The sequence below is a fragment of the Bacillus sp. 1735sda2 genome, assembly GCF_024159245.1.
In the GTDB taxonomy this organism is placed as follows: Bacteria; Bacillota; Bacilli; order Bacillales; family Bacillaceae; genus Bacillus; species Bacillus pumilus_O.
In genome coordinates this window covers 403,701-461,371 of record NZ_JAMYWZ010000001.1, presented here as the reverse complement: position 1 = coordinate 461,371, position 57,671 = coordinate 403,701, and the positions used below count along the sequence as shown (strand labels likewise).

General features: G+C 42.1%; 53 protein-coding genes and 2 pseudogenes (2 of these 55 cut by a window edge). 20 read left to right on the top strand and 35 right to left on the bottom strand.

Going from position 1 to position 57,671, the window contains the following annotated elements; translation table 11 throughout:
- The 6 genes from pxpB to NKR21_RS02195 form a co-directional block, all read right to left on the bottom strand.
- Nucleotides 1-19 carry the 5' end (the start) of a 5-oxoprolinase subunit PxpB gene (gene pxpB, locus NKR21_RS02220; RefSeq protein WP_119124418.1) on the bottom strand. The gene continues 728 nt to the left of window position 1, outside the view, so the window shows 19 of its 747 coding nt (coding positions 1-19); it begins with the start codon at nucleotides 17-19; its stop codon lies off the left edge, out of view.
- 18 nt (nucleotides 20-37) lie between these two features.
- On the bottom strand, nucleotides 38-829 hold the full coding sequence (locus NKR21_RS02215; RefSeq protein WP_119124417.1) for a putative hydro-lyase: 792 nt from the start codon (nucleotides 827-829) through the stop codon (nucleotides 38-40).
- A 5-nt stretch (nucleotides 830-834) separates the two neighbouring features.
- A complete protein-coding gene (locus NKR21_RS02210; protein WP_088004184.1) occupies nucleotides 835-2,052 on the bottom strand; it encodes an NRAMP family divalent metal transporter in 1,218 nt (405 codons plus the stop codon).
- Nucleotides 2,053-2,078: 26 nt separating this feature from the next.
- On the bottom strand, nucleotides 2,079-2,837 hold the full coding sequence (locus tag NKR21_RS02205) for a LamB/YcsF family protein (protein ID WP_119124416.1): 759 nt from the start codon (nucleotides 2,835-2,837) through the stop codon (nucleotides 2,079-2,081).
- Nucleotides 2,838-3,007: 170 nt separating this feature from the next.
- On the bottom strand, nucleotides 3,008-3,787 hold the full coding sequence (locus NKR21_RS02200; RefSeq protein WP_372585407.1) for a Cof-type HAD-IIB family hydrolase: 780 nt from the start codon (nucleotides 3,785-3,787) through the stop codon (nucleotides 3,008-3,010).
- A 103-nt stretch (nucleotides 3,788-3,890) separates the two neighbouring features.
- Entirely contained in the window at nucleotides 3,891-4,160 is a 270-nt protein-coding gene (locus NKR21_RS02195) for an excalibur calcium-binding domain-containing protein (protein ID WP_012008940.1), read from the bottom strand.
- Nucleotides 4,161-4,344: 184 nt separating this feature from the next.
- Here NKR21_RS02195 and NKR21_RS02190 point away from each other — a divergent pair, with 184 nt between their 5' ends.
- From NKR21_RS02190 to NKR21_RS02180, 3 genes are read left to right on the top strand one after another with little or no spacing between them, the layout of a single operon-like run.
- A complete protein-coding gene (locus NKR21_RS02190; protein WP_012008939.1) occupies nucleotides 4,345-4,722 on the top strand; it encodes a VOC family protein in 378 nt (125 codons plus the stop codon).
- 24 nt (nucleotides 4,723-4,746) lie between these two features.
- Complete coding sequence (locus NKR21_RS02185; protein ID WP_012008938.1) at nucleotides 4,747-5,040, top strand: DUF5316 domain-containing protein; 294 nt, start codon at nucleotides 4,747-4,749, stop codon at nucleotides 5,038-5,040.
- A gap of 25 nt (nucleotides 5,041-5,065) precedes the next feature.
- Complete coding sequence (locus NKR21_RS02180; protein ID WP_012008937.1) at nucleotides 5,066-5,305, top strand: DUF2651 family protein; 240 nt, start codon at nucleotides 5,066-5,068, stop codon at nucleotides 5,303-5,305.
- Nucleotides 5,306-5,336: 31 nt separating this feature from the next.
- Here NKR21_RS02180 and NKR21_RS02175 read toward each other — a convergent pair whose 3' ends face one another.
- The 5 genes from NKR21_RS02175 to NKR21_RS02155 form a co-directional block, all read right to left on the bottom strand.
- On the bottom strand, nucleotides 5,337-5,729 hold the full coding sequence (locus NKR21_RS02175; protein ID WP_119124415.1) for a RidA family protein: 393 nt from the start codon (nucleotides 5,727-5,729) through the stop codon (nucleotides 5,337-5,339).
- 226 nt (nucleotides 5,730-5,955) lie between these two features.
- Complete coding sequence (locus NKR21_RS02170; protein ID WP_144457033.1) at nucleotides 5,956-7,704, bottom strand: methyl-accepting chemotaxis protein; 1,749 nt, start codon at nucleotides 7,702-7,704, stop codon at nucleotides 5,956-5,958.
- Between the two features lie 99 nt (nucleotides 7,705-7,803).
- A complete protein-coding gene (locus NKR21_RS02165; RefSeq protein ID WP_012008934.1) occupies nucleotides 7,804-8,925 on the bottom strand; it encodes a mannitol-1-phosphate 5-dehydrogenase in 1,122 nt (373 codons plus the stop codon).
- A gap of 1 nt (nucleotide 8,926) precedes the next feature.
- Nucleotides 8,927-9,361 (bottom strand): PTS mannitol transporter subunit IIA, encoded by a 435-nt coding sequence (locus tag NKR21_RS02160; RefSeq protein ID WP_012008933.1) that lies wholly within the window; start codon nucleotides 9,359-9,361, stop codon nucleotides 8,927-8,929.
- 96 nt (nucleotides 9,362-9,457) lie between these two features.
- Entirely contained in the window at nucleotides 9,458-10,900 is a 1,443-nt protein-coding gene (locus NKR21_RS02155) for a PTS mannitol transporter subunit IIBC (protein WP_144457034.1), read from the bottom strand.
- Between the two features lie 506 nt (nucleotides 10,901-11,406).
- Here NKR21_RS02155 and NKR21_RS02150 point away from each other — a divergent pair.
- The 3 genes from NKR21_RS02150 to NKR21_RS02140 all read left to right on the top strand — a co-directional run bounded on the left by NKR21_RS02150 (nucleotide 11,407) and on the right by NKR21_RS02140 (nucleotide 14,426).
- Entirely contained in the window at nucleotides 11,407-13,041 is a 1,635-nt protein-coding gene (locus tag NKR21_RS02150; RefSeq protein WP_012008931.1) for a copper resistance CopC/CopD family protein, read from the top strand.
- Nucleotides 13,042-13,057: 16 nt separating this feature from the next.
- A complete protein-coding gene (locus NKR21_RS02145) occupies nucleotides 13,058-13,672 on the top strand; it encodes a YcnI family copper-binding membrane protein (protein WP_012008930.1) in 615 nt (204 codons plus the stop codon).
- Nucleotides 13,673-13,829: 157 nt separating this feature from the next.
- Complete coding sequence (locus tag NKR21_RS02140; protein ID WP_012008928.1) at nucleotides 13,830-14,426, top strand: NAD(P)H-dependent oxidoreductase; 597 nt, start codon at nucleotides 13,830-13,832, stop codon at nucleotides 14,424-14,426.
- 233 nt (nucleotides 14,427-14,659) lie between these two features.
- Here the strand turns inward: NKR21_RS02140 and NKR21_RS02135 are convergent, their stop codons facing one another.
- From NKR21_RS02135 to gabT, 3 genes are read right to left on the bottom strand one after another with little or no spacing between them, the layout of a single operon-like run.
- Nucleotides 14,660-16,054 carry an NAD-dependent succinate-semialdehyde dehydrogenase gene (locus NKR21_RS02135; RefSeq protein ID WP_144457035.1) on the bottom strand — a complete coding sequence of 465 codons (1,395 nt, stop codon included), beginning with the start codon at nucleotides 16,052-16,054 and terminating at the stop codon, nucleotides 14,660-14,662.
- Nucleotides 16,029-17,417 carry an APC family permease gene (locus NKR21_RS02130; protein WP_012008926.1) on the bottom strand — a complete coding sequence of 463 codons (1,389 nt, stop codon included), beginning with the start codon at nucleotides 17,415-17,417 and terminating at the stop codon, nucleotides 16,029-16,031. Before NKR21_RS02130 ends, NKR21_RS02135 begins: the two co-directional genes overlap by 26 nt.
- Nucleotides 17,418-17,438: 21 nt before the next feature.
- On the bottom strand, nucleotides 17,439-18,755 hold the full coding sequence (gene gabT / locus NKR21_RS02125; RefSeq protein ID WP_012008925.1) for a 4-aminobutyrate--2-oxoglutarate transaminase: 1,317 nt from the start codon (nucleotides 18,753-18,755) through the stop codon (nucleotides 17,439-17,441).
- A 108-nt stretch (nucleotides 18,756-18,863) separates the two neighbouring features.
- On the opposite strand from gabT, the gene gabR reads away from it, so the two are divergent.
- Nucleotides 18,864-20,288 carry a MocR-like transcriptional regulator GabR gene (gene gabR, locus NKR21_RS02120; RefSeq protein ID WP_144457036.1) on the top strand — a complete coding sequence of 475 codons (1,425 nt, stop codon included), beginning with the start codon at nucleotides 18,864-18,866 and terminating at the stop codon, nucleotides 20,286-20,288.
- Between the two features lie 30 nt (nucleotides 20,289-20,318).
- Here the strand turns inward: gabR and NKR21_RS02115 are convergent, their stop codons facing one another.
- On the bottom strand, nucleotides 20,319-20,630 hold the full coding sequence (locus NKR21_RS02115; RefSeq protein WP_012008923.1) for an ArsR/SmtB family transcription factor: 312 nt from the start codon (nucleotides 20,628-20,630) through the stop codon (nucleotides 20,319-20,321).
- Between the two features lie 112 nt (nucleotides 20,631-20,742).
- On the opposite strand from NKR21_RS02115, the gene NKR21_RS02110 reads away from it, so the two are divergent.
- From NKR21_RS02110 to NKR21_RS02090, 5 genes are all read left to right on the top strand, one after another.
- Complete coding sequence (locus NKR21_RS02110; RefSeq protein ID WP_012008922.1) at nucleotides 20,743-21,117, top strand: hypothetical protein; 375 nt, start codon at nucleotides 20,743-20,745, stop codon at nucleotides 21,115-21,117.
- 138 nt (nucleotides 21,118-21,255) lie between these two features.
- On the top strand, nucleotides 21,256-22,122 hold the full coding sequence (locus NKR21_RS02105; protein ID WP_225970050.1) for a TetR/AcrR family transcriptional regulator: 867 nt from the start codon (nucleotides 21,256-21,258) through the stop codon (nucleotides 22,120-22,122).
- A gap of 16 nt (nucleotides 22,123-22,138) precedes the next feature.
- Nucleotides 22,139-23,572, top strand: a complete 1,434-nt coding sequence (locus tag NKR21_RS02100; protein WP_012008920.1) for an MDR family MFS transporter — start codon at nucleotides 22,139-22,141, stop codon at nucleotides 23,570-23,572.
- 172 nt (nucleotides 23,573-23,744) lie between these two features.
- Nucleotides 23,745-25,121 carry an aspartate kinase gene (locus tag NKR21_RS02095; protein ID WP_144457037.1) on the top strand — a complete coding sequence of 459 codons (1,377 nt, stop codon included), beginning with the start codon at nucleotides 23,745-23,747 and terminating at the stop codon, nucleotides 25,119-25,121.
- A 164-nt stretch (nucleotides 25,122-25,285) separates the two neighbouring features.
- The gene (locus NKR21_RS02090; protein ID WP_012008918.1) at nucleotides 25,286-26,131 is read left to right on the top strand and encodes a GAF domain-containing protein; all 846 of its coding nucleotides are present in this window, start codon (nucleotides 25,286-25,288) and stop codon (nucleotides 26,129-26,131) included.
- Nucleotides 26,132-26,159: 28 nt separating this feature from the next.
- Here the strand turns inward: NKR21_RS02090 and NKR21_RS02085 are convergent, their stop codons facing one another.
- The 10 genes from NKR21_RS02085 to NKR21_RS02040 all read right to left on the bottom strand — a co-directional run bounded on the left by NKR21_RS02085 (nucleotide 26,160) and on the right by NKR21_RS02040 (nucleotide 37,117).
- Nucleotides 26,160-27,587 carry a sensor histidine kinase gene (locus tag NKR21_RS02085; protein ID WP_119124411.1) on the bottom strand — a complete coding sequence of 476 codons (1,428 nt, stop codon included), beginning with the start codon at nucleotides 27,585-27,587 and terminating at the stop codon, nucleotides 26,160-26,162.
- Nucleotides 27,577-28,260, bottom strand: coding sequence for a response regulator transcription factor (locus tag NKR21_RS02080; protein WP_012008916.1), 684 nt, complete (start codon nucleotides 28,258-28,260; stop codon nucleotides 27,577-27,579). Before NKR21_RS02080 ends, NKR21_RS02085 begins: the two co-directional genes overlap by 11 nt.
- A gap of 234 nt (nucleotides 28,261-28,494) precedes the next feature.
- On the bottom strand, nucleotides 28,495-29,829 hold the full coding sequence (locus tag NKR21_RS02075) for an MmgE/PrpD family protein (RefSeq protein ID WP_144457038.1): 1,335 nt from the start codon (nucleotides 29,827-29,829) through the stop codon (nucleotides 28,495-28,497).
- The gene (locus tag NKR21_RS02070; RefSeq protein WP_144457040.1) at nucleotides 29,820-30,977 is read right to left on the bottom strand and encodes an amidohydrolase; all 1,158 of its coding nucleotides are present in this window, start codon (nucleotides 30,975-30,977) and stop codon (nucleotides 29,820-29,822) included. Before NKR21_RS02070 ends, NKR21_RS02075 begins: the two co-directional genes overlap by 10 nt.
- A gap of 33 nt (nucleotides 30,978-31,010) precedes the next feature.
- Complete coding sequence (locus NKR21_RS02065) at nucleotides 31,011-31,757, bottom strand: amino acid ABC transporter ATP-binding protein (RefSeq protein ID WP_012008912.1); 747 nt, start codon at nucleotides 31,755-31,757, stop codon at nucleotides 31,011-31,013.
- Nucleotides 31,758-31,769: 12 nt separating this feature from the next.
- Entirely contained in the window at nucleotides 31,770-32,444 is a 675-nt protein-coding gene (locus NKR21_RS02060) for an amino acid ABC transporter permease (RefSeq protein WP_003214174.1), read from the bottom strand.
- A 24-nt stretch (nucleotides 32,445-32,468) separates the two neighbouring features.
- The gene (locus tag NKR21_RS02055) at nucleotides 32,469-33,263 is read right to left on the bottom strand and encodes an amino acid ABC transporter substrate-binding protein (protein ID WP_012008911.1); all 795 of its coding nucleotides are present in this window, start codon (nucleotides 33,261-33,263) and stop codon (nucleotides 32,469-32,471) included.
- A 22-nt stretch (nucleotides 33,264-33,285) separates the two neighbouring features.
- Nucleotides 33,286-33,789 carry a GNAT family N-acetyltransferase gene (locus tag NKR21_RS02050; protein ID WP_119124409.1) on the bottom strand — a complete coding sequence of 168 codons (504 nt, stop codon included), beginning with the start codon at nucleotides 33,787-33,789 and terminating at the stop codon, nucleotides 33,286-33,288.
- 17 nt (nucleotides 33,790-33,806) lie between these two features.
- On the bottom strand, nucleotides 33,807-35,132 hold the full coding sequence (locus tag NKR21_RS02045; RefSeq protein WP_144457042.1) for an LLM class flavin-dependent oxidoreductase: 1,326 nt from the start codon (nucleotides 35,130-35,132) through the stop codon (nucleotides 33,807-33,809).
- 200 nt (nucleotides 35,133-35,332) lie between these two features.
- A complete protein-coding gene (locus NKR21_RS02040) occupies nucleotides 35,333-37,117 on the bottom strand; it encodes a right-handed parallel beta-helix repeat-containing protein (protein ID WP_144457044.1) in 1,785 nt (594 codons plus the stop codon).
- Nucleotides 37,118-37,380: 263 nt separating this feature from the next.
- Between NKR21_RS02040 and NKR21_RS02035 the strand changes: the two genes are divergently transcribed.
- Nucleotides 37,381-38,874, top strand: coding sequence for a peptide MFS transporter (locus NKR21_RS02035; RefSeq protein WP_012008907.1), 1,494 nt, complete (start codon nucleotides 37,381-37,383; stop codon nucleotides 38,872-38,874).
- 44 nt (nucleotides 38,875-38,918) lie between these two features.
- Here NKR21_RS02035 and NKR21_RS02030 read toward each other — a convergent pair whose 3' ends face one another.
- Together NKR21_RS02030 and NKR21_RS02025 are read right to left on the bottom strand one after the other, a co-directional pair.
- Nucleotides 38,919-40,352: an amino acid permease gene (locus NKR21_RS02030; RefSeq protein ID WP_119124407.1), complete on the bottom strand. Its 1,434-nt coding sequence runs from the start codon at nucleotides 40,350-40,352 to the stop codon at nucleotides 38,919-38,921.
- 311 nt (nucleotides 40,353-40,663) lie between these two features.
- Entirely contained in the window at nucleotides 40,664-41,248 is a 585-nt protein-coding gene (locus NKR21_RS02025) for a dienelactone hydrolase family protein (RefSeq protein ID WP_012008906.1), read from the bottom strand.
- 395 nt (nucleotides 41,249-41,643) lie between these two features.
- Between NKR21_RS02025 and tcyA the strand changes: the two genes are divergently transcribed.
- The 3 genes from tcyA to NKR21_RS02010 are packed head-to-tail and all read left to right on the top strand — an operon-like array spanning nucleotide 41,644 to nucleotide 43,894.
- On the top strand, nucleotides 41,644-42,459 hold the full coding sequence (gene tcyA / locus NKR21_RS02020; protein ID WP_003213831.1) for a cystine ABC transporter substrate-binding lipoprotein TcyA: 816 nt from the start codon (nucleotides 41,644-41,646) through the stop codon (nucleotides 42,457-42,459).
- Nucleotides 42,446-43,138 carry an amino acid ABC transporter permease gene (locus NKR21_RS02015; protein WP_012008905.1) on the top strand — a complete coding sequence of 231 codons (693 nt, stop codon included), beginning with the start codon at nucleotides 42,446-42,448 and terminating at the stop codon, nucleotides 43,136-43,138. The genes tcyA and NKR21_RS02015 overlap by 14 nt, the downstream gene beginning before the upstream one ends.
- Nucleotides 43,139-43,150: 12 nt before the next feature.
- Nucleotides 43,151-43,894, top strand: coding sequence for an amino acid ABC transporter ATP-binding protein (locus tag NKR21_RS02010; RefSeq protein WP_012008904.1), 744 nt, complete (start codon nucleotides 43,151-43,153; stop codon nucleotides 43,892-43,894).
- 180 nt (nucleotides 43,895-44,074) lie between these two features.
- On the opposite strand, the gene NKR21_RS02005 is transcribed toward NKR21_RS02010, so the two are convergent.
- From NKR21_RS02005 to NKR21_RS01975, 7 genes are all read right to left on the bottom strand, one after another.
- Entirely contained in the window at nucleotides 44,075-44,749 is a 675-nt protein-coding gene (locus NKR21_RS02005) for an ABC transporter ATP-binding protein (protein ID WP_012008903.1), read from the bottom strand.
- A complete protein-coding gene (locus NKR21_RS02000; protein WP_012008902.1) occupies nucleotides 44,750-46,036 on the bottom strand; it encodes an ABC transporter permease family protein in 1,287 nt (428 codons plus the stop codon). It lies immediately after the preceding gene.
- Nucleotides 46,037-46,041: 5 nt separating this feature from the next.
- Complete coding sequence (locus NKR21_RS01995) at nucleotides 46,042-47,022, bottom strand: ABC transporter permease (RefSeq protein ID WP_012008901.1); 981 nt, start codon at nucleotides 47,020-47,022, stop codon at nucleotides 46,042-46,044.
- A 31-nt stretch (nucleotides 47,023-47,053) separates the two neighbouring features.
- On the bottom strand, nucleotides 47,054-47,440 hold the full coding sequence (locus NKR21_RS01990) for a hypothetical protein (protein ID WP_012008900.1): 387 nt from the start codon (nucleotides 47,438-47,440) through the stop codon (nucleotides 47,054-47,056).
- 604 nt (nucleotides 47,441-48,044) lie between these two features.
- The gene (locus NKR21_RS01985; RefSeq protein WP_041815153.1) at nucleotides 48,045-48,329 is read right to left on the bottom strand and encodes an AbrB/MazE/SpoVT family DNA-binding domain-containing protein; all 285 of its coding nucleotides are present in this window, start codon (nucleotides 48,327-48,329) and stop codon (nucleotides 48,045-48,047) included.
- Nucleotides 48,330-48,434: 105 nt separating this feature from the next.
- Nucleotides 48,435-48,995, bottom strand: a complete 561-nt coding sequence (locus NKR21_RS01980; protein ID WP_012008898.1) for a class D sortase — start codon at nucleotides 48,993-48,995, stop codon at nucleotides 48,435-48,437.
- Between the two features lie 6 nt (nucleotides 48,996-49,001).
- On the bottom strand, nucleotides 49,002-53,048 hold the full coding sequence (locus NKR21_RS01975) for an isopeptide-forming domain-containing fimbrial protein (RefSeq protein WP_144457046.1): 4,047 nt from the start codon (nucleotides 53,046-53,048) through the stop codon (nucleotides 49,002-49,004).
- A 543-nt stretch (nucleotides 53,049-53,591) separates the two neighbouring features.
- Between NKR21_RS01975 and NKR21_RS01970 the strand changes: the two genes are divergently transcribed.
- The 3 genes from NKR21_RS01970 (at nucleotide 53,592) to NKR21_RS01960 (ending at nucleotide 55,693) form a co-directional block, all read left to right on the top strand.
- Nucleotides 53,592-54,236 carry a YczE/YyaS/YitT family protein gene (locus NKR21_RS01970; protein WP_012008896.1) on the top strand — a complete coding sequence of 215 codons (645 nt, stop codon included), beginning with the start codon at nucleotides 53,592-53,594 and terminating at the stop codon, nucleotides 54,234-54,236.
- A gap of 84 nt (nucleotides 54,237-54,320) precedes the next feature.
- Nucleotides 54,321-54,911, top strand: a complete 591-nt coding sequence (locus tag NKR21_RS01965; protein ID WP_012008895.1) for a hypothetical protein — start codon at nucleotides 54,321-54,323, stop codon at nucleotides 54,909-54,911.
- 89 nt (nucleotides 54,912-55,000) lie between these two features.
- Nucleotides 55,001-55,693 carry a 4'-phosphopantetheinyl transferase family protein gene (locus NKR21_RS01960; RefSeq protein WP_144457048.1) on the top strand — a complete coding sequence of 231 codons (693 nt, stop codon included), beginning with the start codon at nucleotides 55,001-55,003 and terminating at the stop codon, nucleotides 55,691-55,693.
- Here NKR21_RS01960 and NKR21_RS01955 read toward each other — a convergent pair.
- Nucleotides 55,690-57,027 (bottom strand): annotated as a pseudogene (locus tag NKR21_RS01955) (aminotransferase-like domain-containing protein). The gene NKR21_RS01960 and the pseudogene NKR21_RS01955 overlap by 4 nt on opposite strands.
- A 103-nt stretch (nucleotides 57,028-57,130) precedes the next feature.
- On the opposite strand from NKR21_RS01955, the pseudogene NKR21_RS01950 reads away from it, so the two are divergent.
- Nucleotides 57,131-57,671, top strand: a pseudogene (locus tag NKR21_RS01950) (DMT family transporter); it runs 414 nt beyond the window's last position.

Here is a 57,671-nt window from a genome sequence, read left to right as displayed (position 1 = left end):
TTATCGTTGAAAATGCCACTTGAGGACCCCTCTCTTTCTAAAGCACACCGAGCTGTTGATCTCGTTGATCTGTGATGAACATATGGCCAGGTGCATGGGTAATCGCAATCTCTGGTTTTGTATGCATGACGATGGCTTGCGGCGTCACACCACATGCCCAAAACACCGGGACCTCTCCTTCTTTAATCATAGATGGTTCTCCAAAGTCCGGCTGATCCACATTGGCAATTCCAATCATCGCTGGGTCACCTATATGGATGGGACCGCCGTGAACTGATGGGAATCTAGATGTCACTTGTACACTCCTTGTGATCTGATGCGCCGGAATGGGCCTCATGCTGACAACCATCGGGCCATGAAATACCCCCGCCCTTTCACAAGCGATATTCGTTTGATACATCGGAACGTTATGACCATTTTCAATATGGCGAACAGGGATATCATTCAGCATGAGCGCATGCTCAAACGTAAAACTGCAACCGATGAGAAAGGCAACCATATCATCCTCCCAATATGCAGAGATATCTGACACCTCTTCTTGAAGAATTCCCTTTCTGTAAATACGGTATTTAGGAAAATCCGTACGAATATCCGCTTTGGGCGCTGACTTTCTCGGCACGGGATCACCCGGCTCCAGTACATCAAGCAAGGGGCATGCAGCCGGATTACGCTGACAAAACAACAGAAAATCAAAGGCAAGTTCTTTTTTGACGATCATTAAATTGGCTTGAGCATATCCCTCTGCTAAACCAGCCGTTGGTCCTGTGATTTCTTTTTTACGAATCAACTCTCTGATCTGTGAAGGCTCGTATGTTTGATAGATATTCATTCGATTCAGCTCCATAGTTTTGGAATTTCATTGATAATGGTATACCCGCCCATCAATGCCATGATGACAACGACAAATGCGCCTGATACTGTCAAAAAGAATGGATGTCGATAATCCCCGACAATGTCTTTCTTATAAGCCGCTACCAGCAAGGTGCCAAGTGCGAGAGGTAAAATCAATGCATTGATCGCCCCAACTAAAACTAATATGTTCACAGGTCGTCCAATCGTGACAAAACAAATAGTCGAGAGAGCAATAAAACCGATGATAATGCCACGTTGATTTTGCTCAATTTTTGGTGAGAAGGTTTTAAAGAAGGAAACAGACGTGTAAGCCGCTCCAATAACCGATGTAATGGCCGCTGCCCACATAATGATCCCGAACATTTTATAACCAACATTTCCAGACGCTAACTGGAATACAGAAGCAGGCGGATTCGCCGGATCAATTTGTAAGCCCTTTGAGACCACTCCTAGCACGGCTAAAAATAAAGCGACACGCATCACAGATGTAATCAGGATGCCGAAAACAGAGCTTTTGGTCACCTGAGGAAGTGCATCCTTCCCTTTAATTCCAGCATCTAATAGACGATGTCCACCAGCAAAAACGATATAGCCGCCAACTGTCCCACCGACAAGTGTCACAATCGATAAAATATCAATTTCTTTTGGGACAAAGGTTCTGAGTGCCGCTTCCCCAACAGGCGGTGCTGTTGAAATCGCCACATACAGCATCAAGCCGATCATGACAAAGCCCGCTATCTGTGTGAAACGGTCCATTGCTTTTCCAGCCTCTTTGATCACAAAGATCAGAATCGCAATAACCGCACTGATAGCTGCTCCAATTCGCGGATCAATTCCTGTGATCACCTGAAAACCGAGACCAGCACCAGCGATATTTCCGATGTTAAAGGCAAGCCCTCCCATGACAATCAAAACAGCCAGTACATATCCGAGACCCGGCAGAACCATATTTGCAATATCCTGCCCTCGTTTTTCTGACACAGCGATGATGCGCCATACATTGGTTTGCGCAAAAATATCTAACAAAATAGAGATGAGAATAACAAATCCAAAGCTAGCCGCAAGCTGCTGCGTGAAGACAGTCGTTTGTGTTAAAAATCCCGGTCCGATGGCGGAAGTCGCCATTAAAAAGGCTGCGCCCATGAGCATAGACCGGTTCCCCTTTGATGCCTTCGTGTACTTCACTTCCTGTTTTTTCATGATGTTTCCCCCTTTGATGACGACTTTTATTGAAAGGCCTTGAGACGAATGCCGGCTTCTTTCAGTTTAGATGTAATGGTTTTGGCAAATTGGAGCGCATGAATGCCGTCTCCGTGTATACAAACCGTATCTGCTTTAAGCGAGATATCTTCCCCTTGAACGGTATGAACCTTCCCTTCCCTCACCATACGAACAACCTGCTGAACTGCCAGTTCATCGTCTTCAATGAGTGCATGTGGTTCACGGCGTGATGTCAGCGTCCCGTCTGTTTGATAGGTTCGATCAGAAAACACTTCATGTGCCACTTGAAGACCCATTCTCTCACCTGCTAACGCAAGTTCACTGCCTGAAAGCCCGTATAATACAAGACTTGGATCGACATGATACACAGCCTTCGCAATAGATTCAGATAATTCAGTATTTTTAGCCGCCATGTTGTACAGTGCACCATGTGGCTTGACATGCTGCATCGATCCGCCTTCTGCCTTGAGAAAGGCTGATAGAGCGCCAATTTGATAGACGACGAGATCATAGGCTTCCTCTGCTGAAATCGCTAGTGGACGTCTGCCAAAGCCGACTAAATCTTGCAGACCCGGATGCGCACCAATTTGTACCCCTTTATCTAGTGCCATTCTGACGGTTTTTCTCATCACCGTGGGATCTCCTGCATGAAAACCGCAAGCGATGTTGGCTGAGGTGACATATTCTAAAATTTGTTCATCTGAACCGATTGTATATGGACCAAAGCTTTCTCCCAAATCACAGTTGATATCTACTTGATACATAGGATCCCTCCTTGTTGTTCCGAATAACGGAACATAAAGTCCGAATATTCGAATTTATATTGATTATATCAATTTTGACTAGATTGCACATGACATTGTTAGAAAATATAACAATAGAACTAGGAGAAATAAAAAAACGAGAGGATTTCACCTCTCGTTCGTTTTTTTATTTATTTAGACAGCACCCAATGCTGGATCGCCTTTGCTACACCATGCTCTGTGTTAGGAGCTGTAATCCAATCAGCGGCTTCTTTTACCACTTCTTGCGCATTTCCCATCGCAATGCCTAATCCGGCTTCTTGGATCATGGCCATATCATTTAGGCTGTCGCCAAGTGACATGACATTGTCCATCGTACAGCCAATGCGTTCCGCTACCTTTGCAAGAGCTGCCGCTTTGTTAATGCCCGCTGCATTGACTTCAATATTGGTCGGACTTGAATTTGTGATTTCTAGATGCTCATTTGTTTTCAATGTATTGAGTACTTCCTCACGAACGTCATCATCATGAATATCAAAGCCAAATTTCAACCATTCATGGTCATGAATTCGTTCTGGGAATTCACCTCTCCACACCTTATCCACAGTGGAAGCCCAGTAATCGGTTTCGTACCTGTTTTTTAGATCCCACATCATTTGGACATGATCAGGATGCAGCAGATCTCGTTCGATCAATTGGAAGTTTGAATCCCAGATTTCACTTCCATTTGCTGTCACAAGGTAAGAAGACAGCTTAAGCGGCTCAACGAGCTCTCGGCATGTCATCAGTGTACGACCTGTGCTAATCACCACATGGACTCCTTTTGCTTCAGCATCTTTAATGGCTTGTTTGTTTTCCTCTGGAATGACGTGTTCACTGTTTAACAGCGTGCCATCCATATCAATGGCAATCAATCGGATGTCTTTCTTATCAGCTTGTATGGACAAATTGAGTACCCCACTTTGTATCATTTTTTGTAACTATCTTTATTTTAATATAAAGAGGAAGATGGCACAAAGGGACGAGTTTGATCCTATAGAAAAAAGACCTGGTTACAGGTCTCTTAAGATTGGCTTAGCGTTCACATGCAATGCCGTCTTTATCACGGTCAAGGTGCTTATTTTTAAGATAAAGTGCTTTTGATGCATACGGCTTGTATTTTGTTTTGCCGCCTTTGTTTTTCGTGTTTTTGCTTTTTGCCACGCCGCCTTTATAGACTTTGTTCAGCGCTTTGCAGTTTTTGTAGGACTTGACTGTTTTTGCATCTGCAGTGTGGGTGTCGACTTGTGTAACGCTTAGTAAAAGACCTAAGGACAAGACAGCTACCATGATTTTTTTCAACATGAATAATCCCCCTATTTTTTCTATTTTTACATTTTTATCATATGTCACCACTTTTTGTTTTTCAAGACTATTGATCTAAATATATTGATTTTTTTGGAATAAAGCGCGCTTTATTTCCTATATGGTACACTGAGTGGGAAACCTTTCCGGTTTTGACACGTATATGAAGAGAGGAGTTTTCCACATGAAAATGAAATATACCATTCTATATGTAAACGATGTTGAGGCAAGTATTCATTTTTATCAACATGTACTTGGCTTTCCTATGAAACTCAGAGTTGAATCCTATGTTGAGTTTGATACTGGAGATGTGACCTTATCAATTAACTCACGTCAGGATGTCAAAGATGCGCTTGGATTACCTGTCCCAGAAGCCAATCAAGGCTCTCAAACGTTTGAAATTGGGTTTGTTGTGGATGATGTGGAACAAACCATTGCATCAATGAAGGAAAAAGGGGTTTCGATCATTAAAGAACCTGCAAAAAAACCATGGGGGCAAACCGTCGCTTATGTCGCTGATCCTGATGGTCATTTCATTGAAATATGTGATGCCGTCTCCTAATTTTCTTTGAAGGGTGTGAACAACATGAGAAATAAACATGCCTTTATCGCCGGTGTGTGCTCAATGATTGTCATTTGCAGTGCCGCTATGATTTTGCAGCACCATGAGTGGATAGGATGGATCAGTGGTGGAATCTCTATGATCGGCATCATGATATCTGGGCTTCTAATGGGAGCTTGGACAAGCGGAGATGAGACAAGAGCCGCCTATCATTCTGAAACGAAAGAGCACCGCATGTGGCGTCTTGATACGGCCTTTCTCATGATGATCTTTGCACTTCCGCACATGGCAGTGTCGATCTTTTATTTTTTCATGTAAACACTTGTTCAAAGGAGTTTGTCATATGGCTGTTTTTATTTTATTCGTTGTATTTGGCTTCCCTATTCTTTCTGTGCTGATTGGGATTTTTGGCACAATGCTTTTGAAGAATGTTTGGATGCCGACTTTGATTGTCCTGTTAGCCAGTGTCATTCTCATGTACACATCCATTGGCGGGAATGAATCCTTTCTTATTTGGGTCATCATCTACACCGTCTTTACGTTGATCGCTGCATGGATGACAAAGCGGTTTCGGTTCAAGTAAAAAAGAACAGCTTGCACTGTTCTTTTTTTGATCATATATCGGCGCACCATAGCTCAATTTCAATTTTCAGCTCAGGCCATCCTAAAGCTGATACATAAGCAACCGTCATTGATGGGTAAGCTGTTTTAAAGATCGTATCCCACTGAGGATATAGATGATCCCAGTCGATTTCTTCCGTAGCCCATATATTGACCTTGATGACATGCTCTTCATTCAATCCTTCTGATTCAAGAATTTTTTTGATATTTTCAAACGTATTGGTTACCTGGTCGTTTAAACTTGATGGTACTTGTCCATCGATATCTGTTCCGACTTGACCGGATGTAACAAATAAACCCGCGCCCTTTGGTACTCGTGTGATATGACTATAGTTGCCAACGGGCTTCGGCATACTTTCTGGGTTTTTCCTCGTGATTTTTTCCATTTGATTTCCCTCACTCACTTTGATTTTTCTGCTAGATTTCTCTTCATGTAGACAGACTTCACCAATTTCTATCTATCCTAAAAGAAAACAGCAGTGGAGTATCCATAGCCACAAGGTAAGAACATCAATATTTTCTTTTTCATGACCGGACCACTCCTTTTGATTGCGTGAGCAAGGTTTTGATTCTTTATATAGTACCTGACAAGAGACGTTCAGTCAAAATCGTTTATAGACGATAACGCGCAATATCGTGATTCAATCGGATGCTTAGTTCATTGAGTCTTTCTGCTGCTTTTGCCACATTGGAGATCGCTGTCACTTGTTCGTCTGTAGATGCGGTGATCTCTTCAATTGCAGCAGCACTTTCTTGAGAAATATGGGCTGCGCCTTGCATGGCTTTAGTGATGAGGTCGTTTTGCTCAAGCAATGCATTCAGTTCTTTTGCCATTGCGTCTGTTTCAACGATGGTTTGTGAAATCGACGTAGAGATGGCATTGAATTCATGTTCTGTCGCATGTACCGCTTTATCTAACTCAGCAAAACGATCCATTGTGTTTGACATCATGCCGGCTGTTGCTGTCGTTTCTTCTTTAATGCCTTGTACCATTTGCTGAATTTGCACTGCTGACTGTTTTGTCTGCTCAGCTAAATTCCGCACTTCACTCGCCACAACCGAGAAGCCCTTGCCGTGCTCTCCTGCGCGTGCTGCTTCAATACTGGCATTCAGCGCAAGTAAATTCGTCTCATTTGAAATGCTTTCAATTGTATCTGTAATTTTAGAGATATCCTGTACTTTTGTACTTAATTGCTCAATGCCTACTCTAATCCCTTGAGACGCTTGTATGGACTGTTCATTTGATTGTTTTAATTGCTGAACAATTTGCTGACCCTGCTGCGACGATTGACTCGATTGGTCAGAGATTCGTTTAATTTGGTCACTTTGTTCTTTGACGTTCTCAATGGATTGATTGAACTGGGTCATTTGTTGATTGGCTACATCAAGGTCAGATGCCTGATGAAGTGTTCCAGTCGATATGTCACCAATCGCTCGTCCAATCTCCTCACTGCTTGCTGAGGTTTCTTCAGATATCGCTGATAAATCTGTCGCTGATTCGACGAGTTGACTGCTCGTCTCCTGTAGACCGCTGACAAGTGTCCGGAGTTCTCCTGACATATGATTAAAGCCTTTTGCCAGCTGTCCAATTTCATCTGTTGTTTCTTTTAAACTTGTTCGTTCAAGATTTCCCGCCGCAATTTCTTTTGAAGCAGCAGTGACTTGCTTGAGCAGTCTGACCTTTCCTCGAGCATCTAAATAAAAGACGCCAAGACTGAGAAGGGCGACACCTGCTGTAATGAGCATCATATAGAGCTTCATCTGCTCTAATTCTTTATAAAATTCATCCTGAAAGACGGCGATACCGATACTCCAATTCCATGGCGCGAACTGGCTCATATAGGCAAGCTTTTGCTTTTCTTCCCCAGTGGCATCGTCCTTATCTAAATAGGTCACATAGTGTGCATCCTCACCTTCTGATTTGGCTCCAGCGACCATTTTTTCACGATTGGTCGTGTTATCTGGAATGACGCCAATGTCATTGACGGGATGGACTTGAGAGGAATAATCTGCTCCATATGCGACAAGATAGCCTTTATTTTTATAGATAAAATCTGACTTTTGAAATTGGTACCCTTTCCCGTTGTCATTTTTAGGACCGCTCAAGTAAATACGGGCTTGTTCCTGCGCCTGTTCAAGCGTCAGTTCTTTTTTCTCTACACGATCATTCAACTGTTCAAGCGTTGCCATTGCTCCGCTAACGATGTGCTTTAAATCTGCTTTCCCCGCATCAATTAAGACATGTTTCGCTAACAAATACCCCGTTGTCCCAACAAGTCCACCGGTTAAGATCGTGATGACGATAATGGCAGACATTAATTGAAAAAAGACACTCCTTGATGCAAACATTTTCCTTTTCATATACAAATTCCCCCTTACTTCATATATCGTCAAACGGGATAAAGTATTAAAAAAGTCATCAAAAAATCCCTTTCACTCGTTGGAAAGGGATTTTTCTGATTATCGAGTTGTTTCTTTCAGAATGGCTTGATAAAGATCATCTGTTGGCGTGAGGCCACATACTTCTTCTAGCACACCTTCAATGCCTTTTTCTTTTCTTAATTTCTGCAAACGAACCGCTTCTTCGTCTTCGGCAAAGTCATAAGCAAGAGCTGCAGCAATGCCTTTGATTAAGTACACTGGCTGCTTCATCTTTTTCGCAGGACCGATTAAACGGTCATCTGCTCCTAGCTTTCTAAGAGGAGAGCGTGCGACACGAGTGACTTCATCGGAAATAAAAACATTTTCGAATCGTTTGATGATTTTTTGTATATACGCATCATGTTCTTCTTTTTTAAAGCCGTATGTGTCGATTAAATAACTGCCCGTTTCGTGAAGTGCACCTTCAACTACCTGACGAATCTCTGGTGTATCGACGGCTTCTTTAATCGTTTGAACACCTTGCTGATACCCGACATAAGCTGCTAGCGCATGTCCTGTATTGACAGTAAAGAGCTTGCGCTCAATATACGGCGTCAAATCTTGTACAAAGGTTGCTCCGTCAATTTGAGGAACGTCTCCGATAAAGCCAGTCTCATCAATGACCCACTCGAAAAAAGGCTCGACTGATACTTTTAGAATATCCTCATGGTGCTGAATCGGTACAATGCGGTCCACAGCAGCGTTTGGAAAACCAACTGTTTGTGACAGCGCCTTTTGTTCCTCTTCTGTGAGATGAGAGAAAACAGCTTCTTTTAAATGAGAGCTGCCTCCAATCATATTTTCACATGCCACGATGTTGATAATATGGTCAGGGTTTTTCTGTTTTAGTCCCTCTGCAATGGATGAAGCAATGATCTTCAAAACAGCTGGTCCAACAGCTGTTGTAATCAAATCGGCTGATGCCACAGCCTCTGTTAATGCCGCTGGATCTTGTGCAGAATTAATCGCTGTCACTGGGCCGACTATTTCTTGCTTCTGACCTGGTGCTGCGAGTTCAACCGTGTATTCTCCTCGTGCATTCAGCTCGTTGATGACCGCTTCATTTACATCGGTAAAGACAAGCTCAAAACCTGATGTTTTTAACAAAGATCCGATAAACCCTCTGCCAATATTCCCTGCTCCAAAATGAAGTGCCTTCATGTTAGTTCACCTCGTTAAAGATGGCGATCAGTTCATCCTGATCCTTGGCATGGATAATGCGTTCTACATTTTCCTCTTCTGAACAGACAATCGCAATTTGAGAAAGAATATCGAGATGTTCGTTGTTTTTACCAGCGATGCCAAAAACGACTTTGGCGATATTTCCTTCGCCGTATTCAACACCATCTGGAATTTGAATGATGGAAATCCCAGAATGAAGGACAGCTGCTTTTGCATCCTCTGTTCCATGAGGTATCGCAATCCCATTGCCCATAAATGTAGATGAGATATTTTCTCTTTCAAACATTTTGTCAACATAATCACTTGTGACATAGCCATTTGCCACTAAGACTTCGCCTGCTTTTTTGATGGCTTCTTCTTTCGATCCTGCTTGTTCGTTTAGAAAAATATTGTCTTTTGAAAGTACTTGTTTCATGAATGATCACACACCTTTTTTAGAATGGAAAATCAGGAAAACAACCAAAACGGGGAGTTCAATGAAGAAAAATTGAACTCAACCCGTTTCATCATGTTATTTTTTCAATTTCTCAATCAGCTCATCGTATTTCGGACTGTTTAAGAAATTATCTACTGAGATATGCACAGCGCCTGACAATTTCGCCTTCGCTCTGTCTGTTAAATCTTTATGAGTAAAGACCACATCAGCGTCATTCGGAATGTTGCTGATGGATGTGTTTGTCACATCAATATCAAGCTCTGCCTTTTTGACTTTATTCTTTAAAATGGATGCGCCCATCGCACTTGAGCCCATTCCTGCATCGCAGGCAAAGATGATTTTGTTCACGTCATCTGGAATCACATCACTTGGAGATGCTGCTTGTTCGTTTGCTTCAGCACCTTCTTTTTGAGCTGTAAGAGCAGCTGCTGCTGCACTTTTCTTCCCTTTCATGTCCTGCATTTTTTCTGTTGCTGCTGTTAAATCCTCGTCAACTGCTTTAGAGGCTTTTAAAATTACAGAAGCGACAAGGAAAGAGACGACGGTTGCCACGACGACACCTGCTAGAACAGCAAGATGTCCGCCTTTTGGTGACATGAGCATAAGAGCGATAATACTTCCTGGTGACGGCACAGCCTTTAAGCCTGCATTTAACAGGGTAAAGGTCAGAACGCCGCTCGCTCCCCCTGCAATGACCGCTAAAATAAGCTTTGGTTTCATTAAGATGTACGGGAAGTAAATCTCATGAATACCGCCTAAAAATTGAATGACAATCGCACCCGGTGCAGACTGCTTTGCGTTCCCTCTTCCGAAGAACATGTATGCAAGTAAGACACCTAAACCTGGTCCTGGGTTTGTTTCAAGCAAGAACAGAACAGACTGCCCTGTCTTCGCCGCTTGCTCTACCCCTAACGGACCTAAGATTCCTTGGTTAATCGCATTGTTTAAGAACAAGACTTTTGCTGGTTCAATGAAAATACTTGCCAGCGGAAGCAAATGTGCATTCACAATGATATCTACACCTGCCGCAAGGGCTTTATTTAGACCAAGTACAACTGGTCCGATAGCATAGAAGGCAATCGCGACAAGAATGGCACCTAGAATCCCTGCCGTAAAATTATTCACAAGCATCTCAAAGCCCGATTTGATTCGATCTTTGAAGAGCTGATCAATTTTCTTAATCAAGTAACCGCCAAGTGGTCCCATGATCATGGCACCTAAAAACATCGGAATATCTGACCCGACAATGACCCCAATCGTTGCGGTTGCACCGAGTACCCCGCCTCGATGGTCGTATACGAGTTTACCGCCTGTGTAACCGATTAAGAGCGGCAGTAAGTAGTTGATCATTGGGCCCACAAGTGTAGCTAACTGTTCATTTGGCAAATAGCCACTCGGAATAAACAGTGCCGTAATGAGTCCCCAAGCGATAAATGCTCCAATATTCGGCATAATCATGCCGCTTAAATAGCTTCCAAAGCGCTGTACTTTTACGCGAAATCCGCTTTTTTCCTGCATCTATGAAAACTCCTTTCTTCTCTCCCTTTATTGAGGGCTTTATAGGTCAAAAGATATAAGAACAAGTGTCAGTGAAGCCCTTACCCCTATCGTAAAACGCTTTCACTTTCCCTTCAATTGAAACTAAATGTCACTTTGTCACTTAGTGTGTGACAAAATTGAAATATGATATGAATTCTCTTTCAGAGCATAGGGAAATCCGGGTAAAAAGGTTGACGTGCCGTGGTTTTGACGCAAAATTCATCGGAATTTCACAACTTTTAAATCGTCACTTCTTGTTTCCTCTTCTTAAATCGAATAGGCTTATACATGATCAAACTTATTCAATCAAGAAATGTCTGCGCAGACATGACACAGAAAAAGTGAACCATCTTGCTGTTTGTTTCGTTTACCTTTTAGAGTGAGCGGCACAATAGGAGGAGCGGTTTTTTCTGTGACTCACAGTTTACTGCCGCTTTCTTTCTGATACATGAGACATTTTCAAAGGTAGAAAGGCGGTTATTACCTTGTTGAAACATAGTAAGTGGCTTCTGCTTCTGATCATCACGTTCGCTTTTTTCATTCCAAAGGAAGCATTTGCCCATGCATACGTCGTCAGTTCGAATCCAGCTGCAAATGAAGAGCTGGAGAAGCAGCCTCCTTCGGTCTCTATCACATTTAGTGAAGGAATCGAAAGTGGATTTCATGCCATTAAGGTGCTAAATGCAAAAGGGGATCGTGTGGATCAAGGAGATACGGTCATTAAAGATCAAAAAATCATGGAAGCTGCTTTAAAAAAGGATTTACCAAAGGGGATTTATACCATTCAGTGGAATGCAGTATCAGCAGACGGTCACTCTGTCTCTGGTATGATCCCGTTTAGTATTGGCAAAGCGGATGGCGGTTTTGACCAATTAGATCAAGGTCAACCGAACGAATCTATTGATGTTGCCTCGACCATAGACAAAGCCTTTCTTTATACGTCGTTTAGTTTATTTCTCGGGACCATTTTGTTTGGACTGTTATGGTTTCGGGCAGCCATTTCACCTATATTAGCGAAACGAATGAGACGGCTTTTGACATTGTCACTGATCATGATGGGCGGAGCTCTCGTGTTTCAGCTGCCGATTCAAACCAAATCAGCGGCAGACGTTTCCTTTTTGGGAGCATTTCAGCCATCGCTTCTGCAAGAAACCATTGCGTCGACTTCTGGCGGTAGTTTGTGGATGATGCTCATGGTGTCATTTGTTCTACTAACCATCTGGAGCATCGTTGCGATGAAAAAAGGGGATTTTACTTCTTTTCAGGTATGGTTGTTTCCACTGCTCCTATTCGCAGTACTTCTCTGGCTGAAAGCACAAATCGGACACCCAGCAGCAACTGATAATAAAATACTGACAACGTCACTTGATTTTATCCATCTCGTTTCTGCATCGATCTGGGTCGGTGGTTTAACAGCCATTGTGCTTTTATTGTTGAAGAAGCTGCCAAATGGAGATCAGCCGCTCATCAGAAATACGTTAAAGGCGTTTCACCCTTGGGCACTGCTCTCTGTTGGACTCATTGTGTTTTCAGGATTTGTGAATGCAATCTTTATTTTGCAATCGTTTGATGCTCTTTTCGAATCAGCATACGGACGAACCTTTTTAATCAAGCTTGGTTTATTTATCTTGATGGGCCTTCTTGGGCTTGTCCATTACTTGATGCTCAGATGGGAAAAGAAACAGAAACGAAACGTTTCGTTACGTGCTGAGTGGATGATCGGAATCGCTATTTTGTTATTAACAGCTGTGTTTACCAATATTCCAAGTCCTCCTCCGCCTGCACCTGAGCCGTTCTTCGGCGCAAACCAAGTGGAGCATCGTGACATTGTGTCCATGAGCATAACGCCGAATGCCCCGGGGAAAAACACATTCGAGGTCGCATTTACGAAAAAGGATGGACAAACGATCACTGATATCCAATCTGTGTCGGCCAAGATCCATAAAGTCGCCTTATTCGGTGAAGAGAAACCGAGTGAATTTCAGCTGAAACGATTAAAAAATGGTCATTACTCTGCTGAAAACCTCTTGTTAAATGAAAAAGGCACTTGGAAAATTGAAATCCATGCGTTAACTGGTTCTTTTGAAAATATCGATACCACATTTATTAGAAGAAACTAAAAGGAGTTCATACCATATGAAAAAATATGTTAAAGCTTTATTACCAATGCTTCTCGCTTCATTTTTATTGGCGATTCCTGTGAGTGCGCACGTCACGGTTAAACCGGATACATCTGCGACAAATGCGTGGGAAACATACACGTTGAAAGTACCTTCTGAAAGTGACAGTCCAACAACAAAGGTTGTCATCACAATGCCTAAGGGCGTAGAATTCCAGCAATACGAGCCAGTACCCGGCTGGAAAACGTCAACTGAAGAAAAAGATGGCAAGGTGACAAGAGTAACTTGGGAAGCAACGGGTAAAGGCGTGCTTGCCGGACAGTTCCAGCAATTCGTTTTTGTAGCGAAAAACCCTGAAAAAGCAGGCGAAGCTGCATGGGATGCATATCAATATTATAAGGATGGAACGGTCGTTGAATGGACTGGCGATAAAGAGGCTGATAAGCCGCATTCAATCACAAACATTGTCGCCTCTAATACGGTAACGGATTCCCATGGTCAAGAAAAACCTAAAGAAGAAAAGGCATCAGAAACAGCCTCCAATTCTTCTTCACCACTTGTGCTAGGGTTGTCCATTGCTGCTCTAGTTTTAGCACTCATTGCGCTTGGGCTTGCTTTTAGAAAAAAATAATTGATTCGTAAGCGATCGTTTTCATAGAAACGATCGCTTTGTTTCTTTTCACCTTGAACACAAGACCATTTTCCCAACCTATTATTACCATTATAGGATTGAATAGGATTAACGCGCATGCCATAATGAGACACATGACCACCTAGGAGGCTTTAAGATGAACCATCTCATTATATTTGCTCATCCCCAGCAAAGCTTAAATCAAACCTTATTAGATCTTGTTGTTAGTACTCTTTTGAACAATGGTCATAAAGTGACTGTTCGTGATGTTTATGCTCTTGGTTTTTCGCCAGAACTAAGCATTTGGGAAAAGGCTGCGATCAAACAGGGGGATGTCCCGATGGCCATTCAAACAGAGCAGAAGCTGATTCAGCAAGCTGATGTCCTAACGTTTATTTTTCCTATTTGGTGGACAGGCTTACCCGCTATGTTAAAGGGCTATGTAGAACGTGTTTTTTCTGAGGGCTTCGCTTATCAAATCAACGAGCATGGGGCTATTGAAAACCTGCTTCGACATAAAAAAGGTGTTATTATCAACACGCACGATGCACCAAGGGCCTTTCTTGACTCTAACCTGATCTTTTCCGCCTCCCATCGCATGACAGCAGATACAGAAGTCTTCAATTATATTGGTATTGAGCCTGTTGAACGACTTTTGTTCAGCAGCATGGAGCAGGCACCCGCAGATTACATCCATGAAATTCTGAAAGAAACAAAAGAAACGGTGGAGCAGCTCTTTCCGCCGGCTGTTTAACATAAAAAAGACTGCCGAGATTTCTCAGGCAGTCACAGATAGTTGACAAAGGACGAAATTGCCCTTTGTCTTCTTTTCAGCGTGATAGAAAACCTTTGCAGTCTAGGAAGGACGAGCACCGGAGCGGAGCGAATTTGACATTCGTGAGCACCGAAGCGCAGACCTGACAACGAATGCGATGGTTTGTCTACACGCTGAGACTGCCAAGATTCCTCAGGCAGTCTTTTTCACATTTATTCGTCTAACCCAATAGATACATATTTTGTTTCTAAATAAGGCTCGATTCCTTCGATGCCGCCTTCACGGCCAATTCCGCTTTCTTTCATTCCTCCGAATGGTGCTTGGACAGCCGATGGCCCCCCATCATTCCAGCCAATAATCCCGTAATCAAGATTCTCTGAGATGTAGAGGCCGGTTCGATAATTTTCTGTAAAGAAATAAGCTGCAAGACCAAAAGGTGTGTCATTCGCTAATTCAATTGCTTCATCTAGTGTTTTGAACGTCGTAATCGGTGCCACTGGACCAAAGGTTTCTTCATGCATGATGTTCATGGAAGGGTCTACATGTGTGAGAACAGTTGGCTGGACAAAATAATACGACTTGTCATCATCGAAATGCGTATCTCCACCGACAAGGATTTTCGCCCCTTTATCGACTGCATCTTGAATTTGGCTGACAATTTTATCAAAGCCGCGCTTGTTTATAATTGGGCCGATGGATGTGCCTTCTTCAAAGCCATTTCCCACTTTCAGCTTTTCGACTTCTTTGCTAAAGACTTGAGCAAATGCTTCATGAATGTCTTCATGCACAATTAAGCGGTTGGCACAGACACAGGTTTGTCCTGCATTACGGAACTTAGATGCCACTGCTTGTTTGACAGCTAGTTCAAGATTGGCATCTTTGTCTACGATGAGCGGGGCATGACCACCAAGCTCCATTGATACATGCTTGACTGTACTTGCACTGTTTTTGATCAAATGCTTTCCGACTGGCGTTGAGCCTGTGAATGTGATTTTGCGAATCAGTGGGCTATCTGTGAATATTTCACCGACTTCTTTTCCATCTCCGATTACCCATTGCAGGGCATCCTCTGGGATTCCGGCTTCGTGGCCTAATTTCACAAGTTCAATAGCCGTCAGCGGCGTGTCTTCAGCAGGCTTCACAATAAAGGTACAGCCCGCTGCAAGTGCTGGTGCTGCCTTTCTCGTGATCATGGCTGCTGGGAAATTCCACGGTGTAATGGCCGCAACAGGTCCAACTGGCTGCTTTGTGACAAAAAGTCGTTTGTTCGTCGTATGTGACGGAATGGTTCTACCATAGATACGTTTGGCTTCCTCTGCGTACCATTCTATATATCCAGCTGCATAAACGATTTCCCCTAATGCTTCTTGATATGGCTTCCCGTTCTCTTTCGTGATGATTTTTGCGAGCCTTTCTTTATGTTCAATCATGAGATCAAACCACTTGCGAATGATATTGGCACGTTCATGCGCTGACGTTTTTGCCCATGATTTGAATGCTTGATGTGAGCGCGAAATGGCGTCTTCAATTTGTTCTTTTGTATGCTGAGCAACTGAAGCAATTTCTTCCCCTGTTGCAGGATTATACACTTTGAGTTCGTTTGTCATGCTCTACCGTCTCCTTCGTTCTAGGATTCATTACATATAGTATATACCCAATGAGTGCCCAACCTAAAAGCAATATCCATTCAGCTGGCCATGATAAGGAGGCCGGCATCCCCGGAAAATAAAATGAAAGAAAAAGGAGACTCAGCCCGATGGCTAAAACGCCTGTCGTCCGCCAATATTTAATGCGGTATGGACGCTCAAGTTCTGGTTCTGCTTTACGAAGTTTCATAAAGGCAATGGACACAATTAAGTAACCCACAATGATCCCGACACCACCTGCATTGACAATCCATACAAGGGCAGGGCGCCCTAATAATGGAGCGAAAAAAGCCAAAGCACCAAGAAATAAAATGGCATTTGTCGGCGTTTTATACTTTGGATGAATATACGCAAACCATTTGGAAATCATGCCTCTTTCCGCCATCGCATATAGAATACGACTTGCACCGATGATAAAAGCATTCCAGCTCGTCACAATCCCTGCTACACCACCAATGACAAGCACTGTCCCAAATGCTTGATGACCGAGAAGTTGCACCATCGCATCTGCTGTCGCCAAGGAAGAGGCTTCAAGCTGTCCTTTTGATAGCCCCGCAGCTACTCCAAAGACAATAAGCAGATAAAATACGACCGCACTCACGATGGAGATAATGAGAATCCTCCCAATGATTTTCTTTGGCGCATTGATCTCCGCCGCCACTTGAGGGATGACATCAAAGCCAACGAATAAAAAGGGAATCATGACTAAAACTGCCATGAGACCGCCAACCCCGCCTTTAAACATCGGCTCAAGGTTTGCTAGATTTCCGTTAAATGTGGCGCCACCTAAAAGAAGGAAACCTGTCAGGATAATGGCCACTGTAAAAACAGATTGAAAAATAGCAGCTGGCTTGGCGCCAATATAGTTAAGCGCTGTTAAAAATAAAGCACCACCAGATCCAATCAACACCCATGTAAAATAAACGTCCCATCCCCCTATATTCCATAGGAAGCCAACATGCTGTGTTGGAATGACATAATCAATAACAGTTGGCAGTGCAACCGCCTCAAACGTAATCACCGAGACATAACCAAACAGCACGCCCCATGCCGAGACAAAAGCGGATTTTATCCCAAATGCCCGCTGGACAAAGACAAGCCCTCCTCCCGTCTCTGGAATGGCAGACGAAAGCTCAGCATACGTGAGTCCAATAAAGATGACGAGAATACCGCCGATGACAAAGGCGATGACACTACCTAAAAATCCTGCTGTTAAAATCCAATCTCCCGAAAGTACAACCCAGCCCCATCCAAGCATTGCACCAATGGATAAAAACAGTACGTCTGACTGCGACATGGTTTTTGCCATTTGTTGTTTTTGCATACAACCATCCCCCTTTGTTGTTTAGCGTGCTTTGAAGGCGTCCTCGATGATCCCTAGTCCTTCTTGAAGCAGCTCATCTGTGATGACAAGTGGTGTTAAGAAGCGAATAATATTCCCATTAATCCCTGCCGTTAATAAGAGCAGCCCGTGCTCGTTTCCATATGATGCAATCGCTGCGGCTGTTTTCTTATCTGGTGTACGCGTTGTTTGATCTTCCACAATTTCAATTGCCGCCATTGCCCCTAACCGGCGGACTTCCCCAATGAATGGATATTTTGTTCTCCAATGATTTGCTTTGTCCTCAATGACTTGTCCGATGTGTTCAGATCGTTGATTCAGTTGTTCTGTTTCAATAATATCAAGAACTGCTAATGCTGCCACACAGCCTAATGGACTTCCTGCGTATGTTCCCCCTAGCTCCCCTGGATCTGCCGCATCAAGCAGTTCTTTTCTGCCGACAACGCCGCTTAGTGGCAACCCAGCAGCAAGAGATTTTGACACAGTGATTAAGTCCGGCACCACATCAAAGTGCTCAATCGCAAAGTATTTCCCTGTTCTTGCAAAGCCTGTTTGGATTTCATCTGCTACAAACACAATCCCGTGCTGCTGACAGAATGAAGCAACATGCTGAACAAAACGCTTCGATGGTACAATGAATCCGCCCTCCCCTTGGACTGGCTCCATGACCACACACGCAACAGTTTCTGGTGCAACAGTAGCGACGAAAAATTGATTGAATTGATCAATGATGTACTCATCGTAGGCTGCATCGCTTAATCCTTCTGGCTTCTGATAGTAATATGGGTATGGCGCTTGATACACCTCTGACGCAAATGGTCCGAACCCAAATTTGTATGGCTTGACCTTACTCGTCATGCTCATCGTCATATTCGTTCTGCCGTGGAAGCCTCTTGTAAACGACACAACGGCCTGCCTTTTCGTATATTTACGTGCAATTTTCACCGCATTCTCAACAGCTTCTGCACCTGAATTAAGGAAAATGGCTTTTTTGTCATGGTCACCTGGTGTGAGGTGACATAGCTTCTCTGCCAATTCGATATACGATTCGTACATCATCACGTTGAAGCCTGGGTGAATCAGACTGTCTGCCTGTGCTTTGACAGCTTCCACAACCTTTGGATGTGAATGTCCTACATTTAACGTACCAATCGCGCCAGCAAAATCGATAAAACGTTTCCCATCGATATCGAATAGCTCGGCACCCTTCCCCTTTGCTGCAAGATGACGGTTGCCATTACTCACGCCTCTTGCGACGTATTGATCTCTTTTCCCCTGCCATTCCTCAGTTGAAAAACGGTTTGTTGTCGTTTGACTCATTGTCATCCATCCCCTTTATGTCTTTTTTATTATTCTGAATATTTTTTGGTATGATAGAAAGTACCAATATCATTTTTTTCATGGTACCAGAGAGGAAGGAATGACGACATGCTGACAATTCAACTAGATCAAACAGGGGCAAACGGATTTATTTATCATCAAATTTACACGAAAATTAAAGGTGAAATTTTAAATCGAAACCTTCAGCCGCACGATCAATTACCTTCAAAACGAGAGTTAGCCGATACATTAAATGTCAGCGTCAATTCAGTGAATGGCGCATATCAGCAGCTACTTGCCGAAGGATATTTATATTCAGTTGAACGCAAAGGTTTCTTCGTGGAATCACTCGAAACGTTTCATGAGTCAGGTCAGCTGAAACCCTCTTCCCTTCCAGCAGATTTAAAAGAAGAGCCAATTGCACGAGACGATTGGTATTCCTTTTCACATATCTCTGTGGATACAGCCAATTTTCCTTTTAAAAGCTGGCTGAAAAGTGAACAAAAGGCGATCAGTCTCCACCAAGAAGCATTTGGTGAGCTTCCGCATCCACAAGGCGTGTACGAGCTTCGAGAAACAATTGCCCGGTTAATCGGGCTTGCACGGGGAGTCAAATGCTATCCAGAACAGCTCATTTTAAGTGCAGGCACGCAGTCACTTATTCATTCGTTATCAAGCATTCTTCCAGCCGATCAAGTATACGGGTTAGAAAACCCTGGCTATCGCCGGCTCTATCAAATGCTGAAAAGCAATCATCATCAAATTGAAACGATTGGCATTGATCCAAAAGGAGTACGGATGAGTGACATTCAGAAGAAAGAGCCGAATGTGTTGATCATTACCCCCTCACATCAATTCCCAACAGGAGTGATTATGCCAATTTCCCGGCGGATTCAGCTCTTAAACTGGGCAGCCGATCAGCAAGACCGTTATATTATTGAGGATGATTATGACAGTGAATTCAAGTACGGAACAGACAGCATTCCGGCACTGCAAAGTTTGGATCGATATGACAAAGTCATTTATATGGGAACCTTTTCAAAATCATTGTTGCCAGGCTTAAGAATAAGCTACATGGTGCTCCCGCAGCATTTATTGAGACGTTATAAGGAAGAACAGCACTTCTTCATTCAAACAGCCAACCTTTTTACACAATACACCCTTCTTCATTTTATAAAGGACGGGGCGTATCAGCGGCATATTAAAAGAATGAATGGTTTATATGAGGAAAAGCGGAAGCAACTCATTGAAGAGCTCGACACGGTGTTTGCTGAAAATGTGCGAATTATTGGGGAAAATGCTGGACTTCATTTTATCGCAGAGTTCCGTTCAAACCGCACGCAACATGAGATTTTACAGCGAGCCAAAGAAAGAAAGCTGAAAATGTATGGAATGGACCGTTTTACCCTTGATGAGCAATTACCGGGGCATCAGGAAGGCTTTGTTCCGCTCGTCCTCGGCTTCTCTCATATGAGACCAGAGGATATTGAGCCGGCGGTAAAACGTCTGTATGAGGCGATTTATGGGAAATAAAACAGCCAGCTGCTCTACTAGACAGCTGGCTTACCACCGCTCTTTATCTACGGCTAGAATGGATGACATGAGCCCAGGAAAAGCGGTCTCGATGTCTTCTTTTCTTAAAGAATAGTAGCGGTGTTTTCCGTCAATTCTCACCTTCACAATGCCTGCCTCCCTCAGCACTTTGAAGTGATGGGAAAGCGTAGATTTGGCAATATTCATCTCATACGTGCCGCATGTCCTCTCCCCCGCTTCTGCTAAGCAGCGGACAATTTCTAACCGAATTGGATCAGCCAATGCGTGCAAAACAGAAATCAGTCTCATGTCTTCTTGGGTTGGATGGGTTGGATTATTCATACGATAAATGTATCGTATTTTGTTCTAACATACAATCTCGTTACTCGACTATGACATTGTAACGCGGAAACGACTATGACTCATAGACACTATTTTGAAGGGAAGAACCTTTTTGACACGTACAATATGGACTTGCTTATTCATGCTCTTATTGGCAACGAGCTTATGCGCTTGCCAATCTGTTCAGCAATTTGAGTCAAAACGACCTAGTGCAGAAGAGGTATTAGCTCTCGATGAACAGGCAGATTTATTTCAATGGGGAAAAACGGTCTATGAAGCAAATGTAGATTGGACCCATCAATTAACCGTCACTAAAGATCAGCAATTAGGTGTGATTCAGAAAACTGCTGCCAAACATTTTCATCATGGCACGGCTACCCATTTGAAAAAAGGGACAGCGATTTACTCTGTCAAGGAGCGAAACGACCTTTTGATTGCCGAACTTAACGGACAGATCATCATATATGCCGCACATGCAGAAGGATAAAATACCTGTCATAAGATAGGTATTTTTTTAAGTTTCTTTTCTTGTCATAGGTCATTGGTTTTGTTATCATTGCAAAAGTGACCACTCGGTTTCCATTGTGACCATATGGTTTTGCCGATTCGGAAAGGACTTATGAAGATGAACGAAAAGCAAGAAGAGATTTTGCGGGTTTCGAAGAAATTATTTTCTCAAAAAGGCTATATGAGTGTCTCCATGCAGTCAATCGCCGATGCCTGTAAAATATCAAAAGCGTCTATTTATAAACTGTTTGATTCAAAAGAAGCTCTTCTATTAGAACTGATTAAATACAATCAGTGCAAAATGAGAGAGATTTCTCAGATCATTCATTCAGAAACGACGCTGTCCAAAAAGGAAAAATTCACAAAGAAGATCAAGCTTGAGCTTGAAGAGTTTAAAGAGAATCATAAATTTTTGAATATGCTGTCCTTTGAAGCTTTTTCACAGCATTCGCCCATTGTCATTAAGCATTTACGTGAGACACGCACCATTATCATGCAGCGGCACAGAGACATTATTTTAAGCACATATGGTGAATCTGTTGCGCCTTACGTCTGGGATCTTGTCATTGTCCTCAACGGATTAATGAGAGAATTCATCTTAATGCTGGCGATTGAGCGCAAGAACATCCAATTAGAAAATGCCGCTGAAATGATTATCGGTGTGATGGACCGTGTATCGAAAAAGCCTTGCTCTATTGAGCCTGTGCTAACAGATGAGCTGATGGACTCTTATTTGCTTTCCACACAGGATGAATATGATGAAGAAAAGCTTGTCATCTCGTACTTAACGAAGATCAAACAAGAGCTTCACACACTGTCAAACGGAGAAGAAAAGGACGATCTCCTCTCTGCGTTTGAACTGCTAAGTGAAGAATTATCAAAGGACCAACCGAGAACCTTTTTAATCAGTTCACTACTTGATTATTTAGGCAAAAACAGCGTTTTATCACAAAACGTGTCACAGCTGAAAAGCATCATCTTATAGATAAAGAAGGGATAACATGAATCAATCTACAACATCGTATAATCGATCTGTGATTGTGGGGATTTTCCTCGTTGGGGCATTCGTTGCCATTTTAAACCAAACATTGCTGATTCCAGCGATCCCACATATCATGGAGGAATTCAATATTGATGTCAGCAAAGGACAGTGGCTCACCACAGCCTTTATGCTGACAAACGGGATCCTCATCCCGATCACGGCTTTCTTAATCGAGAAATTTTCTAGCCGTTCTTTAGTTTTAACAGCGCTTAGCATCTTTACAGCCGGTACCATTCTTGCTTCATTTGCAACGAATTTCCCTGTATTACTTGCAGCGCGTATCGTGCAGGCAGCCGGCGCAGGGATTTTAATGCCGCTGATGCAAACGATCTTTTTAACCATTTTCCCGAAAGAAAAACGTGGTCAGGCAATGGGTATGGTCGGACTTGTCATATCTTTCGCACCAGCTCTTGGACCAACACTTGGCGGCTGGATTGTTGATTCCTTCAGCTGGAAGTTCTTGTTCTATATTGTTCTGCCAATCGGTATCATTGATCTCATTCTTGCTTTCTTCTTAATGAAAAATGTAACGCAGCAAAGAGAAACACGAATTGATGTGTTATCAGTCATCTTGTCGTCCTTCGGTTTCGGCGGACTGCTTTACGGATTTTCTAGTGTTGGCACATATGGCTGGACGAGCGCCACTGTCCTCATTTCGCTGATTGTCGGCGCTGTGAGCTTGTTCTTCTTTATTCTGCGTCAGTCGAATTTGACAAGACCGATGCTTGAGTTTGGCGTCTTTAAGTTTGCGATCTTTAGCTTAACGACCTTCCTTGGGATGCTTGTTTTTGCTTTATTGATTGGGACAGAGACGATTTTGCCGCTCTATACGCAAAATGTGAGAGGATTGTCTGCTCTTGATACAGGGCTGATCTTATTGCCTGGTGCACTCTTTATGGGGCTCCTCTCACCAATTATTGGACGGATTTTTGATAAAGTCGGCGGAAAAGGGCTGGCATTAGGCGGGTTTACGATACTTACCGTGACGACCTTGCCATTTATGCTGCTCACCCTTGATTCATCCATCGCCCTCATTACAGTCGCTTACACACTTCGCTTGATCGGTGTTGGGATGATCATGATGCCGCTGACAACAGCAGGTATTAACTCTTTACCGCCTCATTTGATCCCGCATGGGACAGCGATGAATAACACGATGAGACAAATGGGTGGTTCCATTGGGACAGCTGTGCTTGTCTCCATCATGAGCAGCTCTGCTGCAAATGCAGAATTGGCCAGCCCCTTAAAATCAGCCGTTCATGGAATGAATACGTCATTCTTCATTTCTGGTCTGATCGCAGTCCTTGGGCTCGTCCTCTCCTTTTTCTTAAAGGAAAAACGCAATTCTAAAGTGATGAAGCAGGAGTTATCTTCCTCCTCCTCTTCTTCATAAGAAAAAGAGCTCGGCATATCGCCGGCTCTTTTTTCATATACTCACGTTATCGTCCTCCCCAAAAACACATTTGTATTTTCCATGAAGAAAAACCTTGATAATTTAAAGAAAAGAGTTGATAATAGGAACTATTCAATTTGTGAGAAAATTTTTACTATAGGAGATGTATGCATTGAAGGTCGTTAAATTTGGTGGCAGTTCACTTGCATCTGGCAAGCAGCTGCAAAAGGTATTTGACATTGTAACAGCAGATCCAGCTCGAAAAGCAGTCGTTGTTTCCGCACCAGGAAAACGGCATTCAACGGATACGAAGGTCACCGATCTATTAATTAGCTGTGGTGAGCAATATTTACGTTTAGGCGAAGCACACGATTTACAGGAAGCTGTCATTGAACGGTATGCCTCGATTGCGGATGAACTTGGGTTAAGTCATGACGTGATTGACACCATCCGGCAAGATCTAGATAGCCTCTTACAGGCAGATACGTCTCATCCTGAGCGATATCTTGATGCCATTAAAGCAAGCGGTGAAGACAATAACGCAAAGCTGATTGCTGCCTATTTCCGCTATCAAGGTGTCGAAGCTCACTATGTGAACCCAAAGGAAGCTGGTTTATTTGTGAGCGATGAGCCTGGTCAAGCGCAAGTCCTTCCAGAGTCATATGATCATTTGTATAAATTAAGAGAGCGCTCTGGCATCATCATATTCCCTGGCTTTTTTGGATTTAGTTTATCGGGAGACATCGTTACCTTTTCTCGCAGCGGCTCCGATATTACCGGTTCCATTTTGGCAAACGGTTTGAAGGCAGATGTGTACGAAAACTTAACAGATGTGGATGCTGTTTATGCTGTCAATCCAACGATCGTTCATGAGCCAAAGGAGATTACAGAGCTAACATACAGGGAAATGCGCGAGCTATCCTATGCTGGTTTTTCCGTTTTCCATGACGAAGCACTCATTCCAGCCTTCCGTGCAGGCATTCCTGTGCAGATTAAAAACACCAATAACCCTTCGGCAAAAGGCACAAAAATCGTGAACCAGCGGGATCATACCAATGGACCCGTTGTCGGAATCGCTTCAGACAGTGGATTTTGCAGCATTTATATTAGCAAATATTTAATGAACCGAGAAGTCGGTTTTGGGCGTAAGGTGCTGCAAACGTTAGAGGAATATGGACTTACGTATGAGCATGTCCCTTCTGGCATTGATGATATGAACATTATTTTAAGGCAGGATCAGTTGGAGGAGCAACATATTGAACAAGAGCTACTCGATCGCTTAAAGCTAGTGCTTGATGCAGATGAGGTCGTGTTAGAACCGAATCTCTCCCTCATTATGATTGTAGGAGAAGCGATGCGTCACAATGTTGGCACCACAGCAAGAGCGGCAAAGGCGCTGTCAAAAGCGAAGGTCAATATTGAAATGATCAATCAAGGCTCCTCAGAGGTCAGCATGATGTTTGGCGTCAAAGCGGCTCAAGAAAAAGAAGCTGTGCAAGCGTTGTATGAGGAATTTTTCTCTATGTCTACTGTTCCTGTCTCTCTTTAATGAGCAGGCTGCCAGATCTCAGGATCGGCAGCCTTTTTTGTTCTCGCCCGATTCACATGGATTCGCGCATTAAAGTATATCTATTTCTCGTTTGATTTTGTATGATAGAGACAAACCAACTATTGTTCCGATATATGATCGGAGCTACAAGGAGTCCTAAAACAATGCCTCGTCAACAACTATTAAAACAGTTTCGCAATTTTCATGATGCTTCTACGAGTATTTTAAATATGATGAGTCAATTCACTAATGTGAATACACTGTTTATTGCTAAAAACGATCAAACCACCAATCAGATTGTAAAGGTGCTAAATCATGACGAGCAGCTTCTTGACGAAGGAGAAGAAATTCCTTACGAGAAGACATTTTGCAAGCTGGCGGTCGATCATCAGGCTACGCTTGTGATCCCTGATATATCATCGGATGACCGTTCTAAATCCTTAGAGGTCACGAAACGTCTCCAAGGCGGATCATTCATCGGAGTGCCGATTGATTTTACAGATGGTACGAACTACGGAACGATTTGCGGGCTTGATTCAAGGCCGCAACAATTCACAGATGAGCATGTGCATATGTTTGAAACGATGGCTTCTCTATTAAGCTACGTTCTTGAACTAGACCGTGCCAACCGGCAGATTCAGCAATTATCTGTACCGATCGTCCCAGTTGTTGACGGTGTCGCTGTGCTTCCTCTACTTGGTGATATCGAGGAGACACGTGCTCAGCATATATTAGAAACCATTTTACAGGAAAGCTACAGGCTGTCGCTCTCTCATTTGGTCATTGATGTATCGGGAACAAAACGCCTGAATGAACAGAGCATTCAATATTTGGTCAGCTATGCGCAAACGCTGAGACTTTTAGGGATTTCGGCTGTTTTAACAGGAATTAAACAGGACCTTGCTTTAAGTGCGATTCAATCGAATATTTCCTTTAAAGACATCACCATTCGGAAAGACTTGCCGCAGGCACTTGCTCATATTGGCTTGACGTTTACTAAGACGGAATAAGGAATGAACACAAAAGGGCTAACATCAGTTAGCCCTTTTGTTGTGACAGCGGTAAACGAATCGTAAATGTCGTTCCCTTATATTTCTCACTTTTCAAATCAATCTGTCCTTCATGCAAATCCACGAGCTGCTTGACGATGGACAAGCCAAGTCCATATTCTCCATACGGTGTAGTCGTTCTCGAAATATCCGCTTTATAAAAACGTTCCCAAATGTGTTTGACTTCTTCTGGTGCAATACCTACTCCTGTGTCTTCTACTTCAATGATCGTTTCCCCATCCTCTTCTTTCCCTCTCAACACAATGCGGCCGCCTTCTGTAAACTGAATAGCGTTCTTTGTGATGTTGACGAGGATTTGAATGAGCCGATCATAATCTGCGTATACCTTTTGGTCAGGATTCACCTCTACAATGAGCTGATTGTTTTTCTCTTCAGCCATACGATTCAGTTGCTCCTTGATCACTTCAAACGTATCAATGAGTGGATAGTGAAATTTTTGAAGGGTGATTTGATTCGACCTGATTTTCTCATAATCCATATTTTCATTGACGAGACGCAGCATTCGTTTTGTCTCATCAGTGATGAGCGCATAGCATTTCTCTTTCTCTTCTGCCGGCACATCCGCAGTATTCAGCCATTCGACCAATCCTCGAATGGTCGTCAGCGGTGTTTTCAATTCGTGAGACACATCTGCGATAAATTGTCGTCTCCGTTTTTCGAGCCGGTCAATTTCCTCCCTTGACCGTTGAAGACGATTCGCCATCATATTAAAATCCTCACCTAGTGTGCCAATTTCATCAAGGTGTTTGTTTTCAAGATGGATGTTGTAGTCACCATGCGCAATTTTCTCAGTTGCCTCTCTCAGTTTTTTAATACGATTCACATGAAACTTCGACAGAAACAGACTGAGAATAAAAGTAATCGTCAATGCCACAAACACGATGATATATAAATACCGATTCATTTGAGCAATTAGTTCCTCTGCTCCTTGAATAGGAGCAATGAGCACAACCCCGCCCTTCAGCTTTCCGTCCTCTATGACAGGAAGTGCCACAAGGGATGCTTCTTGATCAAGTCGGCGTGAATCACTCCGCTTGACAATGATGTCTTCTCCTTTTGCGAGCTTAGTCCACAAATCCTTTGTGAGTAAAGCTTCATGCGGCGGCATCTCTTGCTGCTGAGTTAGTACATTCCCTTTTTCATCAAAGACGAAAAAGCGAATTTGTCTTGTCGAGAGAATGTCTTCAAATGGACGGAGGCGGAAGTTCATCTCGGCTTTCGGTAGCTGTTGAAAATTCCGCAAAATTTCATTCCCATAAGATTTCATTTCATCCACTTTGTTCTGATAGGCAATATCTTTCACAAAATGAGACATGAGGGTGCTGATAATAATGATGGCAATGAGCAATAACCCAAGGTGACTCATCAGAAGCTGGTAAAAATATTTAATCTTCATCGAACTTATACCCTACGCCCCATACCGTATACAGAAAGGGCTTAGGTCCGTCTCCGATTTTTTGGCGCAGCCGTTTAATATGAACATCGACCGTTCGTTCATCTCCATAAAATTGATATCCCCAAATTTGCTCCAGCAATTGCTCGCGCGAAAATACTTGCCGAGGGTGCTGAATAAAAAAGCACAGCAAATCATATTCCTTCGGCGTCAGATTCTCAATTGGCTCACCATCTAGAAAAACCTCTCTTGTTTTTTTATCTAACAGGAAATGTGCTGTTGCCAGACGTTCGTCTTCTTTTTGAATCGTTGTTTGCGTGAATCGGCGTTTCACCGCTTTGATTCTTGCCATTAAGGTCAGGGGGCTAAAAGGCTTGGTCACATAATCATCTGCCCCTAGATCAAAACCAAGCACCTGATCAGACTCCGTCTCCTTTGCTGTCAGCATAATGATCGGAACATCACTGATCTGACGCACCTTTTGACAGATGGTTAGACCATCCATTGAAGGAAGCATGATATCTAATATCAGCAGATCCCAATCATCTTCTTGCTTAAACCGATTTAAGCCGTCTTGACCATCATGAACGAATTCCGCCTGAAACCCTTCTCTTTGAAAAAACATTTCGGTCATTGTACACACACTCTGATTGTCTTCAATCATTAATATCTTCATCATCAGCCTCCGCTGTTGCCATTGTATTTCTTTTATGTAGCTTTATTTTACATGTTCCATCTTAAATCTCAATTGGATTCAAGTGATTTCTTGAACTTATCATAGTTTGGTCATCTTTTCTTCATACTTTTTAATAGAGTGAGATGTTGTAGTGAATTGTATTGTTATTTTAAATAGGATAGGATTATGTACGTAAAGAGAGCTCACCTATTAAGGGTGAGCTCTCTTTCTTGATCATGCCAGCATCTGCTTATAAGAAGAATCGTTTCCGTCTTCAACGGCCTGTAAGATCTGCTGTGCATAAAATGCGTCCGTAACACTGTTTAATTTTTGCATGATGTCTTCTTTCGATAGTGCATGGCCAGGTGCTCCCCGCGGAATATCGACTCGTTTGCTGATGGTGGTGCCATCAGACAAGGTGAGCTTCACAATCGTAAAGCGACCTTTTGGGACAGCATCTGGATGAGGTTCTATCGTTTGGTCGTATCCTCTCTTCACCCGTTTCATCCATGTGCGTATTTGTGATGAAATAGGTTTTTTCGTAAAGGCATCCAGCGCCAGCGTCTGTCCAAACGCGGCAAGTGCGATCACATATTCGACACTGAATCGCCCTTCTTCTCCAGTCGAAGGTGTCCGCTCAATAAGCGCTGCATCTCCGCCAGGCGGGAACAGGACATCTACTTGTTTCACCTGCTCCGGTGAGAAAGGATGCTCTTTCATTAAGGATAGGATTGCATCGGCAGCATGATGCGCCGCTGAGCAGAACGGATAGACTTTGAACCATAGACCTGGCGACACGATACGCCACGCAGTGCCATAGTCTTCTAGCAAACGCCTTTCCGATAGTTTCTGATCTCCATAGAGAGAAAAGAAACCCAGCTCTCCATCCAGAAGCGATTCACTCCCGCCAAAACCTGAACAAGCTAAATCCATAGACCAGACAGCTGTTCTAGCCGCTAAGCCGGCTTGTAATGGTTTCATATCAGAGCCGAACTGCTTTCGCATGCCGGCAGATTGCGCTCCAGCAAAGCCGATTGCCTTCATTAACTCTTCCTGTGAGACCTTTTTTAAATACCCAATGGCACATACTGCCGCAATGGCTCCAAGGGTTCCGGTATTATGCCAGCCTCGCTCATAATGCGCTTTGCCGATGGATTCGCCAAGCCTTGCCATCACTTCAACGCCTGTGATGTAGGCTGCTAAAAATCGATCGCCAAACCCTTTTCCGTCTGATAGCTGTGATAGCAATGCTGGAATGATCACCGCACTTGGGTGTCCTCTCACGTCTGAATGCACATCATCATAATCAAGGGCGTGGATCAAGTAGCCGTTCAGCATCGCTGCGGATTGACGACTGACCTTTTTCCCTTGTCCGATGACAGGAATTTGAGCTTCTCCGCCTTCTTGTTCCACAAGTGCCATGAGCTTTTGAATTCCTTCGTCCTCTTTCGCAGCAAGCGCCGCCGCCGCAGCGTCTAACAGACCATGTCGAGCCATTTCTACCGCCCGATGATCTTGAAGTGGATCAGCAGACAGTACAGCCTCTGCCAATTGTTTTGTTAATTCCATGATCGTGACTCCAATGCCCGAACAGCAAGCTCGGCAAAAAAGGCAGCGGCAACAGGGAGTGCGCCTTCATTCAGTGTAAAGGCGGGATGATGCCATTCCTCGGTACCGCTCGTCCCCATCCATACGAAAAAGCCTGGAATGTGTTCTTGATAAAGGGCAAAATCTTCTCCGCCCGGTGACTGCTCTGCCTGAACGACTGTGAGATCCAGCACGCTTGCCGTTTCTTTGACCACCTTTGTTAAACGATCGTCATTTAGCACAGAAGGCAAATACGGATGCCATTTCACTTCGCCTTTTGCCCCAAATCCTTCGGCAATCCCCCTCACGATTTGCTTCATGAGCTCTGGAATCATCGCTCTCACTTCAGGCTCAAATGTCCGAACGGTTCCTTCCATCTCAACACGATCAGGAATCACATTCCATGATGTACCGCCTTGAATACGTGTGATACTGACGACTGCATGATGCAATGAGCTGATTCGCCGGCTGACGATTTGTTGAAGAGCACTTGTGATCTGCCCGCTGATGGCAATGGGATCTACCGTGTGATTCGGAATACCTGCATGACCACCCGTTCCTTTAATATCGATTTCAAACCGGTCTACACTCGCCATTAAAGCTTTTTCTCTAACGCCTATAGTGCCAACTGGCAGGTTAGGTTTGTTGTGCATACCAAAAATGGCATCCACTCCATCTAAAACGCCTGCCTCTATGACATGTTTTGCTCCTTGCGCGACTTCCTCAGCCGGCTGAAACAAAATACGGACCGTTCCTTTGATCTCGTGTTTCCGTTCTTTTAATAAAAGAGTCGCTCCAAAGATAGAAGCTGTATGGAAATCATGACCGCAAGCATGCATTTTCCCCGGTACCTTTGAGGAAAATGGTTCGCCAGATGCTTCTTCAATCGGAAGTGCATCAATATCAGCCCTCAGGACAATCGTTGGTCCCTCTTGTTCTCCTTTGATTTCACAGACAACACCTGTTTGAAGAGCTGGAAAATCGAGTACGGTGATCCCCTCCTCTTCTAACCAGCTGCGCAGTTTTTTAGTCGTTTCATATTCTTCAAATGCCAGCTCTGGATGCTCATGAAGCGCTCGGCGAATGTTAATTAAACGTTTGTTTAATGCTTCATTTCCTATTGATTTCACTGGTACTCACCCCTCTAAAGAGTAAAAAGCAGCTTATGCTTCTTCAGCCGCTGCTTCTTTTTGGATAAATCGTTTTGTTCGTTCATTCTTCGTTTCATCAAATAACTCAGTTGGTGTGCCCTGTTCAATAATATGACCATCTGCCATGAAAATCACATGGTCTGCTACTTCTCTTGCAAACGCCATTTCATGTGTCACGATGATCATCGTTGTTTCTTGGATGGCAATGGATTTAATCACTTGAAGCACACCCGATACAAGCTCTGGATCAAGTGCCGATGTTGGTTCATCGAGTAAAATCGCATGTGGATCAACCGCTAATGCGCGGGCAATCCCGATTCGCTGCTGCTGTCCGCCAGATAACGTGACTGGATAGCTGTCAGCCTTTTGCTCTAATCCTACCTGCTTTAGCAGCTTCATTCCAATCTCATTTGCCTGTTGCTTCGTCATTTTTTTCGTCACAAGCAGTGATTCTGTAATATTTTGCAGTGCGGTCTTGTTTTTAAACAAATTATAGTTTTGAAACACCATAGCTGTTTGTTGACGCAGGTGATGGGCTTCTTTTCGTGTATATTTAGACGCATCGAGCTTTGCATCGCCAATTTCAATCGTGCCTTCATCTGGTATTTCTAATAAATTTAAGCAGCGCAGCAAGGTGGATTTACCGGAGCCAGAAGGTCCGATAATGGCCACAACCTGCCCTTTTTGCACGTCAAGATTGATTCCGTCTAAGACGACAAGGTCGCCAAATGATTTCTTCAAATTGGTGAGCTTGATCATGTCCACACCTCCTTAATTCCGGTAAGGTTTGCTGATTTTTCGTTCAAATAGGTCTTGAAGGAAGCTATAAATGATGGTCATCACCCAATACACAATCCCTACAGCTAAATAGGTTTCAAAGTATTTATAGTTCGCTGACGCAATCATCTTCCCTTGTGCAAACATTTCTGCCACACCAATCGTAAAGGCAAGAGATGTTTCTTTTAAAAGACCGATAAAGGTATTCCCCGTCGCTGGAATCGCATTTCTAATTGCCTGCGGGAAAATAATTCTGACGTAAGATTGCCATCTTGTCATGCCGACAGATAGACAAGCTTCTAGCTGCCCTTCATCTACAGAGTTGAGGGCCGCTCTGAAAATTTCTGCTAAGTATGCTGAGTTTTTAATACTTAATCCGATAATGACCGCTGTTAGGGCATCCATTGAAGTCATCGCAGGGAATAGCTGCGGAAGACCAAAATAAATGAGAAAGAGCTGAACCAAGGTTGGAACCGCTCTGAAAAAAGAAATATACAGCTTGGCAAATTGGTATAAAACAGGTATCCGGTTTTTCGTAATAAGAGCGAATACCACACCAATGATAATGGCAAATACCATGGAGACAATCGCCATGAAGATCGTTATCGGCAAGTATTGAATCAATGTCGGAAAAACCGTCACCATATACTGCCAATCAATTTTGTTCATGTCTGCTCTTCACCGCCGCTGTCGTTATTTTTTAATTGGCACCGTGACATCGTCTTTGAAATACTTCTCAGACAATTTTTTCAGTGTCCCGTCTTCTCTTAATTCTTTGATCGCTTTGTTAAATTCTTCTCTTAGCTTGTCATGCTTTTTATCTTTGGCAAATGGGTAGCCTACTTCTTCATACACAATGGGGTTGCCAACAATTTTGAGCGGCAGACCTGTTTTTTCAATTTGAGCCAGCAATACACTGCGTCCGTTGACATAAGCATCTACGCGGCCATTTGCCACTTCATTTAAGACACCATCTTGCGTTTCATATGTTTTAATATTGATTTTTTTGTCCGGATCTTTGCTCTCTAAGTTTTTGGCGTGGTTAGAGCCAAGAACTGCCGCCACTGTTTTTCCTTTTAAATCATCAAGACCTTTGATGTCGTTGTTGTCTTTTTTCACGATGATTTGTGTTCCTGCATATGCGTACGTATCAGTAAAGTTAAACGTTTGTTTACGCTCATCTGTGACTGCGACTTGGTTTGACACTGTATCCAGCTTACCGGATGTCAGCTGCCCCATTAGTCCGCTGAATTCACTTAACTGCCAGTCTAGTTTATAGCCGAGTTTTTTTGCGATAGCTTCAGTGACTTCAACATCAAAGCCAACAAGCTTGCCATTGTCTTTATAAGCAAACGGATAGCTTTGCCCTGTGGCGCCTACTTTTAATACTTTTTCGTCTTTTCCTTCACTCTGATTGTTGCCGCCGCAAGCTGCTAAAACTGCCAGCATTGCTGCAAATAGAATGACTAGCCACTTTTTGTTTTTCATGTTCGTATACCCTTCTTTCCTCTTATGGTTGTGTAATATCTGACCTTAGTTGTTTTTTCAAATAAACCGTGATATGACCCTTGCCTAAATCCTTTTCTCCTGCTCTGACGTAGCCTTTGCGCTCATACATGTCTATGAGCCACGGATGCTTATCAGCTGTACCTAAAGATACGTATGGCACCTTTAAGGTATCTCTTAGCACTTCGGTTTCCACCCATTCCAGCAAGATAGAGCCTGTCCCTTTTTTGGCGGATGGTTCTGAGGCAAACCACCAAATGTGAGGGACACCGAACGGACCTGGCTGTTCTCCCCAAGGCATACGGAGCGACAAGGTGGATAGAAGCTCTCCGTTTTCTTCCATCACATAGCAAAGATTCTTTTGTACATTTTTCTGAACGAGAGCGAAATCAGCATGTGCTGCTTGGAACTGGATGCCGAGCTCACGAATTGGCTCATAAGCTCTTGTTGTCAGTTCAAGCAGCGCCTCTATATCTGCCTCTGTTGCCAGACGAAATGTGTATCCCAACGTTGGTCACCTCACCTTTATGTCGTGTAGCGATTTTTTGGCTGTGCTAATCCGAGATTTTCTCGTAAGGTTTGTCCTGTATATTCTGTTTTAAATAAGCCTCTCTCCTGAAGAATTGGGACGACGCGGTCTACGAACATGTCCAGCCCTTCTGGCAATAGCGGGGGCATGACGTTAAAGCCGTCTGCTGCTTCTTCATTGATCCATGTTTCCATCACATCTGCGAGCTGCTGTGGTGTACCAATGAAAATATTATGACCACGCGAGCCGGCAACTGATTGATAGAGCTGGCGAATGGTCAGGTGATCCTTTCTCGCCATATTCATCACGAGATCAAAACGGCTTTTTACCGCATTTGACGTGCTTGGATCAATCTCTGGTAGCGGGCCGTCTAAAGGATACTGAGACAAATCAATCCCACCTAAGTAGTTTTGCAGAATGCTCAGCCCAATCTCAGAAACAATCAGCTCCTGTAATTCTTCATATTTCGCTTTGGCTTCTTCCTCTGTATCAGCAATAATCGGGAAGATCCCCGGCATGATGCTGACGTCTTCTCTAGCACGACCAGCATCCTCTACTTTCTCCTTCAAGCTTTGATAAAATTCCTTCGCTTTTTCGAGATCGTTTTGTGCTGTAAAAATAAGTTCAGCCGTTTTCGCTGCAAGCTTTTGACCGTCTTCGGATGACCCTGCCTGAATGATCACTGGCTGCCCTTGAGGCGTACGTGATACGTTAAGTGGCCCTCGTACTGAGAAGAACTCCCCTTTATGCTGGAGTTCATGAAGCTTACTAGATTCGAAGAATTCTCCCGTTTCCTTGTTTCTGACAAGGGCGTCTTCTTCCCAAGAATCCCACAGACCTTTGACGACCTCGACGAACTCTTCTGCTCGCTCGTATCGTTTATGGTGGGCTAAATGCTCTTCTCCGCTAAAGTTTTTCGCTGTTTCTTCAATAGAAGATGTGACCACATTCCATGCCGCTCTTCCGCCTGATAAATGATCAAGGGAGGCAAACTGTCTTGCAATATGGAAAGGCTCACTGTATGTAGTTGATGCTGTTGCTGCTAATCCAATGGATGAAGTAGACTCAGCAATGGATGAAAGCAGGGTGAGCGGTTCAAATCTTGTAAGTACATTCGGATGAGAGGTTTGGTTAATGGATAAGCTGTCGGCTAAAAAGAGTAAATCTAGCTTTCCTTCCTCTGCTTTTTTCGCTAATTGTTTAAAATAATCCAGGTTCATGGCTGCATCTGATACGGCATTCGGATGTCTCCAAGAGGCAACATGATGTCCAGTTCCTGCGATGAATACGCCTAGCTTGAGCTTCCTTTTCGGCTGTGACACTTGTTCTTCATCCTTTCTATATCCTCATATATCAAACTGAAGTCCTCAGAAGATACATTTTTCTGATTGAATTAATCGGTTTTATCAATAAAAAAAGGGCAAATGTTGCGAAAAATGAAAAATAATTATTACTATATGCCCTTTTTACAGGATTGTCAACCGCCTTCTGAACCTCCAAAATGAGGGATTTCTCTCATTCATTACGGTGTATCGATTTCAATATTTCCAATGATCCGGTCGGTCGTATGTGTCGTCAATTGGCTGCGTTCGAGCATATTATGGGCGATCACGGAATGAGTAGACGATATGGTGCGGACAGCAATTGCTTTTTGAGGAGATAAATTAATGATGTTATTCCGCAGTACACGGGCTGAAGCCGCTTGATCGATAAAGATCGCTGTCGGCTGTCCGAACGAACGATTTAAATAAAAGCGGTTATCTCCGATTTGTGGTGAACCGTTTTTAATATACATCACGACATATAAAGATGATTCTTCAAAGGAATTGTCTTTAATTTCTAATGGTCCCGTCGTGTTGCTGTATACGGCGTAGTTTTGGTAGTGCTTAAAGCGATTATGCCAAATGAAAGCCTTTGCATTTCCAGTGACACTGATCGTATACGAAGACCCAAGCTCTTGGTGTCCTTCTTGAATAAAGTGATTGCCGTTGATTCCAGCTTCCCCTTCCTGCACCCAGATCCCTCTGCTGAATTCTTTGAATTGATTGTGCTGGATGAGGATATTCGTTCCTCTTACCATCGCTCCATCAATCACCGAGTAAATCGTATTGTTTGAAAAGACGACGCTATCTGACTGATAGATACGCAGCGCTGCGCTTCTTAGTCCTGTATTCGTCCCCGATTCAATATGATTTCCTTCTATTAGAATACGGTTCGCCATATAAACGGACAAAGCCGCATCTTCAAATAGACTGATCTTATTCCCTGTAATGTGAACACTATCGCCCCTCACATCAATCCCTTTTTCAAATCCTTCAATCATATTGCCAATAATGATCACATTGTTTTCTGTTTGACCAAGAGAGACACCTAAACTCGTAATTCCTGCTTTTGTGACGCCTCCTCCTACCGCACGGATCAAATTGTTAGCAATGATGGTTTCCGTGGCAAATCCATAGGAGATACTGCTATCTGTATGATTGCCTTCGATGATGACACCATAGCCATTGAAGTTATAAATAGAGCTTGCGGCGCCACCTCTTACAATGTTGTTTCGGATTTGAATATTCAGCGGTTCCTCCATATTCACTGCATTTTCCCCGTAGCCTTCAATATCAATGCCCATTCTTGGCTCGACTCCGTTTACTCCTGCTCTCTCAAGCAGACAGTCCTCCACAATGACCCCGTCACAGCCTGTGATCGAGATATTGTTTCGCCTTGAATCTGTAACGTGGCAACCAGAAATATGAATAGATGAAGCAGGAGAGTACGTTTCAACCTGTGATAATAAACCATGGGGACTGACAATGATGCCGTCTCCCGTACAATTTTTGATTTGTACACGATTCACTTCTACATCAGATGCCCCTTCAATACATATCCCAAAGCCCCACTCATGGGTTTTTCGTTCAGGGGGAAGCGACTTGTATACATGTTCATGTCGATCCCCTTCGATTCGCCCGCCCCTGATGGTCACATGCTGAACCTTTCCTATATAAAAGGCCGCATACCCCCACGAATCATTTGGTATCACCTTAATGACGGCATCTGGCGCCATCTCAATCGTCATATGACTTGGCACACGTATACCCGCACCCCGGAAAGGAAAAAATCGATCTCCTCTGTACACTGCATCGATGACATACGTGCCGCTCGGCAGCCAGACGTGAGAATACCCCTGCGCTTTCGTCCATTCTAAGCATTCATTGAGCTTCGCTGTACAGTCCGTTTTCCCATCCGCCACCACACCAAAATCTTGTACATTGACAACAGGCTTTTTCAGATCAGATTCATTTAATTCCCCCAACCTAAACTCCTCCTTTTCACACATGTTCTCTTGTCATCCTATGCATGTGTAAAAGGTTTGCTTGTACAATTCTTCAAATTTTAAATAAATTCTTTCAATATAACTTTCAGACCATTCTCACTTGAAAGAATTTTTCATATTTTTGAGACTTTACGCCTATTGAACTAACATTTTCCTGTTTTAGAATAGTTTTATATTGACACAAGAACTATACAAGAATATCATTTTTCTCATATCTCTTTTTTTAAGAAAGGATCTATGCCATGTCTACAATTGACCACGATAAAATTGTTAAAAGTGTTCCTCAAAAAGGGTTTTTTGGACATCCTAAAGGACTTTACACACTGTTCTTCACTGAATTTTGGGAGCGTTTCTCCTATTATGGCATGCGTGCACTGCTTATTTATTATATGTACACAGAGGTGACAAAAGGCGGTCTTGGTTTTGATCAAACGACAGCCAATTCGATCATGTCTGTCTACGGTGCGCTTGTCTATATGTCAGGCATTATTGGGGGATGGCTCGCCGACCGCGTATTCGGTTCGTCTAGTACGGTCTTTTATGGCGGGGTGTTCATTATGCTTGGACATGTCATTTTGGCTTTACCAAGCGGAGCAACAGCGCTCTTTATTAGTATGGGTCTAATTATTATTGGGACAGGTCTTCTGAAGCCAAACGTTTCAAACATTGTGGGCGACCTGTATTCTAAAACAGACCCACGCAGGGATTCTGGCTTTAGTATTTTTTACATGGGGATCAACATGGGCGGTTTTATTGCCCCGTTAATTGTCGGAACACTCGGTCAAAAAGTGAACTTCCACCTCGGATTCTCACTTGCTGCCGTTGGGATGCTTGTTGGTCTGATTACATTTGTGATCACGAAAAAACCGAATCTTGGTCTTGCCGGTACTTATGTGACAAATCCACTATCAGCTACTGAACGCAAGAACTTCAAAATTTTCGGAACATTAATTACCATTGTGCTTGCTGTTTTTGCTGTCATCGGCATTCAAACAGGTGCACTCACAATTAATTTATTCACTTGGTTTGTCAGTGCCCTTGGTGTGCTCATTCCGATTGTATATTTCATCGTCATGTATTTCAGTAAAAAGACGAGCCCAGTGGAGCAATCCAGGGTTCTCGCTTATATTCCATTGTTCCTTGCTGCGGTGATGTTCTGGGCGATTCAAGAACAAGGCTCAAACATTTTAGCCACATATGCAGATCAACGAACAAACTTGAATTTCCTTGGGATGACACTTGCCTCTTCGTGGTTCCAATCATTGAACCCAATCTTTATTGTGCTATTGTCTCCTGTGTTTGCTTGGTTGTGGATTAGACTTGGAAAGAAACAGCCGTCTACCCCGATTAAGTTCTCACTTGGCCTTCTGTTTGCAGGGTTATCCTTCATCATCATGATCATTCCTGCCTACATGTCTGGTCCGAATACACTTGTGAGCCCATTATGGCTCGTTCTGAGCTTCTTCCTTGTCGTGATCGGAGAACTCTGCTTATCACCTGTTGGGCTGTCAGCGACAACAAAGCTTGCACCTGCTGCTTTCTCAGCGCAAACGATGAGCCTTTGGTTCCTTTCAAATGCGATGGCACAGGCGATCAACGCGCAAGTGGTCAAACTGTTTGATAAAGTCCCAGAAACCGTCTATTTCGGTATCATTGGATTACTCGCCATCGTTTTATGCGGTGTGATGCTACTCTTAACACCAGTGATTAAGAAAGCGATGAAAGGGATTCATTAAATAAAAAAGAAGCCTGCCCATTGGGTTGGCTTCTTTTTTATAGTTTAAAACCGGATCTCATCATCTCCATGAATTTGCAGCTTGAGCGATTCACTTTTCGCCTGATGCTTTTTTACATAGCGGTGATAGACGACATACCCAATGATCATGAGAGGGACGCCGACATATAGCCCGATGCGCTGCTCATGATCAAAGGCAAGGCTGATCAACACGATGGTGTTGAGCGTAATCGCAATAATCGGCAGAACCGGATAAAGAGGGGTTTTAAATTTTAAGTTTTCCAGCTTTCCGCCTGCTTTCAAATATCTTCTGCGGAAAAGCATTTGTGATAAGGTAATGGTGATCCAGCCAGTCTGAGCACTCATGCCGGCAATGGACACGATCCAGGCAAAAACTGTTTTTTCTGCAAAGAAACCGGATAATAGCGAAATCCCTGTAAACAGGAACGTGAGCAGTAAGGCATTCATCGGAATACCGCGCTGATTCACGCGTCTAAATGCTTTTCCTGCCATTCCTTCTTTCGATAAGGAATAGAGCATTCTCGTCGATGCATACAAGCCAGAGTTGGCAACAGATAATAAAGCGATGATAATGACAAAGTTCATGATATCTGCCGCAAAAGGAATACCCGTTCTCTCAAAAACAGTAACAAACGGACTTTGCAGCACACTCGCTTCCTTCCATGGCACCATACCTGCTAAGACAAAGATAGATAGGACGAAAAAGACGAGTGTACGCCAAACAGTCTGATGAATCGAGCGCGGAACGGTCTTCTCAGGGTTTTCACTTTCTCCTGCCGCAATCCCGATCAGCTCTGTTCCTTGGAATGAAAAGTTCACGGTGATCATCGTGACCACAACGGCAAGCAATCCATTTGGAAACAGCCCATCACTCACAAAATGACTGAAATAAGGGGCAGGTTCACCGCTCGTTGTTTCAATAAGACCAAACATCGCCGCTCCGCCTACACCGATAAAGAGTAAAATCGCAATGATCTTAATGGTTGAAAAGAAAAACTCCGACTCCCCGAACGCTTTCGCCGACCGGGCATTTAATAAGAAAAGACACAATCCAAAGATGAGACACCAAATCCACACATCCACTTGCGGAAGCCAGCGCCTCATTAGCTGTCCTGCTGATAAAAATTCAAGGGCGACCGTTGCTGCCCAGCCAAGCCAATAAATCCAGCCAACCGCAAAACCCGCTGCAGGGCTGACAAATTTCGTCGCATACGTATGAAACGAACCGGACACAGGAAGTGCAACCGACAGCTCTCCAAGACACAGCATGGTTAAATACATAATCAATCCGCCCACAATATATGAAAGAACGGCTCCAACTGGCCCTGCTTGTCCAATCGTATAGCCCGTTCCTAAGAAAAAGCCTGTCCCAATGACACCGCCAAGTGAAATCATAAATAAATGACGGGAGGTCATCGCCCTTTTCAATTGCTCAGGCTGATTTTGTCCAACATCCACAATGATGCCCTCCTTCTTCTAAGATGTTCTGTTATCAAAACATGTCTCCATGTGATTCATTCCATTTTCAAAACAACCTACTAATTATACATCTTTTATAATAAATATGCTTCCTTCTATGGTCACTGTCTTAAAGTCTTTATTTTAGTAATGTTCGCACAAATATGCGGTGAATCTTATCATTTGATAGGATGCCGTATAACCAAAATATTCGCACAAAAAACCAGTATGGAACTCCATTTACATACTGGTTTCTTTTCTCTTATGATCAATTGTAAGACACCGTTCACTGTTTACACATTCACAAATCTTTATTCTTCCAGCAAACACATTTTGATAAAATCATCTATTTCCTGAAAGCAGCTATTTTTAGATTCAGCGTGAAAAGCCGTAGAATATGGATCGGCGAATCCATGCTTTCCTTCTACTATTCTCACGCATAGATTGTCCTTTTTCTTCAAAATTTCCGCAATCTCTAGAGGGTTAAAAGATGCTTCGATCTTTGGGAAAAATAAAAGAGTTTTGCAAGCAGGTGCAAGATGGACGTAATCTCTGATTCTTGAACCATAAAACCCAATAACTCCGGTAAACAGCTTATCATATTGGCTGCATCTCCAAGCAATTGTTGCCCCCACACTAAAACCTATGAGAAATATATCTCTCAATGCATTTTTCGTTTTTAACTCTTTTGCCACATTCAATACGATCTTTACCGATTCATCAAAATCAACTTTATTCATAAAGTAGTCGTATGCCTCATTCTCACTGACATAAGGAAAGTTTTTAACCTTTCCTAATAAATGAGGACAATACACCTCAAAGCCAACTTTGTCAAAATGATAAATGACACTCTTCATATGATCATTTATTCCGTATATTTCGTGTATTAAGATCATGACGGGTTTTTGTTTCGATATATGCAAATGACCACACTTCCCTTATATTACGTTTGTTCACTGAATATCGTTTACTTTATTTTCTTAAAAAGTCATATGAATCGACTGATATACAACAACATAACCATCTTTTGATGTGATGATCATAGCATATTTTTCCATTAAATAGTCTATCTAACATTCTCATTAATCGAACAATTTTCATTATCGTTTGAAAATGTGTTGGGTTTTAACCACCTTTTGTTTTGGGTATAGTTCTATCGTTTGTCCGTCCAACCATTTAAGGGCATAAAGTTGATGAGATTCGCTCAAGCTAGTTTCAAATGCTTTACTTTTAGGTTGCTTCTCTGTAAGATCATATGTTGTAAATACCAACAAGAAAAGTGGGGAATAAAATGAAAAAAATGTTCTTTGCCATTATGTTAGGCGCTTGTGTTGCATTGATCACGGCATGTGGATCTGGTGCAAGCGACAACGCGAATAAACAATCTGGGTCTAAGGAATCAGGTGACCTTTGGAAATCCATTCAGGATAAAGGTGTTCTGACGATCGGAACAGAGGGTACTTATGCTCCTTTCACATTCCATGACAAAAAGACAGATAAATTAACTGGCTACGATGTAGAAGTCATCACAGAAGTAGCAAAACGTCTTGACTTAAAACCTGAATTCAAAGAAACACAATGGGACAGCATGTTTGCTGGACTGAATTCAAAACGTTTTGACGTGGTAGCGAACCAAGTTGGTAAAACTGGACGTGAAAATCAATACGAGTTCTCTGATAAATACACAACGTCTCAAGCCATTGTTGTGACAAAATCAGATAACAACGACATCAAGAAACTATCTGATGTCAAAGGCAAAAAAGCAGCACAATCCTTAACAAGTAACTACAATAAACTAGCAACAGATGCTGGCGCTAAAATTGAAGGCGTTGAGGGTCTTGCACAATCGATTCAATTGATTCAGCAAGGACGTGCTGATTTGACATTCAATGACAAGCTAGCTGTATTGAATTACTTGAAAACAAGCGGGAACAAAAACCTAAAAGTTGCATTTGAAACAGGAGATCCTCAAGAAACTTACTTTGCATTCAGAAAAGGCAGCGGCGAAGTCGTTGACAAAGTGAATGGCGCATTAAAAGAAATGAAAAAAGACGGTACACTTGCTAAGATTTCTAAGAAATGGTTTGGTGAAGATGTTACAAAGTAATACCCTAGGAGTCGTCATTCCTTGGGATCTTCTTCAGCAATCTTTTTGGCCAATGGTGATGCAGGGGATTTATTATACAATCCCCCTTGCCATCATTGCCTTTATTATTGGTATTTTTATTGCGCTTGTGACAGCTCTTGCTAGAATGTCTAAAATCAAAGCCCTCAGATGGATTTTTTCCATCTATGTGTCGGCCGTTCGTGGAACGCCGCTTTTTGTGCAATTGTTTATTATTTTCTATTTCTTTCCGACATTTAATATCACACTAGATCCATATCCAAGTGCCATTATTGCTTTTTCATTAAACGTAGGTGCGTATGCGTCAGAGATTATCCGTGCATCCGTCCTGTCTGTTCCTAAAGGACAATGGGAAGCTGGTTATTCAATTGGGATGACGCATCGTAAGACGCTCGTCCGCGTGATTTTACCGCAGGCTGTGCGTGTATCGATTCCGCCACTATCTAATTCATTCATTAGTTTGGTGAAGGATACATCCCTTGCCTCCCAAATCCTCGTGGCAGAGATGTTCCGTAAATCTCAGGAAATTGCTGCGGCGAACTTGGATCAGATCTTGTTCATTTATATGGAAGCAGCCCTGATCTATTGGGTATTCTGCTTCATTCTATCACTCGTTCAGCATCAAATTGAAAAACGACTTGATCGATATGTCGCAAGGTAAGGAGGGAAAGACATGCTAACAGTCAAAGGCTTAAACAAATCCTTTGGTGAAAATGAGATTTTAAAGTCGATTGATTTTACGATCAACAAAGGGCAGGTTGTGGCGATTCTTGGTCCATCAGGTTCAGGAAAAACAACGATGCTTCGCTGTTTAAATGCACTTGAAATTCCAAATGCCGGCTCCTTTACCTTCGATGATTTCTCGATTGATTTTTCTAAAAAAAATAAACAAGCTGATTTGCTCAAACTTCGCCGGAAGTCAGGCATGGTGTTTCAAGATTATCACCTGTTTCCGCATCGTACTGTTCTTGAGAATGTGATGGAAGGTCCAGTCCAAGTTCAGCGCCGGCCAAAAGAAGAGGTGCGAAAAGAAGCGATTCAGCTCCTGCAAAAGGTAGGACTTGAGGATAAAAAAGATTTGTATCCCTTCCAGCTGTCAGGCGGTCAAAAGCAACGTGTCGGCATTGCCCGTGCACTTGCTATTCAACCAGAGCTCATGCTTTTTGATGAACCAACCTCTGCACTTGACCCTGAGCTTGTCGGGGAAGTCTTAAAGGTCATGAAGGATTTAGCGAAAGAAGGCTGGACCATGGCGGTCGTCACACATGAAATCAAGTTTGCCCAAGAAGTGGCAGACGAAGTGATTTTTATTGATGGCGGCGTCATCGTCGAACAAGGTCCTCCAGAAGAAATCTTCAAACGACCAAAGGAAGAACGAACAAAACAATTCTTAAACCGGATTTTAAATCCAGTATGATGAAAAAAGGCTGTTCTCATGTAATGAGGACAGCCTTTTTTTATGATCAAGTTGTTAATTTCGTTCTTTAAAACCTCTGCATTTGGAACTAAAAGTTCGAATAAATTCTGACAAACACAGAACGCTTTTATACATCGTAATACGGTCGGCTACGTGCTCTGATGATTCGGACGTGTCTCTCTATCTTACACTATGAAAAACCCCGTTACTTATATTTATTTGTCTCTCTCCCTGTTTAGCCAAATCCTTATTATGTGTCACGATGATAATCGTCTTTCCCACACGATGGAGATCAGTTAACAAATCAAATATAATTTGTTCGCTTTCCTCATCTAAAGAGCCAGTGGGCTCATCAGCAAGAATACAATCTGGATCATTAATTAAAGCCCTTGCTGTTGCCACTCTCTGAGCCTCTCCCCCAGAAAGCTCCTTAGGATACGCCTTTGCTTTATTTTCTAAACCGACATATCGTAGCATTTCAATAATGTGCTGTTCTTGTTTTTCTTTAGACAAATCACTATTCCATAGCGGAATCTTAACGTTTTCAAATACGTTTTTTTCATCTACCAACGGATAGTTTTGCAAGATGATACCTATTTTATTTTGCCTAAAATCAGCTAATTGTTTATAGTTCTTGTTTGTCAAATCATGATTTCTATAAAAGTAAGAGCCACTTGTTGGTTTATCTAGACCTGCAATAATGTTTAATAAAGTAGTTTTTCCACTTCCACTTCTACCTGTAATCATAACAAGTTCATTCTCTTTAATAGTTAAATTAACATCCGTTAAAACCCTGTTTGTTTGTTTCCCTGAGTTAAATTCTTTAGACATATTTTTAAACGTTATCAGGTCCATTTATTCTCTTCCCTTCAGCAGCATTTGTATCGGCATTTTTCTAAACCTAAAATAAATCGGAGCAGTAATGATCAGACTAAACACAAGAGAAAAGACAATACCACCTATATAATAAAATGGATCTAAGGCTCCTAATATGAACGAGACACCCAATGCTGTTAATCCAAATGAAGTCAGACTAAGCAACAGCACTTCACTGAAAATGAAAGCGAATATATGCTTCATTGTTAGACCTGATATGAGGTAAATCGCATATTTTTTCATATTTAATTTCAGCTTTGTCCGCAATACAAAATAAATGGTCACTAGTGAGAATAACGATAAAGTCACTGTCAGTAAGATCAAAATTTGTTGATTTTGTTCCATCATACTCGACAAAACAACAATACCTGTTGTATTCGCTCCAAGAATCGCAAAATCTGTAAAATTAGCTTCTTTTCCAAGCTGGTTGACTTCTTTAGTGATTGCAAGACTATCTTTTGGTGTAACTATGAATCCATTAATACTGTGAAGTAATACCTTCCACTGGAAATCGTAGAATTCTTTATCTTTCCGTTCAATTTGGTCAAAGTGCATCATCGGTAACACCATATATCTGTCTAAATACACTTGGGAATCTTGCCCTATTGTTGTATAAGTGTTTTTCTCCAAAAAACCAATCACATGAACGTCCAACTTCTTGAATAAGTATTCAACGGTTATCTTGTCACCGATATTGTATAAACCCTGATAGCTTGATCCCAAAAGAACAGGGATATCTTTATTCTCTTTATAGTCAAAGGCTTTGTCAGGAAGTAGCTCACCTTCTGAAAGTTTTATATCTAGTAACTTCATCGCCTGTTTATTCATTTGCACAGCTTTGATCGTTTCATACATTTGATGATCTGTTTCTGATTCATAAGGTTCTATAATACTATTTTCTTCAAAACCAGCTAATAAAGATTGAGGACCATTAAAATTGAGGATGCCTACTGGTTGCTGTGTAACATTAATAAATTGAAACTTTTTGGCGGAATCAAATTTTTTATATAATACACGGAGCTTATCTACATTGGATGGACTGCTTAAAAATGCATCTTCTTTTTCGTCTCTCAATTCATCATCTATTTGATACACGTTTTGATTTTCAAAAGGCCTCATAAAACTTTTAGCATGCGTTTCAGATTTTTGATAGTTTAAAAACAATATCGTCATAAAAAAAGAAAGCACTATCAGCTCCAGAATGACCAAAAATGCAATGGTTTTTTTGGATACTAAACTTTCCCAACATTCTTTCAACAGCAACATACATTTTACCTCAGTCGTTTTATAATATTTTCGTATGATTTATTTTTAAACGCCACCAAGAAAGTTCCTAATCCAAAAGTCGTGGCGATTATATAGCTTAGAATGATTATATTTGTTTGTTCATCTGAAAATGGAAAAACAAGTTTTCCTGTAAACAAGCCTAACAAATAAAATAATTGTGAAGCTGCAAGGTATTGAAAAATGAGGCTTTTTAAAATTTTTCTCTGTTGGAATCCGATGAGTTGTTGAATCGTAATCAACATGGTCTTTCGGTGAATCCAATATACAGAGATAAAAGTTGATGTAAGGCCAACTATACAAAGGAGAATATAAAAAACAAACTGATTTTGCTTATCAGTACCCATTACACGATTTAAACCTTTCTCCTCCTTATCTTTAATGTTGATTGCTGTTTTTTTGCCAAGCATCTTTTGTAATTGATTCTTCATGTTTTTCATGCTTGAATAATCATCTATTACATAATAATTCTTGCTTTCTTCCTTTGATTCTTCCAGAGCATCAATATTAATAAGCGTTTGCTGATCAAGAGGCGTAGGTTTTTCTAAACCCATACGGCCGATGATTCGATATTTCTCTCCTTTATAAAGAAAATATTCTCTATCTTTAATAACTTTTCCTACAACAGCCACTTTTTTATGATTATAAAAATCACTCGAATTAAAGAATCTTCCTTCTAAAATGGGGGGTTCTTCAATTGGATCTTTTGAAAAAAAGCCTCTGACTTTTGTATCACCATCAGAGGCTTCTTTGAATATGGTATATTCCTTTTGATCATCAAAATTATTCCAATTGAAGGGGTCCTTTGTTGAAATTTCCACGTAAACGCTGATATTACTATACAAAGAGTTTGAAATTCTCTCTACCCGTTGTTGATTAGTTAAATAGTGACTGTATAAAGCCACTATGAAACTAATAATAAAAAAGGGAATACATAAATATATTAGGATTGCTACTCTTTGTTTCATGTAAACCCACCTTCAATTATAGAATCCAAGATTAATTGCCCCAGTAAGTTTTAGCTTTTCCACCTTGGCACCAACCAGATTTAGCGATTGTCTTACCAGTTCCCCAGACTCGTCCACTACTCGTGATAACACCACTTAACGGCCATCTTTTTTCATATCTTGCTGTTGTATAGTGCTTTTTGCCTTTCCATTTCGTGATACCTACTGCTCTATGCCGATTCATACGGTCATTCAATTCTCTATAGCCCTTATGGGACTGTGGCTTACTTGCTGCGAGGGTAGCAAAGCCTTGCTGTACAACCCCTATATCTTCGTCCCAACCTAAATATTCCGTTGCTGAAGCATTGGAAGGTAAAACACTGCTTCCTATTAATCCAGCGAAAGCAATAACCGACAAAACAAAAGATTTTCTTTTCATTATGACATTCCTCCTATTTAGTGAATAATTACTGTTTTGTAATTATTTTCATCAATATTACCACATTTCTGTCAATAGTCAACTAGTTTACAAAGCATATATGCCTATAATTTTCAATCGTGTTAGAACTTCCAAGCAGCTTATTTATAGTATCTTGAGAATCGTTCTATCTTTAAATTGAGTAATACGATTCCAACTTATAGTTGAATTCGCTTAGGAACGAGGTCAATGATATGTCAAACTAAAAACTATTCTATATCCTAGTAAATTTCTTTTAAAGTTATCTTTCTAGAAGATACCATACAAATATCCAATAAATATCATTTTGAACATAATGAGTGGAGCAAAAGAATGAAGACAACTCTTATCACTATAATATGATTTGACTTTGTAAATGATAAATCAATGTATTGTTCATTTTTAAAATAAAGGTGATAATTTTCAAAAAATTAATTTAACAAATTCAGCTGTCTACTTAAAAGATTTTATAGTGTAAAACATTGTAAATACATTATCCTTTAATAGACTTTCTCAATTATAAAATGAAGAGATGAGAAATTTAAGGAGATAAATAAAGCTGTCGAGATAATCTCGACAGCCTCTTTTATATTTCCTTTTGCAAGCGAAGTGCCAGTAAATCTTGTAAGAGCAATCTCGCTCCCTCTGGACTGATGACCACTCCACCCGATAGCACTTTGTTGGAGCCTGTTACTTCCCCTGTGACGATACAAGGTTTGTCCTGCCAATACGGTTTTATGACAATTTGGTCTTCTTCTCGATAAATCTCCATAAAATCGCGCGGATGAATTTTCAACCGTTTTCTTATATCTGTCGGCAAGACAACTCTTCCGACGTTATCTATATATCTTACATAGTCTTGATTTAACAAATTGACCCCCTCCTGCATCTCTAGATATAGGCAATTCCCTCTTTATCAAGGAATGAAGCGCTTCAATCGGTTAGAGAAAGGATAAGTTGCAGGCTGATCCAGTGGCTAAACACGCTTCCCATATATGATATATCTATTTGGTGCAGGACCAATGAAGGAAAAAGGATAACATGTGGTAAGGATAAGTTCTTCCTTTTCCTGTTGAAGCGTAATAATACTTTGATCATCTTTTTTCACAATCTTTGTTTTCTCAATTTCATAGGTAAATCGACCGTATGAAAGCTCAATGACGAGTTGATCCCCTTTCACAAGTTCTCCTGTTCGTCTAAACACAGTATCACGATGCCCAGATAAAACGATTTGTCCTTGTTCATTAGGTAAATAGCTCTCGTGGTAATGACCAACACCCTTTGCCAAATCCTCCGCATCCGTTCCTTCTACAATTGGTAACTCAGCATTTAACTTTGGAATGTGCAAGAGTCCAATGGTTTCACCAGCCTTTGGCACAAAAGGGGAATCCGTATCCCCCTTTTGCTGGATGGCTGCTTGTGCAGACTGGAAAGATTGATCTACTTGCCTTTGCCCATCAACGATTGTCATATATCCTATCATCACAAGACAAATACCTGCTGTGATCAGTGTCGCTGAGATGATTTTTTGAACCATGGGCGATTACCCGTTTCTTTTTCTTCTTTTCCATACAATAAGGGCCGCACCTATTAATACGAGTGCAAATCCGACTAGTAAAAAGTTGTACATCGCTGTTGCAGTGTTCGGAAGATGATGACCAGGTGTATCCTGTTGTGGCTCAGAAGGTTGATCTGGATTTGCTGGCACTTCTGGCACATTCGGCGGTTCTACTGTCGTTGAGTTTTCAGGTTTGTCTGGTTCATCTACATTCTCACCCTTCACGACTCCGATATTTTGAATGGTTTTACCTTCAGACCCTTTGGCAACCTTCGCCTCAAACGTTACGGTATGCCAATCGTTATCTTTGATATCGCCAAATTGACCGGTTACTGTGCCTTTTGTGTAATCTCCGTTGTCATCATCTTTTGCATCTGTGACGGTTTGGTCATCTACTTTTAATGATCCTTCGACGTATTCAAGACCTTCTGGTAGTTGATCTGTGATGATTAGATTTTTGACGACACTGTCTTCTACACTATTTTTTGCTTTGATGGTGTAAAGAAGGGTATCGCCTACTTGAACTTGTTTTTCATCTGTATTGCCATCTGCTTTATGAGCAATCTCAAATGTTTTTTCTGATTCAAGTTTTGGATCTCTGGGATCAATGGTTATTTCGGTTGTCGGCTCATCTGGCGGTGTGTTTTCGCCTGTTACTTTCGCTGTGTTTTGAATACTTTTACCTGATTGGCCCTTAGCAACTTTCGCTTCAAACGTCACTGTATGCCAGTCGGTGTCTTTGATATCACCAAATTGACCGGTTACTGTGCCTTTTGTGTAGTCTCCGTTGTCGTCATCTTTTGCATCTGTGACGGCTTGGCCATCTACTTTTAATGATCCTTCGACGTATTCAAGACCTTCTGGCAGTTGATCTGTGATGACTAAATCTTTGATGACACTGTCTTCTACACTATTTTTTGTTTTGATGGTGTAAAGAAGCGTATCGCCTACTTGAACTTGTTTTTCATTTGTATTGCCCTCTGCTTTTTGAGCAATCTCAGATGTTTTTTCTGATTCAAGTTTTGGATCTCTGGGATCAATGTTTGTTTCGGTTGTCGGCTCATCTGGCGGTGTGTTTTCGCCTGTTACTTTCGCTGTATTTTGAATGCTTTTATCCGCTTGACCTTTAGCGATCTTCGCTTCAAAAGTAATCATATGCCAGTCCGTATCTTTGATATCGCCAAATTGACCGGTTACTGTGCCTTTTGTGTAGTCTCCGTTGTCGTCATCTTTTGCATCTGTGACAGCTTGATCATCTACTTTTAGTGATCCTTCGACGTATTCAAGACCTTCTGGCAATTGATCTGTGATGACTAGATCTTTGACGATGCTATCTTCTTCAAGATTCTTAGTTTTGATCGTATAAAGAAGAGTATCGCCTACGTGAGGTGTCTTTTCGTCTGTGTTACCTTCTGCTTTTTTCTGAATGCTTGCATCCTTTTCTGATGCTAGTTTTGGTTCACGAGGATAAATTTCTGTTTTCGTTGTTGGATCATCTGGCGGCGTGTTTTCGCCTGTTACTTCAGCTGTATTTTGAATGTCTTGACCAGCCTGTCCCTTTTCAACTGTCACTTCAAACGTCACAGTGTGCCAGTCCGTGTCCTTCACATCGCCAAAATAACCCGTGACCTTTCCATCTGTGTAGTCACCGTTATCGTCATCTTTCACATCTGTGACGGATTCTCCATCAATCTCAAGAGAACCAGCGACATACTCCAGCCCTTTTGGCAATTGATCTGAGATCACTAGATTTTCAACAAGACTGTCTTCTATCGTGTTCTTTGTTTTAATCGTATAAAGAAGGGTGTCCCCTACTTCTGGGTGCTTCTCATCTGTGTTGCCTTCTGCTTTTTTCTGTAAGACCGCTGATTTTTCTGATTCAAGCTTTGGATCACGAGGATAAATTTCTATTTCTGTTGTTGGTTTGTCTGGCGGCGTGTTTTCACCTGTGACACTCGCTGTATTTTGAATGTCTTGACCAGACTGTCCTTTTTCAATCGTGACCTCAAACGTCACGGTATGCCAATCGGTATCCTTAATGTCACCGAATTGTCCTGAAATGGTTCTATTTGTGACATTACCATTGTCTTGATCTTGCTCATCTGTCACCGCTTGTCCATCTACCTTAAGTGAATTCGGCACATATGCTAATCCTTCTGGCAATTCATCCGAAATCACTAAGTTTTCAACGAGACTGTCTTCTATCGTATTCTTTGTTTTAATCGTATAAAGAAGGGTGTCACCGACCTCTGGATGCTTCTCATCTGTGTTACCTTCTGCTTTTTTCTGTAAGACCGCTGATTTTTCAGAAGTCAATTTCGGGTCACGTGGATAGATTTCTATATTCGTTGTCGGCTTGTCTGGCGGTGTGTTGCCGGTTGTGACACTCGCTGTATTTTGAATGTCTTTGCCTGCCTGACCTTTTTCAACTGTGACTTCAAACGTCACGGTATGCCATTTCACATCTTTCACTTCACCGAACGTTCCAGTGACAGTCCCATCTGTTATATCACCGTTGTCGCCATCTTTTGCATCTGTGACTGGATTTCCATCTACCTGAAGTGAGTTTGGTACATATGATAACCCTTGAGGTAACTTGTCAGAAATCACAAGATCTTCAATCACGCTATCTTCAATAGCGTTACGGGCTTGAATGGTATACAGTAATGTGTCGCCTACTTCTGGATGTTTCTCATCTGTATTACCATCTGCTTTTTTCTGTAAGACCGCTGATTTTTCTGATTCAAGCTTTGGATCACGAGGATAAATTTCTATGTTTGTTGTTGGTTTGTCTGGTGGTGTATTATCCCCTTCGACATTCGCTGTATTTTGAATATCCTTGCCAGCTTGACCTTTTGCTACTTTCGCTTCAAATGTCACGGTGTGCCAATCAGTGTCTTTCACATCACCTATTTGACCTGTAACAGTGCCGTTTGTATAATCACCTTTGTCTTGATCTTTGGCATCGGTTACGCTTGTACCGTCTACCTTAAGAGATCCAGAAACATAGGTTAAACTACTCGGAAGATTATCTGATATGGTCAGATTCTTAAGAACGCCGTATTGCACCGTATTTTTTGCTCTAATTGTATAAAGCAAAGTGTCGCCTACTTCTGGATTCTTTTCATCTGTGTTGCCTTCTGCTTTTTTCTGTAAAGCAACCGATTTTTCTGATTCAAGGTTAGGTGGATATGGATCAAATTCGGGCTTCACACGTGAAGCTAAGTCGTAAGATAATGAATCACCCGCAATGCCTAAATATGTTGTACTTAATGTTTTCGCATCAAGTGTAAAAAGAGTGGAATGACCAATGGATTCGTTTAATCCTGACTGTAATAGCATTTGTCCATTTGGCAAGAAGCTAATTCCCCGCACGCCTCCGTCAATCGTTTTACCGTCCGCATTTGTAATCGGAATGACACGAATGACTTCAGCTGTTTCAGGATTCATTTGTGCAATGGCTCCACTGTTATTAGATGCAAACCAAAGATAACCATCCTTATCGACAACAAGGTCTCCACCAATGTCTCCGCCAATGCCAGAGCCAGCGTCATAACCGACGATTTTTTTGGACGTTTTTTTACCCGTAACTAAATCGTACGTTCCAAGGAAAGAATCACCATTAGAAAAATAAGAATAAATATATTTATCTTGATGCACAACGGCATTAGTAGCGCCTTCAGGTAGTTTCGTTACGACTTGTGCTTGCCCTGATGTCGCATTTATTTTATATAGAGTAAGGCTAGTGCCATTTGCAGTTGCATACACTACATTTTCTCGATCGCTAACAGCAACACCATTCACTGCGCCTATATCGATTCCTTTCACCTCTACACTAGCTTTAACATTTGTTGGATCATTTCCATCGAGTTGTTGAAGAACTAGTGGTCTAGTCCCAATCATATAGGAATCCGTATTGTTCACAACCACCGTCCCAGCGGCTTTCGTAACAGCTGGTGAGACGGTTAATAAATTTCCAGCAACCAGCACCAATATAAGAAATAACTGACTCGTTCTTTTAAATATGTTCATTTTTGACATCCCCTTTTACTTGCTTTAAATCATAATGGTATGTACCAGTTCACCTCCCACACTTTGGTAAAGAATATCAGTAACATTTCAAAAGCCTCAACAGGACTAAATAACTATTTTCGACAAAAATAGACATTTTGAACTACATATCTTCAAATGATTGATTCACTTGTGTTCTTCCAATAAAATAACCTTTTTTTATTTCAAATTTCCTCATCTATCTATCTTCCCAAACAGGTCTTATGATGTGTATTACATACAATCCTTTCTATTTAAAGATAAATAATCTTTAATTGGATAATGATGATTTTTTGTCAGTATATATTGGTTTTTTTTCTTTTTCTCTTAAAAAAAGGGAATGATTGGATCGCTTTGTCAAAAAAAACAAGCCAAAAGTCTTGCTGCTTGTTTTGATGTTTTAGCCTTTACGATTCGAAAAAAATCTTTTCTTAAGTAAGCGATTACAATTGAGCAAAGTCATTTAAAGGGATGTGGGAGTATGTTACGATTGAATTCGAGTGTTTAAGAAAGAAGGGAAAGCTTTTGAAGCGGGAACATCTTTTACGTTGGTTTTTTTATTTTGTTGGATTGATCGTACTAGCTTTTGGACTATCACTGACAGTGAAAGGAAAGATTCTTGGGATTGGTCCTTGGGACGCTTTCCATTACGGACTGTTTCAGCATTTTGGACTGACGATTGGACAGTGGTCCATCATTATTGGTGCACTCATTGTGACACTAACTTCTGTTTTTACGAAATCATTTCCAAAGATCGGCGCATTACTGAACATGGTGCTGATTGGTATGTTTATAGATTTCTTTAATGCGGTATTGCCTGCACCACATGGGTATTTACCCGCTTTATATGTGTTTATTACGGGCGTTGTGGTTTCAGGATATGGTGTTGGCATTTATGTCTCCGCGAATCTTGGCGCCGGGCCAAGAGATTCATTAATGCTCCTCATCTCAGCGAAAACTGGATTGAACGTGCAGTGGGTGCGAAATGGCATTGAGTTAACAGTGCTTTTGTTTGCATGGATGCTCGGCGGACCGATTGGCGTTGGCACGATTCTGACGGCTATTTTCACAGGTCTCGTCCTTCGATTCTCTTTGCCACAATCGACACGTCTCCTAGAGCTGCTTATTACAAAAACAGCAGAGAAACCTGTTCAGACGCTTATCCGATAAGAACAAGCCATTCTACAAAAAAGAATGGCTTTTCTTGTGTTAAAATAAATAAACAGAATATTCTATTATCGGAGATGAGACCTCATGCAGCTTTTTCATTATCATTACTGGACACCATTTGTTGAAGAGACCGAGCAGGCGTATCGGTCGCTAGGCTTTGAAGTAAAGGCGCGTTTCACAAAGGATGGCTCCTTTCATCCGCCGCTCACATGGGATGACTTTAGAGAAGAGCAGCCGACCTTTCGCATCGTCGAAATGAGAAAGGGACAAATCAATATCACATTCGGTTATAGTAAAAAAGTCCTTTTTGATCACATTGGCTTTCTTGTCTCAGATGAAGAATATGGGGAGCTACTTTCACAGGTAAAAGAGCTCAACTGGCCGGTTCAAGAAGGAGAACGAAGAACGTTTCTTTCAACACCTCTTCGTTTAAGGTTTGAATTACAGCGGCGTACAGATGTCATTGAAACTGGGAACGATACGCTTCAAGCCATGACAATTGCTGTTCCTGATTTGTCACAGACATCTAAAGTGGGTCAACTGCTCTCTTCTTTGAATCAGCCCATTCACTGGCAAAAAGGAGAACGCCTCTCTTTACTTCACGTGATCATGACTGATTGCAATGGATTAGACACGAAAGATCCGAATGGGGTTCATATCCTGAAACAGACGTAGAAGTGCTTTCTGTCGATTTGTGTACAGGATGTCCCTTTTGTACGGCGCTCTACAATGGTACAATTAATGTAAAAAATTAGAGGTTCATGATGAAGATTTTCGCTATCCAATTACAACATTTAGATGACATCCATGCACGAAAACAAATTGATCAATTGAAACCCTTTGTTTCAGCTGAAAAGCGCGCTGCGGCTGAGCGCTTTCGATTTTTGGTCGATGCAAGAAGGACCTTGTTAGGTGAGGTACTGGTTCGTCAGGTGATCCATGATATGAACGATCTGCCTTTTGATCAGATCGTTTTTGAAACAGAGGGCAATGGCAAGCCTGTTGTCCGGCACATTCCTTCTTTTCATTTTAATCTTTCTCACTCTGGTGATTGGGTCGTATGCGCAATAGATGATGCACCTGTAGGGATTGATATTGAGGAGATCAAACCGATTGATCTAGCGATTGCTAAAAGATTTTTTTCAGCAGATGAGTATAAGGATTTACTTTCACAATCGGCAGAACGGCAGGAAGCCTACTTCTTTCATTTATGGTCAATGAAGGAGGCTTTTATCAAGCTGACTGGAAAGGGATTATCCTATGGTCTTTCTTCCTTTACAGCCCGCCTGTCAGAGGATGGACAGGCGACATTGACATTACCTGATCATGAGGCGCCCTGCTTTGTTCAAACATACTCACTCGATCCTGCCTACCAAATGGCGGTGTGTACACGAAAGCCTTCTGCGGCTGAACGTGTTGAGATACTCTCTTGCCATGATGTGCTGGCTCGTCTTTAATATCGCCCAATTTGCTGAAATGCTGTCTTTAACAAATCGACTCCACGTGTGATTTGCTCTTCTTTCACATGCCAAATGTTCAACTGAAGAATGGGGTCTTTTTGATAGGTCGAAAGATAATGGCGATCGATTGACTGAATGGAAACAGATGCCTTTTTTAGCTGCTGAATGAGCTGGTTCATCGGAATTGACCGATCGATCCGTACATGTGTATGAGTAGCCGGCTCCTCTTCTCCTAGTTGATAAGCGATTTGATCGCTTTTCAGGCATGTCACTAGCTGTTTGGATCGATTGCGATAGGTTGTCTGCATTCTTTCTCGATGCCGTTCAAACATCCCGCTTTTCAAGTATATTTCTAAGGCTGCCTGTGACAGCATGGAGCTGTCGATGTCAATGAGCCGTTTGTGTTCGCTAAAAGGACTAATTAGTTCCTCAGGTAAGACGACTGCTCCTGTTCGAAGTCCTGGAAAAATGATTTTGGAGAAGCTTTTTAAATAAATGACCTTTCCCGCCTGATCGTATGAATAGATCGGGTCTCTTTTTGCATCAAATTCTAAATCGGCTATATAATCATCTTCAACGATATAGACGTCGTATTTTTCGGCAAGAGCTGCAATCGCTCTTTTCTCTTGTTTTGACAAGCTCGTTCCAAGGGGGTTTTGAAACCTTGGCATCGTATAGAAAAAACGAATCTCTTCTTCTCGAAAGATGCGCTCCAATTCTTGAAGATCAATTCCCTTTTCCGTCCGCTGAATCCCCATCACAGGAAGTTGATTTTTTTCTAAATATTGAAGGTATAGGTGATAGCCTGGCTGTTCGACTAGTATGGTCTGTTTGCCATTCGGAAAAGGGATGGTGCTTAAAATGGATAATGCCAGCTGAATACCAGAGGTCATAACGATCTGCTCTGGATTAGCAAACACTTGATAATCCATTTATCGCTTAGAAATGACTGGCAGCAGCGATGGTAATCCGTTGGTTGTACCGTAAATAAACAAGTCATTTTGATACAAATCGATGGCTTGGTTGATGCAGTGCTGGAAATCAACATATGGAAACACGACGGGATCAGGTGCAGATGAAGCAAAATCAATCCATGTGCTATCCTCTTTCCCCGATAACTGCTTTGTTTTCACGACATAGTAGCCGCTTCTTTCTACAGAATACAGCAGATGTTCTCGTTCTAATGTGTCTAATGCTTTAATAACTGTGCTTTTGCTCAATGCATATTGTGCCGCCAAATGGCGAATGGAAGGGATCTTCATGCCCGCATGGTATTCACCAGACGTCATCTTCTCTTTTAAGCTGAGAACAAGCTGATCATATTTCCTCACACCGCTTCCTCCTTGTACCGGTACAGATATCATGTTCTCTTATTGTACACCTTAGATGATCCGATTACGATAGAAGTACAGAACCGGTCAATTCATCTGAAGCATGCATGCTCGTATAAGGAGTCAAATTGTGGACATTTCAAAACAGAAAGCGTATGCTGCCGCGATAGGCTACGCGACGATCATTGGTTTTTCATTTTTGTTTGTCAAAATTGCATTAGAATCAGCGAACCCAATTGATTTATTGGCACATCGCTTTACCGTTTCTTTTGCAGCCGCACTATTGCTGTTTCCATTTTTACGAAAGAAGATCCGCCTCTCCATTCAATGGCGTGATCTTCTCTACATCGTACCGTTTTCCTTGCTTTATCCTGTGTTGTTTTTTGCTTTTCAAGTATGGGGGCTGATGTATACCTCTTCGTCAGAGGCTGGTATTATACAGGCAACGATTCCTATTTTAACAATGGTGCTGGCCGCGTGGTTTTTAAAGGAACGCGCGACATGGATCCAAGTGCTGTTTACCATTCTTTCGGTGTGCGGAGTGATGCTTCTCTTCGTCATGAAGGGAATTGATGTAAAGCATTCACACATGATCGGCTATGTACTGATATTACTTTCAGCCTTATCCTCCAGTGCATACAGTG

Excerpts from the sequence above, each read along its gene's own strand:
- NKR21_RS02175 (WP_119124415.1), bottom strand. The coding sequence starts at position 5,729 with ATGGAAAAAATCACGAGGAAAAACCCAGAAAGTATGCCGAAGCCCGTT.
- NKR21_RS01960 (WP_144457048.1), top strand. The coding sequence starts at position 55,001 with ATGAAGATTTTCGCTATCCAATTACAACATTTAGATGACATCCATGCA.
- NKR21_RS02210 (WP_088004184.1), bottom strand. The coding sequence starts at position 2,052 with ATGAAAAAACAGGAAGTGAAGTACACGAAGGCATCAAAGGGGAACCGG.
- NKR21_RS01990 (WP_012008900.1), bottom strand. The coding sequence starts at position 47,440 with ATGAAAAGAAAATCTTTTGTTTTGTCGGTTATTGCTTTCGCTGGATTA.
- NKR21_RS02160 (WP_012008933.1), bottom strand. The coding sequence starts at position 9,361 with ATGAAACAAGTACTTTCAAAAGACAATATTTTTCTAAACGAACAAGCA.
- gabR (WP_144457036.1), top strand. The coding sequence starts at position 18,864 with ATGCTGACAATTCAACTAGATCAAACAGGGGCAAACGGATTTATTTAT.
- NKR21_RS01995 (WP_012008901.1), bottom strand. The coding sequence starts at position 47,022 with ATGAAACAAAGAGTAGCAATCCTAATATATTTATGTATTCCCTTTTTT.
- tcyA (WP_003213831.1), top strand. The coding sequence starts at position 41,644 with ATGAAAAAAATGTTCTTTGCCATTATGTTAGGCGCTTGTGTTGCATTG.
- NKR21_RS02080 (WP_012008916.1), bottom strand. The coding sequence starts at position 28,260 with ATGAAGATATTAATGATTGAAGACAATCAGAGTGTGTGTACAATGACC.
- NKR21_RS02115 (WP_012008923.1), bottom strand. The coding sequence starts at position 20,630 with ATGAATAATCCAACCCATCCAACCCAAGAAGACATGAGACTGATTTCT.
- NKR21_RS02075 (WP_144457038.1), bottom strand. The coding sequence starts at position 29,829 with ATGGAATTAACAAAACAATTGGCAGAGGCTGTACTGTCTGCTGATCCA.
- NKR21_RS02000 (WP_012008902.1), bottom strand. The coding sequence starts at position 46,036 with ATGTTGCTGTTGAAAGAATGTTGGGAAAGTTTAGTATCCAAAAAAACC.
- NKR21_RS02065 (WP_012008912.1), bottom strand. The coding sequence starts at position 31,757 with ATGATCAAGCTCACCAATTTGAAGAAATCATTTGGCGACCTTGTCGTC.
- NKR21_RS02130 (WP_012008926.1), bottom strand. The coding sequence starts at position 17,417 with ATGCAAAAACAACAAATGGCAAAAACCATGTCGCAGTCAGACGTACTG.
- NKR21_RS02035 (WP_012008907.1), top strand. The coding sequence starts at position 37,381 with ATGTCTACAATTGACCACGATAAAATTGTTAAAAGTGTTCCTCAAAAA.
- NKR21_RS02185 (WP_012008938.1), top strand. The coding sequence starts at position 4,747 with ATGAGAAATAAACATGCCTTTATCGCCGGTGTGTGCTCAATGATTGTC.
- NKR21_RS02025 (WP_012008906.1), bottom strand. The coding sequence starts at position 41,248 with ATGATCTTAATACACGAAATATACGGAATAAATGATCATATGAAGAGT.
- NKR21_RS02085 (WP_119124411.1), bottom strand. The coding sequence starts at position 27,587 with ATGAAGATTAAATATTTTTACCAGCTTCTGATGAGTCACCTTGGGTTA.
- gabT (WP_012008925.1), bottom strand. The coding sequence starts at position 18,755 with ATGAGTCAAACGACAACAAACCGTTTTTCAACTGAGGAATGGCAGGGG.
- NKR21_RS02005 (WP_012008903.1), bottom strand. The coding sequence starts at position 44,749 with ATGGACCTGATAACGTTTAAAAATATGTCTAAAGAATTTAACTCAGGG.
- NKR21_RS02205 (WP_119124416.1), bottom strand. The coding sequence starts at position 2,837 with ATGTATCAAGTAGATATCAACTGTGATTTGGGAGAAAGCTTTGGTCCA.
- NKR21_RS02100 (WP_012008920.1), top strand. The coding sequence starts at position 22,139 with ATGAATCAATCTACAACATCGTATAATCGATCTGTGATTGTGGGGATT.
- NKR21_RS02190 (WP_012008939.1), top strand. The coding sequence starts at position 4,345 with ATGAAAATGAAATATACCATTCTATATGTAAACGATGTTGAGGCAAGT.
- NKR21_RS02060 (WP_003214174.1), bottom strand. The coding sequence starts at position 32,444 with ATGAACAAAATTGATTGGCAGTATATGGTGACGGTTTTTCCGACATTG.
- NKR21_RS02215 (WP_119124417.1), bottom strand. The coding sequence starts at position 829 with ATGAATATCTATCAAACATACGAGCCTTCACAGATCAGAGAGTTGATT.
- NKR21_RS02140 (WP_012008928.1), top strand. The coding sequence starts at position 13,830 with ATGAACCATCTCATTATATTTGCTCATCCCCAGCAAAGCTTAAATCAA.
- NKR21_RS01975 (WP_144457046.1), bottom strand. The coding sequence starts at position 53,048 with ATGAACATATTTAAAAGAACGAGTCAGTTATTTCTTATATTGGTGCTG.
- NKR21_RS02090 (WP_012008918.1), top strand. The coding sequence starts at position 25,286 with ATGCCTCGTCAACAACTATTAAAACAGTTTCGCAATTTTCATGATGCT.
- NKR21_RS01965 (WP_012008895.1), top strand. The coding sequence starts at position 54,321 with ATGCAGCTTTTTCATTATCATTACTGGACACCATTTGTTGAAGAGACC.
- NKR21_RS02155 (WP_144457034.1), bottom strand. The coding sequence starts at position 10,900 with ATGCAGGAAAAAAGCGGATTTCGCGTAAAAGTACAGCGCTTTGGAAGC.
- NKR21_RS02105 (WP_225970050.1), top strand. The coding sequence starts at position 21,256 with ATGAACGAAAAGCAAGAAGAGATTTTGCGGGTTTCGAAGAAATTATTT.
- NKR21_RS02135 (WP_144457035.1), bottom strand. The coding sequence starts at position 16,054 with ATGACAAACGAACTCAAAGTGTATAATCCTGCAACAGGGGAAGAAATT.
- NKR21_RS02200 (WP_372585407.1), bottom strand. The coding sequence starts at position 3,787 with ATGATACAAAGTGGGGTACTCAATTTGTCCATACAAGCTGATAAGAAA.
- NKR21_RS02015 (WP_012008905.1), top strand. The coding sequence starts at position 42,446 with ATGTTACAAAGTAATACCCTAGGAGTCGTCATTCCTTGGGATCTTCTT.
- NKR21_RS02180 (WP_012008937.1), top strand. The coding sequence starts at position 5,066 with ATGGCTGTTTTTATTTTATTCGTTGTATTTGGCTTCCCTATTCTTTCT.
- NKR21_RS02195 (WP_012008940.1), bottom strand. The coding sequence starts at position 4,160 with ATGTTGAAAAAAATCATGGTAGCTGTCTTGTCCTTAGGTCTTTTACTA.
- NKR21_RS01980 (WP_012008898.1), bottom strand. The coding sequence starts at position 48,995 with ATGGTTCAAAAAATCATCTCAGCGACACTGATCACAGCAGGTATTTGT.
- NKR21_RS02145 (WP_012008930.1), top strand. The coding sequence starts at position 13,058 with ATGAAAAAATATGTTAAAGCTTTATTACCAATGCTTCTCGCTTCATTT.
- NKR21_RS02170 (WP_144457033.1), bottom strand. The coding sequence starts at position 7,704 with ATGAAAAGGAAAATGTTTGCATCAAGGAGTGTCTTTTTTCAATTAATG.
- NKR21_RS02055 (WP_012008911.1), bottom strand. The coding sequence starts at position 33,263 with ATGAAAAACAAAAAGTGGCTAGTCATTCTATTTGCAGCAATGCTGGCA.
- NKR21_RS02165 (WP_012008934.1), bottom strand. The coding sequence starts at position 8,925 with ATGAAGGCACTTCATTTTGGAGCAGGGAATATTGGCAGAGGGTTTATC.
- NKR21_RS02010 (WP_012008904.1), top strand. The coding sequence starts at position 43,151 with ATGCTAACAGTCAAAGGCTTAAACAAATCCTTTGGTGAAAATGAGATT.